Here is a 56655-nt window from a genome sequence, read left to right as displayed (position 1 = left end):
AAGGCCGCTTCAAGGACCAGATCATGCCGGTCATGCTGAAAAGCAAAAAAGGCGACGTGGCCTACGTCACTGACGAGCATTTCCGCCCCGGTTGCAAGCTCGAAGACATGGCCAAACTCAAGCCGGTGTTTGTGAAGGAAAACGGCACCGTGACCGCGGGCAACGCCTCGGGCATCAATGACGCGGCCGCTGCCGTGGTGCTGATGGAAGCTGGCGCGGCCAAAGCCCGTGGCGCCAAACCCATGGCCCGCCTGGTGGGTTACGCCCACACCGGTCTGGACCCCAAGATCATGGGCGTGGGCCCGATCTCGGCCACCCACGCGGTGCTCAAGAAAACCGGCCTCACTGTGAACGACCTGGACGTGATCGAGGCCAACGAAGCCTTTGCTGCCCAGGCCTGCGCCGTGACGCGCGAACTGGGCCTGGACCCGGCCAAGGTCAACCCCAACGGCTCGGGCATTTCGTTGGGCCACCCCATCGGCGCGACCGGGGCAGTGATTACTGTGAAGGCCCTGTACGAATTGCAGCGTGTGAATGGCCGCTATGCCCTGGTGACCATGTGCATTGGTGGCGGTCAGGGCATCGCCGCGATTTTTGAGCGCATGTGATGTTTCTGGGCTGATCAGGACGAAAAATGGGCATCAATAGATGCCCATTTTTTTGGCCTGAAAAAGCCTGATGTGTCAGGGCTTGACCGCCGCCGTGACCACCACCTCGATCAAATAAACCGGATTGGCCAGTGCTGCCTGAACCGTGGCACGGGGTGGTGCGCTGCCTGACACCACCCAGGCGTCCCACACCTCGTTCATGGCGGCGATGTCGGCGATGTCTTTGAGGTAAATCTGGGTGCGCAGGATGCGGGTTTTGTCGCTGCCCGCCTCGGCCAGGCGCAGCTCGATCTGTTTCAACACATCGGCCGTTTGGCTGCGGATGTCGGTGGCCTCGCACTCGGGCACCATGCCCGCCAAGTACACCACACCATTGAAAACAGCCGCTTCGCTGTAACGGGCCGCCACGTGCAACCGCTGAAGGTCTTGGCTCATGCTTTTTTCTTTCCCAGTTGTGACTCAGTGCCCGCCATCAAGCGGTGGATGTTTTCTCGGTGCCGCCAGACCAGCAGCAAGGCCATGACCGCCAAGCTCAACACTTCGGACAAAGACGCTGGCCAGGCCACCCCATCTCCGAACAGGAAAAAAACAGGTGCAAACACCGCCGCCACCATCGAGGCCAAGGAGACGTAGCGCGAGAAAAACAACACGATGGCAAAGCTGAGCACCACCGCCAGCGCCAAGCTGCCGTTCACGCCCACCACCACACCCACTGCCGTGGCCACGCCCTTGCCCCCGGCAAAACCAAAAAAGACCGGGTACAGGTGCCCCAAAAAGGCGGCCAAACCGGCCAGCGCGGCCAAACCAGCGCCAGCACCGTGTTCGGGGCCATAGGCCAGCACCAGCGCCACTGGCAACCAGCCTTTGAACGCGTCCAGCAGCAAGGTCAGGATGGCTGCTTTTTTGCTGCCCGAACGCAGCACATTGGTGGCGCCTGGGTTTTTACTGCCGTAGCTGCGCGGGTCGTTCAGGCCCATCAGGCGGCTCACGATCACCGCGAAACTGAGCGAGCCCAACAAATAACTGGCCACCAACACAGCCACTGGCATCCACACATCCATCAAAAGCTCCCTAGTCCTTGTCAGGGCCTCATTCTGCCAGTGCGCAGTTCACCGGCAGCGCACCCAGCAGCTGAACACACACCTGCGGGTCGATGCCCACCAAATAACCGCGCCTGCCGCCATTGATGCATATGCGCGGCAAAGCCAGGATGGTTTCTTCGACGAAAACCGGCATCTGCCTGCGCGTCGCAAAGGGCGAAGTGCCGCCCACCAGGTAACCACTGTGGCGGTTGGCCACTTCGGGGCTGCAAGGCTCAATGGATTTGAGCCCCACTTGACGCGCCAGGTTTTTGGTGGACACCTTGCAGTTGCCATGCATCAGCACCACCAACGGCTTGGCGTCTTGGTCTTGCATGATCAGGGTCTTGACCACACTGAACGGGTCCATGCCCAGCACCTGGGCGCTGTGCTGCGCGCCGCCATGCTCGAGGTACTCATAGGGGTGCTCGGTGAAGGCCACCCCGTGCTGGCGCAAGAGCGCCGTGGCGGGGGTCTCACTGACTTTGTCTTTTTTGCCCATGGGCCGAAATCACAAAGCCGGGTCGCGCATTTCCCAACGGATCTCGTCAATCGCCTTGAGCACCTCGGGCGACAGCTGCACCGACCAGGCGGAAAGGTCTTCGTTCAGCTGCGCCAGCGATGTGACGCCAATGATGGTGCTGGTCACGCTCCAGCGGTGGTAGCAAAAGGCCAGCGCCATTTGGGTCGGTGTCATGCCGTGGTCACGCGCCAACTGGTTGTAACGGCGGGCGGCAGCAAGGGCTTCCGGGCGCCCCCAGCGCTGTTTGCGCATCGAGTCGTAGCGGGCAATGCGGCCGCCATCGGGCACCAAGGGACCGGCCAAATCTTCTTGGTCGTATTTGCCTGTGAGCAAACCAAAACCCAGCGGCGAATACGCCAACATGGACACGTTCAAACGGTAGCAAGTCTCGTCCAAGCCATTGTCATAGGTGCGGCTGACCAGGCAGTAGGGGTTTTGCACTGTGGCCACACGGGGCAAGCCATGCTGCTCGGCCAATCGTACAAATTCGTGCACTCCGTAAGGGCTTTCGTTGGACAAGCCGATGTAGCGCACCTTGCCCGCCTTGACCAGCCTGGACAGCGCTTCGAGTTGCTCGTGGATGGAGGTGACCGATTTGTCTTTGGCCGGGTCAAAGTAGGTCATGCCAAACACTGGCACATGGCGCTCGGGCCAGTGGATTTGGTACAGGTCGATCACATCAGTTTGCAGGCGGCGCAAACTGGCATCGCAAGAATTCAGGATGTCTTGCCCAGTCATGCCGGAACCCTCACGGACCCAAGGCATGCCACGGAAAGGCCCTGCCACTTTGGTGGCCAGCACCAGCTTTTGCCGAACACCGGGGTTTTTGGCGAACCAGTTGCCGATATAGGTTTCGGTGAAACCACAAGTGTCTGCGGTGGTGGGCACGGCATAGATCTCGGCGGTATCGATGAAGTTGATGCCGGCCGCCAATGATCGGTCCAAGATGGCGTGCGAATCGGCTTCGTTGACCTGCTGGCCAAAGGTCATGGTGCCGAGGCAAATGGGGGTGACTTGCAAATCGGAATGTCCGAGTTGAACGGTTTTCATGGTGTTTCCTGTTCGGTTTTTATGTCAGCGGTTGTGCCCCAAATTCTGGCTCGGGACAAAAGGCGAGATTTTGTCACGCGTCACGTCTTTCCAGCGATGTGGGCTGTCGCGCGTGCTTCTTCCTGCAATCGCAAGACGCGGCGCTGTACCTTGCCGGTGGTGGTCATCGGCAACTGGTCGATGAATTCGATCTCTTTGGGGTATTCGTAAGGGGCGAGCAAACCGCGCACATGGGCTTGCAGTTCGCGGCGCACCTCGTCGTCAAAAGTCGTCTGCTCTGGCCCAGTGGGCCTGCGGCTTTGCCAGTCGGGCGACATGACGACATAGGCTTTGACCAGCGCCCCCCGGTCCCTGTCGGGCTTGGGCACCACGGCGGCATTGGCCACAGCCGGGTGCTTGACCAAACAGTTTTCAATCTCGCCGGGCCCGATGCGGTAACCCGCCGCCTTGAACATGTCGTCGGTGCGGCCCTGGTACCAAAGGTAGCCTTCCTCATCCGCCACCGCCATGTCGCCTGTGCGGCACCAGTTGCCGGTGTATTTGGCCTTCGTGGCCCGATCGTTGTTCCAATAGCCCAAAAAGAACACCGGGTCAGGCTGGCCGTGCACATCGAAGCGGTTCACCGCCACTTCGCCGGGCGTGCCTGCGGGGCATAAGCGCCCGGAATCGTCAATCACCGCCACCTGGTGTCCCGGATAGCCCTTGCCCATGCTGCCGGGCTTGGCGGGCCACAAACGGGCGCAGTTGCCCACCACGTAGTTGATCTCGGTCTGGCCGAACATCTCGTTCACGGTGACGCCCAACTGCTGCTGGCAGTAGCCAAACACCGCGTCACCCACCGCTTCGCCCGCGCTCATCATGGCTTGCAGTTGCAGGCGGTAGCGCCCCTTGACCTCGGGCACGGCCTTCATCATGGCTTTGAGCGCGGTGGGGAACAAAAAGGTGTGCGTCACGCCGTGGCTTTGCATGATCTCGAAGGCCTCTTCGGGGGAAAACCGCCCGTTGAAGGCCACGATGGGCCGGCCAAAGTACAGGCTGGGCAACAAGGCGTCCATCAGCCCGCCCGTCCAGGCCCAGTCGGCAGGCGACCAGAACACCGCTTTGGAGGGCCGCTCGATCTTGAAAGGGTCAAAGCCAAACCAGTTCTGACTGCACACAAAGCCCGTGAGGTTGCCGATCAGTGCCCGGTGCGGAATCAAGGCCCCCTTGGGGTTGCCGGTGGTGCCGCTGGTATAGATCAGCACCGCCGGTTCTTGCGCCCAAGTGGACACGGGTTTGAAGGTGCTCGCGCTGGCGGCCATGGCTTGGTTCAGGTCCAGGTCGGCCAAGGCACCCGCCTCGCCTACCCCCAACAGCGTCTGCAAACCGGGGCAATCTGTTCTGGCCTGCAGCAAGGCCTGCACGGTGGATTCATCGCACACCGCCACGCGAGCTTGGCTATCGTTGATGCGAAATGACAAGGCCTCGGGGCCAAACAGCATCGACAGTGGCATGGCCACCGCGCCCATCTGCAGCACGGCCATATAGGCCACCGCCGTCTCATAGCGCTGGGGCATGACGATGGCCACGCGGTCACCACGCTGCACGCCGTGAGAATGCAGCACCCGACTCAGCCGATTGGCGTCTAGCTGCAGCTGCCCGAAGGTCCAGCTGCGCCCCAGGCCCTGCCCTGCCACATGCTCGCGCACGGCGTGGTGTTGGGCGGTTGCCGCTTGCGCTGCCCATTGCCCGCAACAGGCCTGCGCCATGTTGAAGCGCTTGGGCACTTTCCAGCCAAAACCTTGGTGGATGGCCGCATAGCGGTCGGCGGCCCGACTTCGGCTCGGGTGCTGGGGTGTTAAGGGGGGCAGCGAGCCGAAGGCTTCCTGGGGCGCGGCTGGGCGGTCCTGGTGGCGACTGATGTTCACGGTGTGTCTCCTTATGATCGAAAGTATGTACCAAGTTTTACGCCCCTCACAAAGTCTTTGGGTGCCGCTGCGCGGCTGTCATTACCACGTCCGGCAATGGGGAAACCCTGCACCCGGCGCCACGCCACTGGTGCTGGCGCATGGCTGGATGGATGTGGCGGCCTCCTGGCAGTTCATGGTGGACGCGTTCAGCCAAACCTTTGTCAACCACCGCCCCATCATGGCCATGGACTGGCGCGGCTACGGCCTGACCGAGACACCCGCCACCGACAGTTATTGGTTCCCCGACTACCTGGCCGATCTGGACGCCTTGCTGGACCACCTTTACCCCGAACAGACCATCGACTTGGTCGGCCACAGCATGGGCGGCAACGTGGTCATGATGTATGCGGGCACCCGCCCCGAGCGCATCCGCCGCTTGGTCAACCTCGAAGGCTTTGGCATGGCTGCCACCCAAGCGAGCCAAGCGCCCACGCGCATGGCCCAATGGCTGGACGAACTCAAGGCGCAGCGGGCAGGCAGCAACGACCTCAAACCCTATGCCGATGCAGCGGGCGTTGCCGCGCGCCTGATGAAAACCAACCGCCGTCTGAGCCAGGACAAGGCCGACTGGCTGGCCCTGCACTGGGCCCGCCCCGGCCCCGATGGGCAGTGGTGCATTCTGGGGGACTCGGCGCACAAGGTCATCAACCCCTACATTTACCACGTCGACGAGGCGTTGGAAATGTACCGCCGCATCAGCGCCCCCGTGCTCGCCGTGGAGGCGGCAGACGACTCGCTTGGCCAATGGTGGAAAGGCCGTTACACCCTGGCCCAATACCATGAGCGACTGCAAGCGGTGCCACACGTGGAGAAAGCGGTCATTCAGGACGCAGGGCACATGCTGCAACACGACCAACCAGAAACTCTGGCCCGTCTGATTGAAAAATTCAGTCACTGAAAAGCCCTAGAATCCATTTTTTTGATGATGAACCAACATGCAGGTCACCCACATTTCCCGTTTTTTCCTGATTGCATTTGGGTGTTCATGCTTGTCTTTGGCACAAGCACAAACCAGCAACCGCTTTTGCCCAGACTTTTTGTCCGTCCAAGGGGCCCCCGAGCCTGCACATCGGGGTGAGTTCACGTTTTCCCCTTACACCCACCACTGGAACCACAGCACGGAACACAAACCAGTGGTCTTGGTGGCGATAGATGAACAACTGCCCGGCGACCGTTTGTGCGGCGTCAGTTTTTTCAGCAACTCCTTTGGCCAGCCTTCGGCCTATGTTTATTTGGGTCTGCAGTACAACCACCTGATGGGCATGCCCGAACTGTTCGCCAAAGTCACGGGCGGCCTGATGTATGGCTACGTGGCCCCTTACGAGGGCAAGGTGCCCCTCAACTACAAGGGGTTCAACCCGGCCATCATCCCCTCCTTGGGCTACAAGTTGACGCAACACGACTCGGTACAAGTCAAGTTTTTGGGCAGCGCTGGCCTGATGTTCTCTTACGGTCGGCAGTTTTAAGCCTTGCCGGGGGCATGCGTCGCACCAACTCATGAGAAAATGTCTGGTTTACGGAATCGGACACCTTCCCCATGGACGCAGAACACATCAACCAAATCGGCGCAACCCTCACAGACCTGACCGCTCGTACCCACGAGTTACGGGGGTATCTTTGACTACGATGCCAAATCTGAACGGCTGAGAACCGTCAACGCATCCCTCGAAGATCCCTCAGTTTGGAACGACCCCAAAAAAGCCCAGGAGTTGGGCAAAGAGAAAAAAGCGTTGGACGGCGTGGTGGTGACCATCACCAACCTGACCCGCGAATTGGCCGACAACCTTGAACTCTTTGAAATGAGCAAGGAAGAAGGCGATGACGATGGCCTGCTGACCATCGAAGCCGAAACCGCCAAACTGACAGCGCTGGTCGCAGACTTGGAGTTCCGCCGCATGTTCCGCCACGAGGCCGACCCGCTCAACTGCTTTGTCGACATCCAGGCCGGTGCCGGTGGTACAGAAGCCTGCGACTGGGCCAGCATGCTGCTGCGCCAGTACCTCAAGTACGCCGAACGCAAGGGCTTTAAGGCCACGGTGGAAGACGAAACACCGGGCGACACTGCAGGCATCAAGGGTGCGACCATCAAGATCGAAGGCGAATACGCGTTTGGCTTGCTGCGCACCGAAACCGGCGTGCACCGCCTGGTGCGCAAGAGCCCGTTCGACTCGTCAGGCGGCCGCCACACCTCGTTTGCCTCGCTGTTTGTGTACCCCGAAATCGACGACTCGATCGAGATCAACATCAACCCGTCAGACGTGCGCACCGACACCTTCCGTGCCAGCGGCGCGGGCGGTCAGCACATCAACAAGACGGATTCGGCCGTGCGTCTGACGCACATCCCCACGGGCATCGTGGTGCAGTGCCAGGACGGCCGAAGCCAGCACAGCAACCGCGATGTCGCTTGGCAACGCCTGCGCTCGCGACTGTACGACTTCGAAATGCGCAAACGCATGGAAGAGCAGCAAAAACTGGAAGACACCAAGACCGATGTGGGCTGGGGTCACCAGATCCGCAGCTATGTGCTGGACAACAGCCGCATCAAGGATTTGCGCACCAACGTCGAAATTTCGGCTACCCAAAAGGTGCTTGATGGCGACCTCGATGCGTTCATCGAAGCCTCACTGAAACAAGGCCTCTGACCAAAATGCCAGGGTCAATGAGCCTAAAGCCGCCTCTCAGCTCGTCGCTGCAAGCGCAGTTTGGCAGTCCAGTTGCCTGGATCGCCGCGCTGGGCTCGCGATGACGGTACAACGACCAAGACAGGACCTATGTGATGCGTGACGGACAACCCACCGCGATTGACCGGGAAGCTTATGCCGCCCCGGCCTTCTGGATCGACACGGTCGATCTGACGTTCGACCTCGACCCGACCAAAACCCGCGTGCTGAGCAAGATGCGCCTGCGCCGCAACCCCGACGTGGCGGCGCAGCCGCTGCGACTGGATGGCGAAGACCTGAACCTGGCACGCGTGCTGGTCAATGGCGGTGGCACCTCGTTCAAGATGGACGGCCATCAGTTGGTGCTGGAGAACTTGCCCGAGGGCCATGAGCCCTTCGAGCTGGAAATTTTCACCACCTGCAACCCCGAGAAAAACACCCAGCTGATGGGCTTGTATGTCAGCCAAGGCACCTTCTTCACGCAATGCGAAGCCGAGGGTTTCCGCCGCATTACCTACTTCCTGGACCGCCCGGATGTGATGGCCAGCTACAGCGTCACGCTGCGTGCCGACAAGGCCAAATACCCGGTGCTGCTGAGCAACGGCAATCTGGTCGAACAAGGCGCGCTGGACGACGGCCGTCACTTTGCCAGGTGGGTCGACCCGCACAAAAAACCCTGTTACCTGTTTGCCCTCGTCGCCGGTCAGCTGGTCGCACGCGAGCAACGCATCCTCAGCCGCAGTGGCAAAGAGCACTTGCTGCAAGTGTTTGTGCGACCCGGCGATCTGGACAAGACCGAACACGCCATGAACTCGCTCATGGCCAGCGTGGCTTGGGACGAAGCCCGCTTTGGTCTGCCACTGGACCTGGAGCGTTTCATGATTGTGGCGACCAGCGACTTCAACATGGGCGCGATGGAAAACAAGGGCCTGAACATCTTCAACACCAAATACGTGTTGGCCAACCCCGCCACCGCCACAGACGTGGATTTTGGCAACATCGAATCGGTCGTCGGCCACGAGTACTTTCACAACTGGACGGGCAACCGCATCACCTGCCGAGACTGGTTCCAGCTCTCGCTCAAAGAGGGTCTCACGGTGTTTCGCGACCAGGAGTTCAGCCAGGACATGGCGGGCGACACCAGCGCCCGCGCCGTCAAACGCATTGAAGACGTGCGTGTGCTGCGCACCGTGCAGTTTGCCGAAGACGCCGGCCCCATGGCCCACCCGGTGCGGCCCGACAGTTATGTGGAAATCAACAACTTCTACACCGTCACCATCTACGAAAAAGGCTCTGAAGTCGTTCGCATGATGCAAACGCTGGTGACCAGCCCCGCTGACAGCCAAGGCCGCGACGGCTTCGCCAAGGGCATGAAGCTCTACTTTGAACGCCACGATGGCCAGGCCGTGACCTGCGACGACTTTGCGCAAGCCATTGCCGACGCCAACCCCAATTCGGCCTTGACGCAGCACCTGGTCACTTTCAAACATTGGTACAGCCAAGCCGGCACGCCCCGCCTGCAAGCGACAGGGCGCTACAACGCCGCCGAGCGCAGCTTCACGCTGAACTTGAGCCAAAGCTGCCCGGCAACCCCCGATCAAGAACACAAATCGCCCTTCGTGATTCCCGTCACACTGGGCCTGATCAGCCGAGATGGCCAAGCCCTGCCCCTGCAACTGGCTGGTTCTGACGATACCGCGCTGCAGCACACGCTGGTGCTGACCGAAGCCAGTGCCAGCCACACCTTTGTGAACATCGACAGCGACCCCGTTCCCTCGTTGCTGCGGGGCTTCAGTGCCCCAGTGGTATTGGAAGACGGACTGTCTGCAGACGACCTGCTGATTTTGTTGGCCCACGACAGTGACCCGTTCAACCAATGGGAAGCTGGCCAACGCCTGATGCTGCAAAGCGCCGTCGATGCCATCCAGCAAAACAAAGACGTGACAGGCCAGCACGTGTTGTCCGACGCCTTGGTGGAAGCGCTGCGCAAGGTGCTGCGCCACCCCCAATTGGACGCCGCATTCAAGGACCTGGCGCTCACATTGCCTTCAGAAAATTACATCGCTGACCAGCTGGATGTGGTGGATCCGCAGCGCGTACACGCTTTGCGCGAAAACATGCGCCTGCAATTGGCCACCGCCCTGCAAGACGACTGGCAGTGGGCCTGGGACACCCACAAGCACAACGGTGCTTATTCCCCTGATGCCCAGTCAAGTGGCCGCCGCGCCCTGGCGGGTCTGGCCATGACCATGCTGTGCATCGCCGCCGTGCAAAACGGTGATGCCGTGACGCCTGGCCGCGTCTACCAGCAGTTCAAGGTCGCCGGCAACATGACCGACCGCTTCAATGCCTTGTCGGCGTTGGTGGTCAGCGGTCATGCCCTGGCGCAAGATGCCTTGGCCCTCTTCCACAAGCTGTTCCAGCACGAGGCCTTGGTCATCGATAAATGGTTTGCCCTGCAAGCCGGTGCACCCGACCGCGCTGGCGACGTGCTGCCCCGCGTGCGCCAGCTCATGCAGCATGCGGACTTCAGCTTGCGCAACCCCAACCGCGCCCGCAGCCTGATCTTCAGCTACTGCAGCGCCAACCCGGCAGGTTTCCACCGCGCCGATGCGGCAGGCTATGTGTATTGGAGCGAGCAGGTGCTGGCGCTCGATGCCATCAACCCGCAAGTGGCCGCACGCCTTGCCCGCGCCATGGACCGATGGAGCCGCCTGGCCGAGCCCTACCGTAGCGCGGCCAAAGTTGCCATCGAGCGCGTGGCCGCCAAAGCAGGCCTGTCGAACGACGTGCACGAAGTGGTCAACCGGGCACTGACCGCCTGATTGAGCTGATGCTGACTGAACCGATTTTAGGAACACCCATGAGCAAAATTTCCCTCTCCCGCTACCTGGTGGAGCAGCAACGCGACAAAGGGCACATTCCGGCCGACTTGCGCTTGCTGCTCGAAGTGGTGGCCCGCGCTTGCAAAAGCATCAGCCATGCCGTGAACAAAGGGGCTTTGGGCGGTGTGCTGGGCAGTGCCGACAGCGAAAACGTGCAAGGCGAAGTTCAGAAAAAACTCGACATCATCGCCAACGAAGTACTGCTCGAAGCCAACGAGTGGGGCGGACACCTTGCCGCCATGGCGTCTGAAGAGATGGACAGCATCTACCTGGTGCCCAACCGCTACCCGCAGGGCGAATACCTCTTGCTGTTCGATCCCCTCGATGGCTCATCGAACATTGACGTCAACGTCAGCATCGGCACCATCTTCAGCGTGCTCAAAAAACCCGAAGGCAACCAGGGTGTGACCGAGCAGGATTTCTTGCAAGCGGGCAAAAACCAGGTGGCTGCGGGTTACTGTGTATATGGACCGCAAACCACCCTGGTGCTCACCGTCGGCGATGGTGTGGCCATGTTCACACTGGACCGCGAGCAAGGCTCTTTCGTGCTGACACAAGAACACGTGCAAGTGCCCACCGACACCCAGGAGTTCGCTATCAACATGAGCAATATGCGCCATTGGGACGAACCCGTGCGCCGCTACATCGATGAATGTCTGCAAGGCAAGGAAGGCCCGCGCGGCAAGGACTTCAACATGCGTTGGATCGCCAGCATGGTGGCCGACGTGCACCGCATCCTGACCCGTGGCGGCGTCTTCATGTACCCCTGGGACAAGCGCGAGCCGCACAAAGCCGGCAAGCTGCGCTTGTTGTACGAGGCCAATCCCATGAGCTGGCTGATCGAACAAGCCGGGGGGGCATCCACCAATGGACAAGCACGCATTCTCGACCTGCAACCGGGCCAGTTGCACGAGCGCGTGAGCGTCGTGCTGGGCTCTAAAAACGAAGTCGAGCGCGTGACCCGTTACCACGCCAAAGCCTAAGCGCCGGGCCCTGCAGCTTTGCCGCTGCAAGTCAGCCGTCAAAAGGCCCCTGACACGCGCGTGTCAGGGGCCTTTTGACTTTCATGACCGCAAGCCACTGGCCTGCGGGGTGATTCATTCGTCGATGTCTGGCGGAAAGCCATCGCCAGCCAGCACAGGCGCTGCAGCGCAAGCAGGCTCAGAGACCACCGCACGCAAGGTTTCGCGCAGCATTTTTTTCTCCGGCAAGCTCAAGGCGCGGGCCAGTCGCTGGCGCATGCGCAGCAAAAGCTGGCGGTCCACTTCTTGCGGAATACCTCGGCTGATCTGCAAAGCGTCGCGCAGGTCTTCACGCAGGTCCTCGGGCTCGTCGGCCCACCAGGCGGTGATGACCTCGTGCATTGATTTGCGCAACTCCTCCACGTCTTCCACGGCCAGGCCTGTCCCCGTGGGCAGCTTGCCTTGCAGCATGTCGGCCAGCGCTTGCGAGTTGACCACCACACGGCGGTCAGCCTGGGCCAGCAAACGGGCCCAGCCCGGATCGGTGCGCACCATTTGCGGCATGTTGCGGGCCGATTCGTCGGCCAACAGGTGCACGCTCAGGCCGCTAAGTTGGGCGTCGTCGATGGTGGCCAAAAAACGCTCATCGTCGCTGGCCACCAGCACATGGTCACACGCGTGGTGATCGGCCAGTTGCTTGAGGTCGTGGCCCACCGAGCGCAACAAAGACGCACCACCATCGGCATCATGGGCCTGCACCAGGCGCACGATCTGATCGTCGATGACGAGGCCATCGGATCGGTCGCTGTACCAGTAGATACGGCGCAGATCCACATCCAGCGCTGCGTGTGACAGGGCCTGGGACAGCAAGCTGATCAGGCCCTGGCGGTTGACCGATTCGCCGGTGGCGCCCATCGCGCCTTGCTGGGCCAGCCAGATCAAGAATCGGCCGTCGATCAATGCCATGCAGGTGCCCCCTCGGTGTTCGCCAAAGCGGCGTTCGGAACGGGCGTCGGGGGAGAAGTAATCGCGTTTCATGAAGTGACCTGTATCCATATGTGTAAAAACAGTAACGTTGCTAAATAGGACAACCTATCCATTTTACGGCCAGGCCTCGTCGCGCTGGGACCAAGACCGCCGCCAGTGCCGCGCCAGCATGCAGGCCCTTGTCGGTTATAAACACCGACTGTGTCCAAAAATCCAATCTTTGATCCAAGACAAGTCCCGGTTTGGCAAATCGACCACGACATGCCCGCTGTGCCGACACCTTTTTTGCAGCCCGAAGCCCTCAAGGCCCGGTTTGAGCAGCCACCTGTGTGGCAGCCGGAAGTGGTGCGCGAAAGCTTCACCTCTGACCGCCCCCCTGCCCAAGCGGCGGTGCTGGTGCCTATAGTGATGCGGGGGCCGCAAGCTTCATCACCCACGGTGCTGCTGACGCGCCGTGCCGCGCACATGAAGACCCATTCGGGTCAAATTGCCTTTCCCGGCGGGAAGGTGGACCCCGAGGACGCCAACAGGCAGGCCACCGCTTTGCGCGAGGCCGAAGAGGAAGTGGGCTTGTCGGCCCGCTACGTTGAGGTCATTGGCGAGTTGCCCGTTTACATCACGGGCACTTCGTTCTGGGTGACGCCGGTGATCGGCCTGGTCTCGCCCGATTTTGAGCTGCGTCTCAATGCTGACGAAGTGGCCGATGTGTTTGAGGTGCCTTTGTCTTTTTTGATGAACCCGGCCAACCACCGACGACATGCCTTCGAGTGGCAAGGTTCTCAGCGACAATGGTTTTCCATGCCGTACGAGGAGCGTCGAATCGCCCCCAATGGCGAAGTCCAGGCGGTGGAACATTTCATCTGGGGAGCCACGGCCGGGATGCTGCGCAATTTCTACCGCTTCCTGGCTGCCAACCCGTCAACATGAGAATGCCATGAGTTTTTTTGCCATCTTGCTGGCCCTGGTGCTGGAGCAAGCCCGCCCTCTCAAGGCCGACAACCAGGTCTTTGCCGCTGTCGAACACTGGACGGCGTGGGTGGTGCGCACCTTCGACGCAGGCACCCGTCCACAGGCTTGGGTGACCTGGGGCATCGCCGTTTTGTCCCCTGCCTTGCTGGCCGTGCTCGTGCATTGGTTGCTCGATTGGACGCTGGGCTGGTGGGTGGCTGTGCTGTGGAATGTGGCCCTGCTGTATGTGACGCTGGGCTTCCGGCAATTCAGCCACCACTTCACCGGCATCCGCGAAGCCCTGGAAAACGGCGACGAAGACAAAGCTCGCGAGTTGCTGGCGCAATGGCAGCAGGTTCAGGTGGGGCAAATTCCGCGCAGCGAAATCGTGCGGCACGTGATCGAGTACTCGGTGATAGCTGCGCACCGCCATGTGTTCGGGGTGTTTTTTTGGTACGCCGCACTGTCCATCATTGGCCTGGGGCCTGTGGGCGCGGTGATTTACCGCCTGACCGAATTCACCCAGCGCCGCTGGCAAGCCCCTTCAGCCGATGGCTCTTTGCCCAGCGAGGTTTTGCGCTGCGTCTCGAGCAGGGCGTGGCAAGCCGTGGACTGGTTGCCCTCGCGCATGACGGCCTTGGGCTTTGCCATTGTGGGCAGCTTTGAAGACGCCATGGACGGCTGGCGGCAACACGCGCAGAATTTTCCGCAAGACAACGATGGGGTCATCTTGGCGGCCACGGCAGGGGCCATCAACATCCGTTTGGGTGGCGCGGCTTTGCAACCCGTGGCCGAGGGCATGACAACGCCCGACAACCCGGACAGCAGCAGTACCCCCGGGCGAGTGGCCAGCGTGGCGCACTTTGCCCAAGTGGTCGGCCTGGTCTGGCGCACCGTCATCATGTGGCTGGTGCTGGTGGCCTTGCTGACCATGGCCAATTTGGTGGGCTAAAGGCGCCCTGCCCTTCACCAGCGCTGCTGGCCCAACTCCTCAAAAAGCTGCGCGTAAATACGGTGACGGCGCACGCTGATGGTGCCGGGGTGCTCAGCGGTTTCGACTTGTGCCAACACAGCGCAACCGGGTTCGTGCAAATGCGTGCAGTTGTAGAACTTGCAACCGCCCAAATGCTTTCGCAAATCAGGCATGCAGTCGGCCAAGCGGGTGGGCTCAATGTGGTGCAGACCAAACTCCTGAAAGCCGGGTGAATCGATCAAGGCCGTGCGTGCGGCGCCAGTTTCAGCACCGGTTTGAGCCCCCCCATCGAGCGCGGGCACCCAGAACCAACGCGTGCTGGTGGTGGTGTGCTTGCCCGAGTTGAGGGCCAGCGAAATTTCACCGGTTTCCACCCGCGCATCGGGCACCAGGCGGTTGATCAGCGTGCTCTTGCCACTGCCCGACGGCCCCAGCACCAAGGTGGTCAGGCCTTGCAAATGCGCGCACAAGGCGGTCACGCCATCGTCGTCCACCGGGCTGCGCGGGCTGAGGCTGATGGGCATGACGCTGTAACCCATGGCGCGGTAGGGGGCCAGACGCTCCCAGGCCTGGGCAAAGGGCAGCGCCAGATCGCTTTTGTTGAGCGCGATGATGGGCGTGATGCGCTCGGCCTCGGCCGCCACCAAGGCGCGTGAGAGTTGACTCTCCGAATATTCAGGATCGGCCGCGATCAGGATCAGCACCCGGTCCAAGTTGGCTGCAAAGGATTTGGTGCGAATTTCGTCTTTTCGGTAAAACAGGTTGCGGCGTTCTTGCAGTTTTTCGATGCTGCCCTCGTCGCCAGCGATTTGCCACAGCACCTGGTCGCCCACGACCACTTGGTTTTTCTTGCCACGGGGATGACAAATCAGGCGTCGGCCTTCGGGTGTCTCCACCAAACAATGGCGACCATAGGTGGCCACCACCAAGCCCGGCTCCAGATCGTTCGCCTGGGGCAAGGCCGGGCGAGCTTTGGGTTTATTCATGCCGCTTCATGTCGGTATCAAAGCATCGGTTTGCGTGGCTGCTTCAAAGTCCAAGCGGCTCAAGCCATGCACGTCGTGCGTGTTCCAGCGCACTGCGCATCGGCGATAGGTCAACACCAACTCCGGGTGGTGGTTGAGCTTTTCAGACAACCAGCCCACACTGTTGACGAACAGCAGCGCATGCGTGTGTTGGGCAAAGTCAAAGGTCTTCTCGATGGCGACGTTTTCACCATCGCCCGACAAATGCCAGCCCGAAATCTGACCCAGCGCCATGATCACCTCGGTGGGTTTGAGGGCGCGAACTTCCAAGGCACTCATGCGGTTTTCATCCTCAGCAAACGCTCGCTGGCCGGTGGGTGCGAGTAATAAAACTTCACATACCAAGGGTCGGGCGTGAGAGTGGAGGCATTGTCTTGATACAGCTTGAGCAAGGCCGAAGACAAGTCTGCGCCCGGGGTTTGCGACACAGCATAGGCATCGGCTTCGAACTCCTGCTGACGCGAGCGCCAGGACGACACAGGCGCAAAAAACAAGCTGAACACGGGTGCGACCAACATGAACAAGACCAACGCCAGCGCATCGTTGCTGCCCGACAAGTTGGGGTTGACGCCCAGCCCCGTGTAAAACCAGACCTGCTGCGCCAGCCAGCCCAGCAGCGCCAGACCCGCCAGCGTCATGGCAAAGCTGGTCGCCATCATCTTGACGATGTGTTTGTGCTTGAAATGGCCCAACTCATGGGCCAGCACCGCTTCCATTTCAGACGGGGTCAGCTGCTTGAGCAAGGTGTCAAAAAACACCACGCGCTTGCTGGCCCCAAAGCCGGTGAAGAAAGCATTGGAATGCGCCGAACGGCGGCTGCCGTCCATCACGAAAAAACCTTTGGCGGTGAAGCCTGCACGTTGCATCAGGGCCTGCACGCGGGCCTTGAGCGACTCGTCTTCCAAGGGGGTGAATTTGTTGAACAACGGCATGATCACATTCGGGGCAATGGCCATCAAAAACAGCTGCCAACCCACCAACACCCCCCAGGCCCAAAGCCACCACCACGGACCCCCAGCTTGCATGAGCCACAGCACCACCCACAGCAAAGGCAGGCCCAGCGCCAAACCCAGCACCAGGCCCTTGGCCATGTCAGCGAGCCACAAGGCGGGCGTGATCTTGTTGAAACCAAAGCGCTGCTCTACGCCAAAGGTTTGCATGAGCAACAAAGGCAGCCCGATGAGACTGCCGACCAGCATGAACCCCAGCACCAAGGCGATTTGCTGCGCCATACCCGGACCCATCCAACCCAGCAGCGCCTGGTTGAGTGCATCGAGCCCGCCCAGCAGCGTCCAGCCCAGCAAAACGGCCGCATCAAGCGCGATGTCGATTTGCGACAAGCGGGCTTTGGCGAGGGTGTAATCGGCCGCTTTTTGGTGGTCGGCCAAGGACACCGTGTCGGCATAAGCCACAGGCACGGCGTGACGGTGGCGGGCCACATGCCGCACTTGGCGCACATTGAGCCAAAATTTGAGCGTGACATGCGCCAACAAGGCCGCCACGAGGCTCAGAGTCAAAGTCAGGGTGGGATTCATGCCGCCATTGTAGGAGCCGTACCTTTGTACCGTGCCGTGTGCCAAGATTCAGACCCGATGCCGAGGGGTTGATGGCATCGGCGACAATCTCTGCATGTCTGATTCGAACACACTCCCTCCCGCCCCTGAAACTTCTGAACTGCCCAAATCTGATCAAAACCTGGTCTGGATTGACTGCGAGATGACGGGCCTGGACCCCGAAAAAGAACGCCTGCTGGAGATCGCCGTCATCGTCACCGGCCCGCACCTCACCCCCCGCATTGAAGGCCCGGTGCTGGTGATTCACCAAAGCGACGAACTGCTGAACCAGATGGACAAGTGGAACAAAGGCACCCACGGCAAGAGCGGGCTGATCGACAAGGTCAAGGCCTCGACCACCAGCGAGGCCGATGCCGAAGCCCAGATCCTGGCCTTTCTGAAAAAGTACTTGCCCAAAAACAGTTCACCGTTGTGCGGCAACACCATCAGCCAGGACCGGCGCTTCTTGGTCAATTACATGCCCAAGCTGGAAGCGTTTTTCCACTACCGCAACCTGGACGTGAGTACTCTCAAAGAGTTGTCTCGCCGCTGGAAGCCCGAGGTGTATGCCAGTTTCAAAAAGCAGCAAAAGCACACTGCCCTGGCCGACGTGCACGAATCGATCGACGAGCTGGAGCATTACCGCGAGCATTTCATCCGTTTGTGATTTTTTCAGGGAAAACCCTAGCGGCTTTCCCTGAACCGTGCCATAATGATGGGCTCGTTGCATTAAAGTGCAGCGTTTCATACATCTCCCTTCATGCCTTGACCCAACGATAGGGTCACTCACAGCGGCCAGGCTTCATGCCAAGCGCCCCTCGCGAGCACCGTTTGATGGTTGATGTTTTTTCAACCTTGCGGTGCCTGCGGCCATTAGCAACAGTTTTCTGTTAGCGGCCGTTGTTCCGTGCGAGCTTTATAGAACCACATGACTGACACTTTGAACACAGTGCAGGACGACTTGTCGCCTGTCGAAAACACATCCCTCTCCACCGCACCGAGCGCCCCGACAAACCTGGCCACTGAAATCATGGTCGCTGTGGCGGCCGAGATCACCCCCGAAGTAGCTCCTGAAATCACGACCGAAGTAGCCGAAGAAGTCGAAGCCATCGCTGATGTGCCCAACGGTTTCGTTAAATTGGGCCTCGCCCCTGAGCTGGTGCAAGCCGTAGCCGATTTGGGCTACACCCAGCCTACCGCTGTGCAATTGCGCACCATTCCTTTGGCTTTGCCCACTGCAGGCGGCTCCAAAGACGGCAAGTCCAATGGCTACACCGACATGATGGTCTCCAGCCAGACCGGCAGCGGCAAAACCGCCGCCTTCTTGCTTCCCGTGCTGCACACGCTGATCCAGCAAATGGCCGCGCAAGAAGCGGCTGAGCGCGCCGAATTCGATCAAGCCTGCGCCGACGCTGCCGCCAAAGGCGAGCCCGCCCCCAAGCGTGCCAAGCGCAAAGACCCCACCAACCCACGCAACTTCAAAGCCCCGACACCCGGCGCCCTGATCGTATGCCCCACGCGTGAATTGGCCCAACAGGTGGCGCAAGACGCCATCGAGTTGGTCAAGCACACACGCGGTCTGCGCGTGGCCAACGTGGTCGGTGGCATGCCTTACCAGCTGCAAATTGCCAAGCTGCAAAACGCCAACCTGGTGGTCGCCACACCTGGCCGTTTGCTCGACCTGCAGCGCTCCATGCAAATCAAGTTGGACCAAGTGCAATTTTTGGTAGTGGACGAGGCCGACCGCATGCTCGACCTGGGCTTCTCGGACGATTTGGCTGACATCAACGACATGACCAGCCAGCGTCGCCAGACCATGATGTTCAGCGCCACCTTTGCGCCGCGCATTCAGCAACTGGCCATGCGTGTGATGCACGACGGCGGTTCTTCGGTGCAGAAAATCCAGATCGACAACCCCCAAGAAAAGCACAACAACATCAAACAGGTGCTGTTCTGGGCCGACAATGCCCAACACAAGCGCCAGATGCTCGACCACTGGTTGCGTGACGCCACGATCGACCAGGCCATCGTGTTCTCCAGCACCCAAATCGAGTGCGACGGTTTGGCCGCTGACTTGCAACAAGACGGCTTCTCGGCTGTGGCCCTGCACGGCGCCTTGAGCCAAGGCATGCGCAACCGCCGCCTGATGGCGCTGCGCAATGGCCAAGTCCAGATTCTGGTCGCGACCGACGTCGCTGCTCGCGGCATCGACGTGCCCACCATCACCCACGTCTTCAACTTCGGCTTGCCGATGAAGGCCGAGGACTACACCCACCGCATTGGCCGCACAGGCCGCGCTGGCCGGGATGGCCTGGCAGTGACCTTTGCTGAAATCCGTGACCGCCGAAAGATTGGTGACATTGAGTCCTACACACGCCAGCCTTTCAAGGCCGAAGTGATCCCGGGCCTGGAGCCCAAAGTGCGTGTGCCGGAAGCCCGCAAACCCATGGGCCGTGGCGGTGACCGTTTCGGTGGTGAGCGCAATTACGCCAACGCAGGCGGTGGTTTCCGTGGTGGCCGTCCTGCCCCCGGTGGCCGCGACTTCGGTGGCAACCGTGACCGCGACCATGCTGGCGGTGGTTTTGACAACCGCGCCCCTCGTGGCAACTTCCGCGAAGAGCAGCCGCGTTTCGAACAACGCGCCGAACCCCGTTTCGATCAGCGCAAAGAAGGTGGCCGTTTTGACGCTCCCCGTGGCGGTGACAACCGCGGTGGTGACCGCTTTGAGCAGCGCAGCGCACCTGCGCACCCCTGGGACAAAGGCGACAGCCGCCCTGCCCCGCGCCAAGACGCCCGCCAAGATGCCCCACGTCAAGGCGGTCGCTGGGAAGAGCGTGGTGGTGACAACCGCAACGCCACCCGCCCTGCCCCACGCGGCGCGGCAGGTGCCGGTGACAAGTTCGCCCGCGGCCCCAAGCAGTTCGGTGCCGGCAACTTCAAGCCCCATGCTGCTGGCGAAGGCCCTGCCGGCAAGCGCGGCGGCACCCGCGTGCTGAAAATCACGCGCGGTTGATCGTTTTCGTGGGTTCAACCCAAGACTTCAAGATCCCCTCCAAGGCCTTGCACTCACTGGCAAGGCCTTTTTCCATGGTCGGACGGAACGGGCAAAGGTTTTGAAACGGCCATAAAAAAACCGCCCTGGGCGCAAACCCGGGCGGTTTTTTTGTGGGGCCGAAAAGGCTTTACGCTTTAGCAGCAGGTGCCGCTTTGCGCTGAGGCAACTTTTCTTTGATACGTGCCGATTTGCCGCTGCGCTCGCGCAGGTAGTACAGTTTGGCGCGGCGAACATCACCACGGCGCTTGACTTCAATGCTGGCGATCACAGGGCTGTAGGTTTGAAACGTACGTTCCACGCCTTCTCCACTGGAGATCTTGCGCACAGTGAAGCCACTGTTCAGACCACGGTTGCGCTTGGCGATCACAACACCTTCGTAGGCCTGGACACGCTTGCGGGCGCCTTCCACCACGTTGACGCTGACGATCACGGTGTCGCCGGGGGAAAATTCAGGAATCACTTTGCCCAAACGGGCAATTTCTTCCTGCTCAAGGGTTTGAATCAAATTCATTTTTTGAACTCCGTCCGATCATGCCTCGCTACACAAGGGGCGTTATGTGCTGTAAAGGCCATGCTTGTGCATGACTGAGCCAGAACGCGGCGGGTAGAGGATCGAAAAGCCTGCCATTATAGCTTTTTCGCAGACTGGGGGGGGTCTGACGTTGACCCGCCGCCACAAGCCTGCTTGAGAAAGGCCTCGTCCTGGCGGCTGAGCCCTGCGGCCTGGCGGGCCTCTTCGATCAACTCGGGGCGGTGCATGGCTGTCAAACTCAGGCTTTGCTCGCGTCGCCAGCGTTCGATGTGCGCATGGTGGCCCGACATCAATTCAGGCGGTACAGCATGCCCTTGCCAGACTTCGGGGCGGGTGTAATGCGGGCTGTCCAGCAAACCATCGAGTGCCGGATTGAAGCTGTCGAGTTGATGGCTGCCCTCATCACCCAGCACCCCGGGCTGTAAGCGGGCCACAGCATCGAGCAAAGCCATGGCGGCGATTTCGCCACCCGACAGCACAAAGTCACCCAGACTGATTTGCTGGTCGACGCATTGGTCAATAAAACGCTGGTCGACCCCTTCATATCGGCCGCACAGCAGCACCGCGCCCGCACTGACCGACCACTGGGCCACTGCGCTGTGGTTCAGCTTCGTCCCAACGGGAGAAAACAGCACCAAAGGTGCCGGCGCGCACTCTTGGCGCTCAGAACGAATAGCCGTGAGGCATTTGAACAGGGGCTCGGCCATCATGACCATGCCCGGACCACCGCCAAATGAGCGATCGTCGATTCGGCGGTAATTGCCTTGGGCATGGTCGCGGGGATTCCACAAACGCACATCCACCAAGCCGCTTTCATAAGCGCGCCGCGTGATGCCACTGGTCAACAGCGGTGCAAACAACTCAGGAAATAGGGTGATGATGTCAAAGCGCATGGATGGCCCTCCACGGCCGGGCCTATCAGTAGTCGGGCTGCCAGTCCACCGTGATGCGCTTGCCCGGCAAGTCCACGCCATCGACGAAAGCGGCGACAAACGGAATCATGCGCTCAACCGGCTTGCCGCCTTCGGTTTCGGGAGCCGCTTCAATGACCAGCACGGTTTGCGGGCCTGTGGACATCAGGTCGCGCACCTGGCCCAGATCCACGCCTTCGCGGTTGAACACCTGCAAGCCCATCAAGTCGACCCAGTAATACTCGCCATCGGCCGCCGCAGGGAAACTGGCGCGAGACACATGAATCCGACCGCCACGCAAGGATTCCGACGCGTTGCGGTCATCGATGCCTTGGGCTCGAGCGACCACCGTATCGGAATGGTCTTTGACTTCCAGGATGCTCAAAAGCAAGGGTTCATTCCAGGACTGCTGCGCAGCATCCGCTGCGTCGGTGCCGCGCCGGGGTTTCATGGGACGATCGGGTGGCAACAAGAACCAGCTTTTGGCAGAAAAAAGCGCCTCAGGCGAGGCGCTGTGGGGCAAGACCTTGAACCAGCCTTTGATGCCCCAGGCATCGGTGATGCGCCCAATTTCTATGGCGTCAGCCGGCAAAGCGGCTGTTTCCAAAGGCGGACGCATGACCCGTGCGAACCGATCAGGCGGCGGCTTTGCCGGCTTGACGGATCAGGCGCTCCACTGTGGGAGAAGCCTGGGCCCCAACGCCCGTCCAGTAGCTCAGACGGTCTTGTGCGATGCGCAAACCCTCTTCGCCACCTTTGGCTGTGGGGTTGTAGAAACCGATACGCTCAAGGAAGCGACCATCGCGACGCATGCGCTTGTCGGCGACAACGATGTTGAAAAAAGGACGTGCTTTAGAGCCGCCGCGGTTCAGACGAATAACAACCATGATTTATCCTTGGGTGGTTGGGTCTTTCCAGAGCAAATGCCGGGAAGCCCGATTTATTTCAGCGTTTGAGACACGCAACTGGCCACCCGGCCAGTGACACACTGAAAAGCCTGCCATTGTACAACGGGAGTTATGCCTTGCCTCTGATACGACCGAGCCGAGACGAAGACGTCGTCGCCATCACCGCCATTTACCGCCACCATGTGCTAACCGGCACAGGCACTTTCGAGATCGATCCCCCCACCGAAGCCGATATGGCGGGCCGCCGGGCAGATGTGCTGTCCAAGGGCTTGCCTTACCTCGTGGTCGAAGACGAAGGCCGTGTGATGGGTTTTGCCTATTGCAACTGGTTCAAACCCCGTCCAGCCTACCGCTTTTCTGCCGAAGATTCGATTTACATGGCCCCAGACGTTCAACGCAAAGGCATGGGCCGGGCCTTACTGGCTGAGTTGTGCACGCAAGCTGAGCGTGTTGGTGTTCGTAAATTTTTGGCAGTCATTGGCGATTCAGCCAATGCGGGCTCGATTGGCGTGCACACCGCTTTGGGTTTTAACCATGTGGGCGTCATCAAGTCATGCGGCTGGAAATTCGACCGTTGGCTCGATGTGGTCATGATGGAAAAGCCTTTGGGCGCCGGTGACAGCACCGCTCCGCAATAATCAGCCTAATGAAAAACAAAACAATTGCAACTTGGTTGGCTTTTTGGACGGGCCCTTTGGGCATTCACCGCTTTTATCTTTACGGATTTTCAGACACGCTGGGCTGGTTGCTGCCTATCCCCACTGCACTGGGTTTTTATGGGCTGGAGCGCGTGCAGCAGTTGGGCCAAGACGACACGCTCAGTTGGCTGCTGATCCCCTTGCTGGGGTTCACGATCGCCGGCTGCGCTTTGAACGCCATTGTTTACGGCCTGAGCGGCATTGAAAAATGGAATGCCAAATTCAACCCCAAAGTCGAAGAACTTCACCCGGCAGGCCGTACCCACTGGGGCACGGTCATTGGCATCGCCAGCGCATTGCTGCTGGGCACCACCGCCTTGATGGCCAGCCTGGTGTTCAGCTTCCAGCGCTATTTCGAATACCAGATCGAGGCCGCCCGCTTGATCAGCCAGTAAAGCCTGCGCCTGATCAGGCAACGCCTGAAGCATCCTCTGGCAAGCGTTCAATGCCCTGCCCCGCCACACGCATCAAGTCATCAGGCTTGACGCGCTCTGGCCACACATCGGCCAAGGGAAAGAGCACAAAGGCTCTGTCTCGCCAGCGCGGATGGGGCAAAGTCAGGCGCGGACTGAACACCTGGGCTTCACCGTAGAAAAGCAAATCCAAATCCAAAGTTCTTGGGGCATGAAGATAAGGACGCAGTCGGCCTGCTTGGTTTTCGATGGCCTGTAAAGCATCCAGCAAATCGGGTGCCGTCAAGCGCGTGTCAATGCAGGCCACGGCATTGAAAAAATCCGGCCCCTGCGCCTCATGAGGCGCTGTGCGGTAAAGCTGCGAGCGGCAGGTCAGCTGGGTGCTGGGCAACAGCGCCAGGGCATCGAAGGCTTGCAGCACCTGCTGCCGTGCACCGCCCAAATTGGCCCCAAGCGCCACATACGCGGTCACACTCTGACGCGGCAAGAGGGCCATGGGCGAGATTCAGGGCTAATTCTGGGCCGAGTCAGCCCGTGGAGCCTGAATCGGCAGCCGAATCGCCTGCCTCACCGGGTTTGCGGCGGCGACGACGGCGTTTTTTGGGCTCGCCGACGCCAGCGTGATCAGCCTCTGAAGCCTCGGGCTTGGCGTCAAGTGGCGCGGGCGCGGGCGCGCCTTCGGGCCTGGGTGCGCGGCGCACACGCGGCTTGGCCGCCTGCGAGACCTGTTGCTCGGCCTTGGCGGCCTGCACCAAATCTTCGCGCTCCGAATCACTGGCCATGCTGAATTCTTGCCACCAGTCAGCCAGACGAATGTCCACTTCCTCGATGTCGGCACGCAGACGCAAAAAGTCAAAGCCTGCGCGAAAGCGCGGCTGCTCGACCAAGCCAAACGGCGTGCTGCCCACGCGCTTTTCAAAGCGCGGCTGCATCATCCAGATCTCGCGCATGTCCGCCGCCAGCTTGCCTCGCCCGGACACATCGCCGATGCGGGCATCAAACACCTCGTCAATCGCATCCTGCAAAGCCGGGTGCGGGTGCTCTTTGCGCGCCAATCGCTTGGCCCAGCCTTGGCGCACATCGGCCCACAGCACACAGGCCAGCAAGAAGCTGGGGGCAACCGGTTTGCCCTCGCCCACGCGGCGGTCGGTGTCGGCCAGCGCCACTTGCACAAAAGCACTGTCCACCCGCTCCACCACCACATCCAGCAGAGGGTAAATGCCAGTGGCCAGGCCCAGCTTTTTCAACTGCTCAATGGACGCCAGCGCGTGTCCGGTTTGCAGCAGCTTGAGCATCTCGTCAAACAAACGGCTTTGCGGCACATCGGCCAGCAAAGTGGCCGACTGGGTCAGAGGCTTGGCGGTCTTGGCCTCCAGTTTGAAGCCCAAGTGGCTGAGTTTGGCGGCAAAACGCACGGCGCGAATGATGCGCACCGGGTCTTCGCGGTAACGCACCACCGGCTCGCCAATCATGCGCAGAACGCGCTTTTTCGAATCCTGAATGCCGCCGTGGTAATCCACCACGATCTGCGACTCGGGGTCGTAGTACATGGCGTTCACAGAGAAATCGCGCCGCGTGGCGTCTTCGTCTTGCGGGCCCCAGACGTTGTCGCGCAGCACACGGCCCGAGGAGTCCACCGCGTGCTTCATGCCCGCCAATTCACTTTTGCTGGTGCGTTCGTTGCCTTTGACCTGCTCAGCCGCAGCGTTGTCCAGGTGCGCCCGGAAGGTGGAAACCTCGATCACTTCGTTGTCGCGCCCCCGGCCGTACACCACATGCACGATGCGAAAGCGCCGCCCAATGATGAAAGCGCGGCGAAACAGGCCCTTGACCTGCTCCGGCGTGGCATTGGTGGCCACGTCAAAGTCTTTGGGGCGCAGGCCCAAAAGCAAATCACGCACCGCGCCGCCCACGATGTAGGCCTCAAACCCGGCTTGCTGCAGGGTGCGTGTCACGTTGATGGCGCGCTCGTCCACCAGGTTCGGATCGATGCCGTGCACAGACGCGGGCACCTCGGTGCGGCGGCCAAAATGGGGGGTGTTGCTTTTGGGCGATTTGCCCATCAGCTTGTCGATGAATTGTTTGATCATTCTTGAAAGATGTCGAGGATGCGCCAGCCGCGCTCTGTGGCCAGTTGACGCAACCGAGCGTCAGGGTTCGTTGCCACTGGATAGTGGGCTTTTTCCAGAAGCGGCAGGTCATTCATGGAGTCGGAATAAAAGGTGATCTCCACATCCCCCCAGTCCAGTTCTTTTTGAGCCAACCAATCGGCGACCCTGGTGACTTTACCTTCGCGAAAAGAAGGGGTGCCTCGGATTTCACCCGTGATCCAGCCGCTGGCATCGCGCTCGAGATCCACCGCAATCAGTTCATTCACACCGAAAGCCTGGGCAATCGGCCGGGTCACAAACTCGTTGGTGGCGGTCACGATGATGACCGCATCCCCCGCATGCTGGTGCAATCGTAACAGCGCCAGCGCCTCGGGCGTGATGCGCGGGCGGATCACTTCGTCCATGTAACGGGCGTGCGCCTTCGCCGCTTCAACGGCACCACGCTCACGGGCTGCGCGGGTTGCAAAGCGCACGTAATCATGAATATTGAGCGTGCCCGCCTGATAGTGGGCATAAAACTCGTCGTTGCGCTGGCCGAAAACCACCGGGTCAGTCCAACCCATTTCGGTGGTGAACACGCCCCAGCTGTGGTCAGAGTCCAGCGGGAGCAAGGTGTGGTCCAGATCAAACAGGGCGAGTTTCATTCATTCTCCAGCATCGCACGCACCAACGGGATGGTCAGGGCGCGCTGCGTTTGCAAGGCGAAGTGGTCCAAGTGGTCAAGCAGCTGCATGAGGCTGCCCAAATCACGCGAAAAGCGCTTGAGCATGTAAGACATGACCTCGTCACTCAAAAACAGGCCCCGGGCATCGGCCTCTTGGCGCAGCACGGCGCGGCGCTCAGGCTCGCCAAGGACCTGCAGGGCCTCGATGTGGCCCCAACCCAAGCGGCTGCGCAAGTCGTCGCGCAGCTTCAAATCGGCTGGGGGCAAAGCGCCTGCAGCCAAAACCCAACGCGGCGCGCCGCTGCGCGGTGTCAAAGCGTTGACGAACCAATTGAAGGCGGTGTGCTGTTGCTCGGCGTTGTACAAATGCACATCGTCCATCAGCACAGCGCCCCAATCGTCGTTGAACTCGGGCGGGTCCATGCTGTGGACATCCAGCCAGCCGACCAGCGCGCCCTGCTCTTGCAGCGCATGGTGCACCGCATGCAGCAAATGGGTTTTACCCGAACCGCTGTCGCCCCATAAATAAGTGGGCACGGGTGAGCGGCTGCCCGAGGCGGTCCACAAACGCAAGTGGCTCAAGGCCGCCGCGTTGGGGCCTGCAAAAAAATTGTCCAGCGTGGGTGTTGAAGCCAAGCCGATGTCCAAAGCCAGTTGCTTCATGCCCGGTCAGGTCCCTGCTCGGCATCGTTAGAACCGCTTTTCTGGTAGAGATCGCTTTGCAGGTATTGGTGACGCACACGGCGCAAGCCCACCAACAAGACGGCACTGGCAGGCAAGGCGATCAGCACACCCACAAAACCCAGCACTTGGCCAAAAGCCATCAAGGCCAAAATCACCGCCAGCGGATGCAAGCCGATGCGCTCCCCCACCAAGCGGGGCGTCAGCACAAAGCTCTCTATCAACTGACCCAAGCCATAGACCACGGCCACCATCATCACGGCTTGCGAGGGCGCTAATTGCAGCAAACCGGCCAACAGCGCCAGCACCAGGCCCAGGCCAAAGCCCAGATAAGGCACAAACACGGCCAGTCCGGTGAACACGCCGATGGGCAGGGCCAGATCCAGACCAAACAAACTCAGGCCCAACGAGTAAAACACGGCCAGTGCCAGCATCACCAGCATCTGCCCGCGCAGGTACTCGCCCAGCACCTCGTCGCAGTCGTGCATGAAGCCATCAAATCGCTCGCGCCAGGCGGGTGGCACCAACTCGTGCAGGCCGTTGACCAGCCGCGTCCAGTCGTACAACATGTAAAACAAGGCCACGGGCACCAGCACCGCATAACCCGCCAAGGCCAGCGCCACGCTGCCGCCGAGTTTGAGCGAGGCCATCAGAGGAGCCCACCAGTCTTCGCGGTTCGCGCTCAGGTAAGTCACCAGTTGTTTTTTCAGTTCGCCCAGATCCAGCGAGACATTCAAGCCCAGCTGGGCCAACACAGGGTTGATGGCATCGCCCAAGCGGTCGAGCAGCAAAGGCAGTTGCTGCTGCAACAGGGGCCATTCGCGCAGCAGGATCGGCACCAGCAACAAAAACAAACCCAACAGGGACAGCAAGGCCAGCGCCTCCACCAACACCACAGCCAGGGCACGCGGCAAACGGCCACCGGCCACACCTTCCAGCCTGATCACCAAGGGGTGCAGAACATAGGCCATGACCGCTGCAATGACAAACGGGGCCAGCACCGGCGCGAGCAACCATAAAACCAGCACGACCAGCAGGGCCACGCCAAGCCAGGCGGCCAGTCGGGTCATCAAAAAAGGAAGGGGGGCTTGCATGCAGTCTCTTGTTTTGCCAGGGTCACGCCCGTGCGCTCAGGGCTAACCCTTAAAATAAGCCTTGATTTTAGTCTGCCAGCCCGTTTATTGGCCCCCCGTTATCCAATTAGAAGCCCCATTCGGGCCAAAACCATGACCCAAACCCCTCTTTCCTACAAAGACGCTGGCGTCGACATCGTCGCGGGCGACGCGCTGGTCGAACGCATCAAGCCCCTGGCCAAGAAAACCATGCGCGAAGGCGTGCTGGCCGGCATCGGCGGTTTTGGCGCGCTGTTTGAGGTGCCCAAGCGCTACAAAGAGCCCGTGCTGGTCAGCGGCACCGACGGCGTGGGCACCAAGCTCAAGTTGGCCTTTGAATGGAACATGCACGACACCGTGGGCATCGACCTGGTGGCCATGAGCGTGAACGATGTGCTGGTGCAAGGGGCCGAGCCGCTGTTCTTCCTCGACTACTTTGCCTGCGGCAAGCTGGACGTAGACACCGCCGTCGCCGTGGTGGGCGGCATTGCCAAAGGCTGCGAACTGTCGGGCTGCGCCCTGATCGGCGGCGAAACCGCTGAGATGCCCGGCATGTACCCCTCTGGCGAATACGACCTGGCCGGTTTTGCGGTCGGTGCCGTCGAAAAATCCAAAATCCTCACGGGACAAAACGTGAAAGCGGGCGATGTGGTGCTGGGCCTGGCGTCCAGCGGCGTGCACTCCAACGGTTTTTCCCTGGTGCGCAAATGCATTGAGCGCGCCGGTGCCAACACCCCGGCCACGCTCGACGGCAAGCCCTTCAAGCAAGCCTTGATGGCGCCCACCCGCTTGTATGTGCTGAACGTGTTGGCGGCGCTGACGGCGCACCCGAACACGCAAGAGGCCTTGGGCATCAAGGCATTGGCCCACATCACCGGTGGTGGTTTGCTCGAAAACATCCCCCGCGTGCTGCCCTTCGGTCTGGCCGCACACCTGCAAAAAGGCAGCTGGCCCCAGACTGAGCTGTTTGCCTGGCTGCAAAAGACGGCTGGCATCGACGACAACGAAATGAACCGCACCTTCAACAACGGCATCGGCATGGTGGTCGTGATTGACGCGGCCGGAGCCGAGGCCTGCGCCGCAACACTGCGCGGCTTGGGTGAAACGGTTTACACGATCGGGCTCATTGCGCCGCAAGGCGATGGGGCCCAAGTGGTGGTGGCCTGAGCTTTGGCGCCTCCAGCCATTGGGCTTGAAAGCAAGAAATCTGGGCCGAGTCAGCGCTCGGTCAAAGCGCCGAAAGCTCGCTGACCCGGTTGCGCAGCGCCGCTGTGTCGGGCGCTGCCGGCACGGCCTCCAAATACTGCCTCAGGTCCTGCAAGGCCTCGTGCACATGCCCCAACTCGGCATGCACCAGGCCCCGGTCGCGTCGCTCGTCCCAAGCTTCGGGCAGCAAAACCACCAACCGGTCAAGCACCTGCAACATGCGGGGCCAGTCTTCTTGCGAGCGAAAAATCTCTTTCAGGTTGCGCAACATGCGGGCCAGCATGTCGCGGGGCGGGCAGCCTTGCAAATACAAGCCCAAAGGGGTTTCGCCCTCGTCCAAGTCGGGGGCAGCGAACTGGTCTTCGGGTGCCCTGTAAGGGCTCAGCCGCTCTGACAAATTGTCCAACCCCAAAGACTCGCCCGTGAGCGGGTCCAGCACCACCAAGCCACCCTCCAGCGCCACTTTCACCAAAAAATGGCCTGGAAAGGAAATGCCTTGCGCCTGCAAGTCCAGGGCTTGGGCCAGCTCCAACCAAATCACCGCCAGTGAAATCGGAATCCCCCGGCGCGTGCGCAACACGTCAAAAATGTAGCTGTTCTCCGGGGCGTAATAGTCGTTGGCATTCATTCCAAAACCCAGGTCTTTGTAAAACACCTGCGTCAAGATGGCCAATCGGGTCAGGTCATCGGCCGCCTCGGGCATGCGCGCCGTCACCCTTTTGACCAAGCGCGCCACATCGTCGAGCACCTGTTGCACATCCAGCGTGGGTTCTTCATCCTGCGCCAAACTGGCCGCAGCCTCCAGCAAGGGGAACTGCTCGTCGCTTTGCACCAAGCTGGCAAAGTAACTCAGCGGGGTCGGGGGGGAGAGGTTAAAAGTCATGTGGAAGGGTTCAACGCTTGAGAAAGGCCTTGAGCCGCAAACCCGTGGCCCACAACACACCAAAATAAAGCAAGGCAGAGCCCGCCAAAACCGCCACCATACAGCCGATGCGCAGCCAAGCCTCTTGGCGCATGGCCACCCAAGGCAAATGGTTCGCAGCGAACAACAGCAAGGCCGTCAACAAGGCGGTTGCCAGCAGCACCTGCAAGCCAAAACGCCACCAACCCGGCTGCGGCTTGTAACTGCCCCGGCGCAGCAGGCCCACCAGCAGCCACAAGGCATTGACCAAAGCACCCAAGCCAATAGACAGCGCCAGCCCGGCGTGGGCCAGATAAGGCACCAAAATGACGTTGAAAACCTGCGTGAGCACCAGCACCACCACCGCGATGCGCACCGGTGTGCGGATGTCCTGGCTGGCGTAGTAACCCGGGGCCAGCACCTTGATGGCCACCAGGCCCAGCAAGCCCACGCCATAGCCCGTCAGTGCCAAAGTGGTTTGCTGCACATCGCGGTCGGTGAAGGCCCCATAGTGGTAGAGCACCGACACCAGCGGCTGCGCAAACACCAGCAAAGCCGCCGCACAGGGCAAAGCCAGCAGCAACACCATGCGCAACCCCCAGTCCAGCATGGCGGCATACCGTTCCGTGTCGCCTGTGGCTTTGGCGGCCGCCAGCTGCGGCATCAGCACCACGCCCAGCGCCACACCCAAAATGGCTGTCGGGAACTCCATCAAACGGTCGGCATAGGTGAGCCAGCTGACGCTGCCCGGGGCCATGTAAGAGGCGATCTGGGTGTTGATGAGCAAGGAAATTTGGGCTACGCCCACGCCCAGCAAAGCCGGTCCCATCAGGCGCAGGATATTCAAGGTGGCGGGGTTGGTCCAGGCCTTTTTGACAGCGCGGGGCCGCACGCCCAGGCGGGGCAGCAAACCCAGCCGGGCCAAGGCCGGAATCTGCACCGCCAACTGCAGCGCCCCGCCCACCATCACCCCCACGGGCAAGGCATAGATGGCCTCCACGCCGTGCTTGGCGAACCAAGGCGACAAAAACCAAGTGGCGGCAATCACGCTCACATTCAGCAGCACCGGCGTGGCTGCGGGCACAGCAAAACGTTTCCAAGTGTTCAAAATGCCAGCCGACAGCGCCACCATGGACATGAAGGCGATGTAGGGGAACATCCAGCGCGTCATGTTCACCGCTGCGCCATAACCCCGGGCATCTTGCTGCAGGCCACTGGCCAGCGCCCACACCAACCAAGGCGAAGCCAACACCCCCACCAAGGACAAAACCAGCACCGACCAAGCCAAGGCTGTGGCCACGCTGTCGATCACCTCCTTGGTGGCCTCGTCGCCATGCTGGGCGCGGCTGGCGGCCAGCACCGGTACAAAGGCCTGGCTGAAGGCCCCTTCGGCAAACAAGCGCCTAAACAGGTTGGGAATGCGAAAAGCCACATTGAAGGCATCGGTCAAGGCGCTGGCCCCGAAGATAGAGGCGATAAGCAACTCGCGCACCAAACCCGAGACCCGGGAGGCCAGGGTAAAAATCGACACGACGGAGGCAGAACGGAGGAGGCTCACAGAGGGCGAGTGTAGCGGCCACTTCCTGACTGACCCGCAAGGCCATGGCTGCGGCGGGGATTGGCGCGCAGGCCCGGGCTGGCGCTCATTCAGCGGCGCCGGACACCCGCTGCAGGTCTGCTAGAATGCTCGGTTCGCTGGACATCATCCTCAGACACTGAAAGAACTTATATATGGCATCCGCTAAACCCAAAAAGAAAAACCCCCGTCTTGCATCCGGTCGTAAACGCGTCCGTCAAGACGTCAAAATCAACGCCGCGAACTCTTCGCTGCGCTCGAAATACCGCACTGCTGTGAAAAACGTCGAAAAAGCCGTTGCAGCCGGCGACAAGTCCAAAGCCACCGAGTTGTTTGCCAAAATGCAAACCGTGGTGGACATCATTGCCGACAAGGGCATCTTCCATAAAAACAAGGCCGCTCGTGACAAGAGCCGCCTGAGCGCCAAAGTCAAGACTTTGGCCCTTGCCGCAGCGCCTGCTGCAGCCTGATCCGCTCCACCAGATCAACAGCCCGGCGAGGCCTTGTCCTCGCTGCCGTTTGAAACGGGTGCGCTGTCCGCGAAAACTGAACCGCCCTGGTGCAAACCAACGGCGGTTTTTTCATGGGCGCTCGTCATCCGCCGGAGGCAGGGCATGGGCGGGTTCCTCACGACTCGCTTCGCTCGCAAAAATCGTCACCCACCCATGTCCTGCCCCGGCTGCACGAACTGGAAATAAAAAACCGCCCTTGGAGGCGGTTGGTTCATGGGTCTTATTTTTTGGGGGGTGGGTCGGGCATCAAAAAGGCTTCAGCCACTTGCAAGCCGTTGTCGCGCGCAAAGTTCATCACGAAATCCCAGGCCATGACGTTGTCCTCGCGCAGATCGTGGTTCACGATGACGCACTTGACGCCAGCCAGCGTGGTGGGAATGCACCAAGGCGAATAACTCAAGTGGCTGCCCGGAACAGCGCCGCCGGGACGGAACTGGCTCATGACGCCTGCCAGGCGTTCGGCCCAGTCGCTGGGCCTGAAAGGCTTGCCGTCCTGGGTGATGCCCTGGATGAAAACTTCTTTGGCGTTGTTGGAAACCATCGGATAGAGGTGTGGATCAATCGGCCCCGCAGCGCGGGATCGCCACCCACAGGTTTACCCAAGTATTCTATCTTATATAAGACTCTAAGCCATTCAAACCCCATTGGCGAAAGGCTGGAAAGAACAGGCCGTCCCCCGCCCTTTCTGGCTCTAAAATCTCACTCCAACGGCTCTGGATGTTGAGCCGCTTTTTATTTTCGGAGTTCACGCATGACCGCTCACATTGAAGCCGCCTCACCGCACACCATGAACACCTACGGCCGACTGCCGATCGCACTCAGCCATGGTCAAGGTTGCCGAGTCTGGGACGTCAATGGCAAGGAGTACCTCGACGCATTGGCCGGTATTGCCGTGAACACCCTGGGTCACAACCACCCCGATCTGGTACCTGCGCTGCAGGACCAGCTGGCCAAGATGATCCACAGCTGCAACTACTTCCATGTGCCCAACGCCGAAGTGCTGGCGGCCAAGTTGGTCGAGTTGTCGGGCATGACGAATGTGTTTTTCTGCTGCACGGGCCTGGAAGCCAACGAGGCGGCCATCAAACTGGCGCGCAAATACGGTCACGACAAGGGCATCGACAAACCCGAGATCGTGGTTTACGAAAAAGCCTTCCACGGCCGCAGCATCGCCACCCTGAGCGCCACGGCCAACGAGAAGCTGAAAAAAGGTTTCGGCCCCATGCTCGACGGCTTTTTGCGCGTGCCGGTCAACGACATTGAAGCCCTGAAAAAAGCCACCGCAGGCAACCCGAACGTGGTGGCGGTGTTCATGGAAACGATTCAGGGCGAAGGTGGCATCAACCCTATGCGGATCGAATACCTGCAGCAAGTGCGCGCCCTGTGCGACCAACAAGACTGGCTGATGATGATCGACGAGGTGCAGTGCGGCATGGGCCGCACCGGCAAGTGGTTTGCCCACCAGTGGGCAGGCATCTTGCCGGATGTGATGCCGCTGGCCAAGGGCCTGGGCTCGGGCGTGCCCATCGGCGCGGTGGTGGCGGGCCCTAAAGCCGCCCACATTTTCCAGCCCGGCAACCACGGCACCACGTTTGGCGGCAACCCGCTGGCCATGCGCGCCGGGGTTGAGACCATCCGCATCATGGAAAAAGATGGCCTGATGGCCAATGCTGCACGGGTAGGTGACCATTTGCGCGGCGCCCTTGAAAAAGCCCTGGCCGGGGTTCAAGGCGTCAAGGAAATCCGGGGCCAAGGCCTGATGCTGGGCATCGAGCTGGACCGTCCTTGTGGCGCCATTTGGACACGGGCCGCCGAAGCCGGCCTGCTGCTGAGCGTGACGGCCGACAGCGTGATCCGCTTGGTGCCGCCGCTGGTCATGACCGAGGCCGAAGCCGACGAAGTGGTCGCCATTTTGGTACCCCTGATCAAGACTTTTTTGGCAGATTCGCCATGAACACCTCCCCAGCGCCCGTGCGGCACTACCTGCAGTTCTCCGACCTGTCGGCTGAAGAGTACGCGCATGTGTTTGCACGTGCCGCCGAAATCAAGCGCAAGTTCAAGGCCTACGAAAAATACCACCCGCTGGTCGACCGCACACTGGCGATGATTTTTGAAAAAGCCAGCACCCGCACCCGCGTGAGCTTTGAAGCGGGCATGTACCAGCTCGGCGGCTCGGTGGTGCACCTGACTACCGGCGACAGCCAACTGGGCCGCTCTGAGCCCATCGAAGACAGCGCCCGCGTGATCAGCCGCATGACCGACATCGTCATGATCCGCACGTACGGACAAGACAAAATCGTGCGCTTTGCCTCGCACTCGCGTGTGCCGGTCATCAACGGCCTGACCAACGAATTCCATCCCTGCCAAATCCTGGCCGACATCTTCACCTTCATCGAACACCGGGGTGACATCAAAGGCAAGACAGTGGCTTGGGTAGGCGACGGCAACAACATGGCCAACACCTGGCTGCAAGCGGCCGAGTTGCTGGGCTTCACGGTGCACCTGAGCACCCCGAGCGGCTACGAGGTGGACCAAGCCGTGGCCGGTTTGCGCAGCGCCGACAGCTACAAAATCTTCAAAGACCCCGAAGACGCCTGCCGCGGTGCCGACCTGGTCACCACCGACGTGTGGACCAGCATGGGCTTTGAAGCCGAAAACGAAGCCCGGAAAAAAGCCTTTGCCGATTGGTGCGTGGACGAAGTCATGATGCAAGCGGCCCAGCCCGACGCCCTGTTCATGCACTGCCTGCCCGCGCATCGGGGTGAAGAAGTCAGCGCCGAAGTCATCGACGGCCCGCAATCGGTCGTGTGGGACGAAGCCGAGAACCGCCTGCATGTGCAAAAAGCCCTCATGGAGTTTTTGCTCTTAGGCCACGTGAAAGCCTGATCCTTCACCCCGGACTTGATCCGGTGTCCACCCCCCTCTTTTGACCCCATGTCTAACTGCACCACCTGCGGCGCTTGCTGCGTGAGCTTTCGGGTGGACTTTTCTGTGCACGAGTTCGAAGAAGGCGGTGGCGATGTGCCGGCAGGTCTGGCCTCGCCCATCAACAAACACACCTGCCGCATGCGCGGCACCGACCACAGCCCGCCGCGCTGCGCAGCGCTTTATGGCAAAACGGGCGAAAAAGCCATTTGCGGCATCTACGAATGGCGGCCCTCGCCCTGCCGAGAGTTTGAAGAAGGCAGCCCCGCCTGCGAACAAGCCCGCCGCCGCCATGGCCTGCCAGCGCTGAACGCCTGAATTTCACGGGTGTTGGAAATAACCGACACCACGGTTTTTGTGGGGTGCTACCTTCGCACACGATGAAAAAACTTTGGGACAAACTTTGGGATATTTCCCCGCCTGTGCAGGCCAGCAGCCCGGTGTTTCCGGGCGACACGCCTTACACTCAGCAATGGGCGGCCACGCTGTCGGACACCTGCCCCGTTAACGTGAGCGCCATCACGATGTCGCCCCATGCGGGCGCACACGCCGATGCGCCGCTGCACTACGAGCCGCAAGGTGCATCGGTAGGCATGCTCGACCTGGCTCCGTTTCTGGGCCACTGCCGCGTGATCCATGCGCTGGACGCTGGCCCGCTGATCACCCTTGCACACTTACAGCACGCGCTGGCCGATTTGCCCCCAAGGGTACTGGTGCGCACTTATCGCCAGTTTCCGCACGCGCAGTTCGACACCCAGCTCACCGGTTTTGACCCCGCCTGCGTGCTGCACCTGGCCGATCTGGGCGTGCTTCTGATCGGCACCGACAGCGCCAGCATTGACCCGGCCGACAGCAAGCAGTTGCCCAGCCACCAAGTCATCCGCCAGCGCGGTTTGCGCGTGCTGGAAAACCTGCTGCTCGACGAGGTGCCTGAAGGCGATTACGAGCTGATCGCCCTGCCCCTCAAACTCATGACCGCCGACGCCAGTCCAGTGCGTGCAGTCTTGCGCGAACTTTGAAAACCATTCAGGAACAAGCCTCCATGATGAACCTCACCCCCACCTTGCAAGACTGCGAACTGCTGGACGCGCAAGACCCGCTGCGATCGTTGCGTGATCAATTTGAACTGCCCCAAGGTGTGATCTACCTCGACGGCAACTCGCTGGGCGTGCTGCCCAAAACCGCCCCGGCTCGCGTGGCCCATGCTGTCACCCACGAATGGGGGCAAGACCTGATCAAGAGCTGGAATACCGCAGGCTGGTTCACCCTGCCCCAGCGCGTGGGCGACAAAATCGCCCGTGTCATCGGTGCCCAAGCAGGCGAAGTCATCGCCGCTGACAGCACCTCGATCAACCTGTTCAAGGTGCTGGCCGCCGCGCTGCACATCGCTGCCGCCGACCACCCGCACAAAACCAAAATTGTCAGCGAACGCAGCAACTTTCCCACGGATCTCTACATCGCCGAAGCCCTGTGCAAAGAGCGCGGCTACGCCCTGCAACTGGTCGAAGCCGACGAGATCCCCGCCGCCCTTCAAGCCGATGTGGCGGTGCTCATGCTCACCCATGTGAACTACCGCACCGGCGCCATGCACGACATGCAGGCCGTCACCGCACAGGCCCGCGCCCAAGGCATCCTGACGGTGTGGGATTTGGCGCACAGCACTGGCGCGGTGCCCGTTGACCTGAACGGCTCAGGGGCCGACTTTGCGGTGGGCTGCGGCTACAAATACTTGAACGGCGGCCCCGGCGCACCGGCTTTTGTGTGGGTACACCCCAAGCATACCGACCGCTTTTGGCAACCGCTGGCCGGTTGGTGGGGCCACGCTGCACCCTTTGCCTTCACCCCCGATTACCAGCCAGCGAAAGGCATCACCCGCTACCAGTGCGGCACCCAGCCCATCTTGAGCCTCACGGCCCTTGACTGCGGTCTGGACGCTTTTTTGAGTGCCGAAGCGCTGGGTGGCATGACCGCACTGCGCCAAAAATCACTGGCGCTCACGGGCCTGTTCATGCAGCTGGTGAGCACGCGCTTGCACGGCCACGGCTTTGGCATCGCCACACCGGCCGAAGAAGCCCTGCGCGGCTCACAAGTGAGCCTGACCCGAGCCGCTGGCGCTTACGCCATCGTACAGGCCCTGATCGCACGCGGTGTGATCGGCGACTTTCGTGCGGGCGACGGCGGCCAGCACCCGGACATCCTGCGCTTTGGCTTCACACCGCTGTACATCGGTTACGCCGATGTGTGGCACGCTGCAGATCACTTGGTCCAAGTCATGGAAAGCGGCGAATGGCAAGACGCTCGCTTTGCCCAAAAGAACGCCGTGACATGAAAGGCCTGCAATGAGTTCCTGCCCTTTATCCTCAGCATCCGCATCCGCATCCACCACAGCGAGCGCCAGCGCCAGCGCCGCAGAAGGCGATGCCACAGGTGAGCGCACTGTGCAAGAAGAAAAAGCCCAGCTCGACTTTGACGGCCGCATGAGTTATGGCGACTACCTGCAGCTCGACGCCGTCCTGAACGCGCAACAACCGCTCTCGCCTGACCACAACGAGATGCTGTTCATCGTGCAGCACCAAACCAGCGAGTTGTGGATGAAGCTGATGCTGCATGAGCTGAAGGCCGCCATGGCGGGCATCGCGCAAGACCAATTGCCTGATGCCTTTAAAAAGCTCGCCCGCGTCAGCCGCATCATGGAGCAGCTGGTTCATGCCTGGGACGTGCTGGCCACCATGACGCCCCCCGAGTACAGCGCCATTCGCCCCTACCTGGCGCAGTCGAGCGGCTTCCAAAGCTGGCAATACCGCTGCATCGAATTTGCGATGGGCAACAAAAACGCCGCCATGCTGCAGCCCCACGCGCACCGGCCCGACCTGTCGGCCGTCGTGCAAGCGGCTTACGAAGAGCCATCGCTGTACGACGAGTGCTTGCGCCTCTTGAGACGCCGTGGCCTTGGCGTACCCGACAGCCACACCGAGCGCGACTGGCGTCAGCCCTACCCGGCCAGCGTTGCGGTCGAAGACGCCTGGCTGGTGGTCTACCGCAACCCACAGCAGCACTGGGACTTGTACCAACTGGGGGAAGAACTCACCGATCTGGAAGACGCTTTTCGCTTGTGGCGCTTTCGGCATGTGACCACGGTGGAACGCGTGATCGGCTTCAAACGCGGCACCGGAGGCACCGGCGGCGTGAGCTACCTGCGCAAGATGCTGGACACCGTGCTGTTCCCCGAAATTTGGACACTGCGCACGCAGCTGTGACTGTGAAGGTACTGTGGGTTAGATCGCGCTCGCAGAGCGCTCCTACAAAGACAGCGCCTGGTGGGAGCGGTCTCTGACTGCGCATGAGCTGAGGTTGATCGCGCTCGCAGAGCGCATTCACAAAGACAAAGCCCTTGCGCACTGCGCACACCTGTCCAGGGCCGTTAACATCACGCCTCGTCAACACTCCTAAAGATCACCGTGCAACTGAACATCAACGGCCAAACCCGCACCTCGACCGCCGACCCGAGCATGCCTTTGCTGTGGGTGCTGCGCGACGAGATGAACCTGACGGGCACCAAATTCGGCTGCGGCGTCGCCGCTTGCGGGGCCTGCACGGTGCATGTGGGCGGCCAGCCTGTGCGCTCGTGTGTGGTGCCCGTGTCGGCTGTAGCCAACCAAGCGATCCAAACCATCGAGTCCTTGGGCACGGCAGAAAAGCCTCACCCGCTGCAAGCAGCTTGGATTGCCGAGCAGGTGCCCCAATGCGGCTACTGCCAAAGCGGCATGCTGATGGCCGCAGCTGCCCTGCTGGACAAAAATCCCAAGCCCACCGACGCTGAGATTGACGCCGCCATGACCAACCTGTGCCGCTGCGGCACTTACCAGCGCGTGCGCGCCGCCATCCACCGCGCTGCGGCCAGCATGAAGAAAGGCGGTGCCGCATGAAACGCCGCACCTGGTTACTCAGCGCCCTGGGCGCGACCGGCGCCTTGGTCGTCGGCTGGGGCGTGATGCCCGCCCGCTCGCGTTTGGGCGCACCCGAACTCATGCTCCAAACCCCAGGCGATGTGGCCCTGAACGGCTGGATCAAGATCGCCGCCGACGGTGCGGTGGTCTTGGCCATGCCCCGCAGCGAAATGGGCCAAGGCGTGCACACGGCGCTCGCCATGCTGGTGGCCGAAGAGCTGGACGTGCCGCTGGGCCGTGTGCGGCTGGAGCAAGCGGGCGGCGACAGCATTTACGGCAACGTGGCCATGCTGGTGGCCAGCCTGCCCTTTCACCCGCTGGACAGCGAGGGAGAAAACAAGCCCACCCAAATCAAAATGGGCGAATGGCTGGTGGGCAAAGTCGCCCGCGAGCTGGGCCTGAACGCCACCGGCGGCTCGTCGTCGATCGCCGACCTCTGGGACCCATTGCGCATGGCCGCTGCCACCGCACGCGCTAGCTTGCTGCAGGCTGCTGCTGCGGCTTGGAAAGTGCCTGTCAGCGAAATCACCGTGACCGCTGGCGTGATGAAGCACGCCTCGGGCCAGTCAGCGCACTACGGCCAGATGGTGGCCGCTGCTTCGGGCAGCACGCCCTCGGGCATTCAAGTCAAATCGCGAGAAAACTGGCAGCTCATCGGTCAAGCCGCCCCCCGCACCGACATCCCCTCCAAAGTCACAGGCCAAGCCACCTTCGGCTTGGACGTGCGGCTGCCCGGCATGCTGTTTGCCGCTGTTCAGATGTGCCCCATGCTGGGCGGTAGCGCTGCGTCCATGGACACGAAAGACGCCTTGGCCCTGAAGGGCGTGTCCAAAGTTGTGCCCCTCAATGCTTGGGGCGGCGGTACAGCGGGCTTGGCGGTGGTGGGACAAACCACCTGGCACGCCCGCCAAGGCGTGCAGGCCGTCAAAGTGCAGTGGCAGGCCCCTGCCACAGGCGCGGTGGACACCCAGCGCATCCAGGCCGACTTGCTCAAGGCTTTGAACGAAGAGAGCGGCTTCACCTTCCACGAACAAGGCGTGCCCACCCAGGCCGAAAAAGCCGCCACCAGCCGCATCGATGCGCTGTACCAAGCGCCCTATCTGGCCCACGCCACCATGGAGCCGATGAACTGCACGGCGCAATTCAAAGACGGCAAAGTGGAGATTTGGGTGCCCACGCAAGTGCCGCAAATGGCCCGCGACATGGCGGCCAAAGTGGCCAAGGTCGATAAAGACAACGTCACTGTCCACGTCACCCAACTGGGCGGTGGTTTCGGACGACGATTAGACGTCGACTTTGTCGGCCAAGCCGTGCAAGTGGCCATGGCCTGCGAAGGCCAACCGGTGCAGCTGAGCTGGTCGCGCGAAGAAGACATGAAGCACGACTTTTACCGGCCCATGCACCTGGCCAAGTTCCAGGCTTCACTGGACGAGAAAGGCGAAGTCACCAGCTTGCGCATCAAGTCGGCCGGTGACGCCATCACCCCGCGCTGGATGGCGCGTGCAGCGCCCCACCTGTCCGGCCCCATTGACATGCCCGACAAAACCGCGTCCGAAGGTTTGTTCGATTTGCCCTACGGTTTTGCCAGCCAGCACATGAGCCATGTGGCCACGAAGTCCGGTGTGCCGGTGGGCTTTTGGCGCTCGGTTGGCCATTCGCACAACGCCTTCTTCTCGGAAAGCTTCATCGACGAACTGGCTGTGGCCACGAAGCAAGACCCACTGGCCTTCCGCCTGAAACTGTTGAAAGATGCGCCGCGCTATGCCGCCGTGCTGCAGCTGGCGGCTGACAAAGCGGCTTGGGGCACGCCTTTGCCCGCAGGCCATGCGCGGGGCATCGCGCTGCACAAATCCTTTGGCTCCATCGTGGCCCAAGTGGCCGAAGTGTCCCTGGCCAACGGCCAGATCCGCGTGCACCGCGTGGTGTGTGCGATCGACTGCGGCACCGTGGTCAACCCCGGCACCGTGGCCCAGCAAATGGAAAGCAGCGTGGTCTATGCCCTGAGCGCCGCGCTGTTCGGCAAGATCGACATCGTGGGCGGCGTGGTGCAACAAAGCAACTTTGCTGACGCCCCCATGCTCACGCTTGGCCAGACCCCGGTGGTGGAAACCCACATCGTGCCCAGCACCCGCCACCCGGCTGGTGTGGGCGAACCGGCTGTGCCGCCATTGGCCCCGGCCGTGGGCAATGCGTTGTTTGCCCTCACGGGCAAACGGCGAAGGGCTTTGCCGATAACCGCCTGAGCTCAGCCCCCGCGCAAAGTCTTGAGGATTTTTTGGCCACCACGGCCATTGACCTCCATGCCCAAGCGCTTTTGTTCGGCGCGGATCGCCTCGCGCGATTTGTCGCCCAGCATGCCGTCGATGGGGCCCATGTCGTGGCCGCGCAGCGTCAGCAGGCCCTGCAACTCGCGCCGCTCGGCGCGTGACAAGCCGGCGTCATCGGTCGGCCAAGGTGTGGCGAATGGGCCACCGCCGCGCAGCCGGTCGCTCAGGTGGGCAATCGCCAAGCCATAGCTTTCGGCGGCGTTGTAGCTGTACAGCGCGTCAAAATTGCGCGTCACCAAAAACGCCGGACCGTTGGCACCGGCCAAGGTCAACAAGCCCACGTTGCCCAAACTTTCTGGCAAGGCAGCGCCATCGATGCGGCGCACGCCACGGGCAGCCCACTCAGCCACCGGGCGTTTGCTGCGGCGGCCTTCTCCGGCCAAAGACAGGCCCGCAGGCAACTTGACCTCGATGCCCCAGGGCAAGCCGCGCTGCCAGCCTGCTCGGGCCAAAAAGTTGGCCGTTGACCCCAGCGCATCCACGCTGCTGTCCATCAGGTCGGCGCGGCCGTCGCCATCAAAGTCCACCGCCAAGCGTTCAAAGGTGCTGGGCATGAACTGGGTATGGCCAAAGGCCCCCGCCCACGAACCCACGAAACGTTCGGGGGCGATGTGCCCAGCCTGCAAAATGCGCAGCGCCGCAAAAAATTCGCCCCTGAAATAGCTTTGCCGACGCCCGTGGCACGACAGCGTGCCCAGCGCCTGCACCAGCGGGTATTTGCCAAAGGTCTGGCCAAAATTGCTCTCCACACCCCACACCGCCACCACCGTGGCTGGGTCCACGCCAAAGCGGTCTTCGGCTCTTTCAAGCGCCGGACGGTGCTGGGCCAAACGCGCCGCGCCATCGGCCACGCGTTCTTCGTCCACCAGCGCCGACATGTAGTCCCAAATGGCGGTGCGAAATTCGGGCTGAAAGTTCAGCTTCTCGATCACGCTGAAATCGGCTTGCAAGCCCGCAGTGTGGCGTGCCCAGGTGTCATCGCTGACGCGGCCGGTGCGCGCTGCCGGGCGCAGCTCGGCCATGCAGGCCGACAAATCGGTGCTCTGCGCCCAGGCTGTGGGGGCGAGCCATGCGCTGGCCAGCACCGCACTCACGGCGGCAGCCCGCACCAGGGCCATGGTGCAGGGGTTGGATGGACGTGGTGTCATGAAAAAAGTCCCTGAAAGTTTGAGGCGTCTGAATGCGCGCCAGCGAATGTACAGCGTCAAACAAGCATTCGGCCAAAAGCCAGACCTTTACGCTACAAGAGTGTGGGTTTCGGGCCGACAAAGCATTTTCCGCCTGAAACTGCTCGCGGTGATAGGGCAAATAATTGGCATGCCCCGCCGCGACCCAACGCAACTTGAGTCCGTTTGGCACACCCGGCAAATGTCTATTGGCCAAGGAAACTGAACTGCCGATCAAAATCTCGCCCGCATAACTGAATGAAATCAAGAACTTATCGAACAACGCATCCAAATTGGCGCTGAGCAAGAAACCGTTGAACACATCCAAGCGCTCGGCGTCAGTAGCGCAGTCAGCCCATGGCTTAGCATGGCTGACACGCAATGCTGGCACCAGCGCAAGACCCGTTTTCGATGAGGGCGCGTTTAAGAGGTGTCATGTTTCCGGAAAAAACCTCCGTGCATTTTGATCCGCAAGGCCCATATCCACCTTCATTTTAAAAAATTCCAAATTAAATCAACAACTTAGGAAATTAGAATGATCCGCAAATGATCCGTAAATGATCCGTAAATGATCCGAATCGGGTGGCATGCAAGTCACTCCGGCTCAACATAGGCAGTCGTTTTTCCTTGTCCTCGCATGACAATTTTCCCAGCAGCCAGCATTCTTTGTAACAGCCGCTTAACCTGCCCTTCCGTCAGCCGACACAACTCCATCACTTCAGCCCGCTTGATCTGCCCATGCTGTCGGACATAGCTCAACAGCATCTGCTCATGCTGAATGGGTCCAAAGCCCACCTGGCGGGTGTAAGCCGCCTTATCGCTCACCACGGTGTAGACCGCTGCCGACAAGGTGTAACTGCGGCCACGGGTGTTACCGTGCGCCTCAACCAAACCGGCTTCGGTCAGCGCCTCCAGCGTGCGCTTGGCGCTGGCCGCGTCACGCTGAATGTGTTTGGCCAGCGCATCGGCCGGCAGGCGCTTGAACTCACGCAAAGCGGCCAAAGCGATCAATGAATCAATGGGCAGCTCGGCATTGCGGTTCCGTTCGGCGTCCACCACCATGCGGCGAAAGGCCACATCGGCGGGCACCGTGGGCAAACTCAGCACCACGTTGTGCGAATCGGTTCGGCCGTAATTTGGCGCTGGGCGACCAAACTTCAGCATGCCCCGGTAAATGGTGTCCACGCCGCGCCCAGAACGCTCCACAATGCCAATGCGCTTCATCGCATCGGCCAGTGCGCGATTGCGCGGGCGCGGCTCTGTCACCAATAGGTTGGCCAGCGTCACGCCATCCACCAGGCCGCCGGGGTTGCTGATCACCAAGGCCTCATCCTCCAGCCGCACATGCACCGCGCCCATGCGGTGGTAGTCGCGGTGAATCAATGCATTGGCCAGGGCCTCGCGAAAAGCGGCCATGTCGACCAGCGGCACCGGCACGCGGAACAAACCCACCTGCAACTCTTGCTCGGGGTTGTAGGGGCGGAAGTTGGTCTCCAGCCAATCCAGCGCCTTGAGCAAAGGAAAGCGCCGAAACTCATTGAAACGTACCGCCTGCTGCGCCAAAACCTGAAAAGCCAGTTCGTGTGTGGCCACGCGCTGCTGCAGCACCGACTCGCGGCCAATCAACAACAAACCCGTCAATGTAGGCACCCGTGTGCCATCACTCAGGCGAAGTGTGAAGCCCAGTGCACCATCCATGGCCTCGTCGTCCAGCTCCAGCAACACACGGTCACCGCCGTATTGCTGCACCGCTTGGCGCAGGCGCTCGCGCTCCAATGGGTCAAAGTCGGCCAGGGTGCAACCCGCCACCGGTTGAGACGACACATCCACCAAGCCAAAACTGCTGGCGCGGCTGATGCGCTCGTGCGGCAGCATGGGTACACACTCGGGCGTGCCGTCGTGCTTGATACGGCGGCGCACATACACACCCGCCTGCGTGGCCACCTCGCCCTGCCCTTTGGAAACGGTGATTTTTGCAACAGGCACACCGTTCACTTGCAGCGCCTCTACCGCCACTTGCAAGGCGGGCGACGTACGCGCTGCGACCATACCCGCCAAACCCGTCAGCGCCATGTGGTCGACATGCAGCCCCGTGGCTTGCCCATCGTCCTCCACCCCCAGCCACAGCTCGCCGCCCTCGGTGTTGGCCAGGCACACCAAGGCCTCGACCAGCTCGGCATCCGACAGGCGCTTGCGGTCGCTTTTGAATTCGACGGTGAGGGATTCTGAATTTGGAATCAAGTGATGCCTCTGGGAATTGACGCAAGCCGGGGAGATTCAGCAGACACTGCCTGCTGAATGTTAGACCAACATTAGCCTTTCAATCCGCTGGTTCATGGCAGGAGTGATCGATGCTCCGGCCTTTTTTGCGCCTCGCCATTCACTTGGTTGCCTCCGCATACAACCAAGGCACATCCATCACACGCTCGCCCATGAAGCGCATGGACAGATTACGCCCCAGCGCCACAGCGCCCTGGGCATGAAAAATGCGCCCGTTGCGGATGGCACGTGCTTGCACGCGGGCGTTGCGCGCCCAGCGCTGCTCGGCATAGGCCCGCAGTTGTTCGGGCACCGATGCGCCACCTGCACTCAGACTCTGCGCCAGCACCTGCGCATCTTCGATGGCCATGCCCGCGCCCTGCGCCAAATACGGTCGCATGGGGTGCGCGGCGTCACCCAGCAAAGCCACTCGGCCTTGGGCCATCTCGCGGGCACCAGACATAGGCGCACGGTCGTGCAGCCCCCACTGCCGCCAGGCCGGCACCGATGCCAAGCGCTCGTGCAAATCACGGCCCACCGCGCCCATGGCCTGCATGAGCGCCTGGGTGTGCCCAGCGTTGTCCCAAGCCTCGCCCTGCGCGGGTTTGTCGCCATGCACGATGGCCACCAGGTTGAGCCACTGCCCGCCGCGCACCGGGTAATGAACCACATGCAGTCGCGGCCCCATCCAAACGGTGACTTCATCTGAGCGCAAATGTGCGGGCAAATCGGCCTGCGCCACCAGCGCCCGATACGCCAAATGTCCGGTAAAGCGCGCCGGGGCATCGCCCAGCAGTTGCTGACGCACGGCGCTCCACACGCCATCGGCGCCGATCAGGGCATTGGCTTGTACGTTGGCGCCATCAGCGGTGTTCACCTCCAAACCGTCAGCGGTCTCGCGCCAGCCATGCACCGCGTGGCCCAAACGCACTTGCACGCCTTCGGCCAATGCGGCACCGTGCAACAGACTTTGCAAATCGGCCCGGTGGATGGTGGCGTAAGGCGCGCCGTACAAGGCCTGCGCCCGCTCCCCCAAACGCAAACTGCCCAGCACCTGCCCGGTTTGGGCATCACGCGCTTGCAACTGCTTGGGGAAAGCCGCCACCTGCGCCAGCGCCTCGCCCAAGCCCCAGGCCTGCAAAATGCGCGTCACGTTCGGACCGATCTGGATGCCCGCGCCCACCTCGCTCAGCTGCGCGGTACGCTCGAGCAACTGCACCGGCAAGCCGTGCCTGGCGCACGCCGCTGCAGCGGCCAGGCCGCCAATGCCGCCGCCTGCGACCACCACCTGTTTGTGCTCTTGGCTTGTCATGCTGGCATTGTGCGGCAAGCCCAAGTTCCAAATCTCAAGCACTTGATCGAAGGCGCGTGCTTCAAGCGCCCATCAACACCGGCAAGCCCTGCACCGAAGAAAAATCCCGGTCATGCGTGACCAGGGCTGAAGCGCCAATCTGCAGCGCTGAGGCCAGCTGCACTGCATCGGGAAGTTTCAGGCGGTATTGCCCCCGCAACTGTGCTGCCAGACTGGCCACCGCCGCCGACAAAGGCACCACCTGGTAAGCACCCAAAGCCGTCTCGTAGCGTTTAGCCAAGGCCGTCTGGCCCGCCTTGAAAGGCCCGGTCAGCACTTCGGCCAAGGTCACGGTGCTCAAGGCCAGTTGGATCTGGCCACGCTCTGCGGCTTCAAACAGACCCAGGAAACGGGGCGCGAATTCGGCATGGTCTTCGAGCAGGTAAATCCAGGGCGCGGTGTCCACCAGCACCGTGGCCCCTTCGCTCAGGCCACCCCAAAGCGCCGCCGCAGCACGGGCACGGGTCGCCACCCCTCAGGCCCACTCGTCGCGCAGCTGGACAACAGACGCAGCCGCACCCTGCGGCCAAAGGCCACGGCCCGAACCACGCAAGGCCAGGACACCCGCTTGCTTCAGCGAGCGAGCCTGTTGGTCGCGCCACTGTTCCACCGGCACCACCACCGCCACCGGCTTGCCGTGGCGCGTGATCACAGTGCTGTAGCCCGCCACCGCCTCCGAGGCGATGAGCGGCAGCTGTGCACGGGCTTGTTCGAGTCCATATTGCGGGGCGTCTGACATGGCCAACTCCTTGATTTATGTACAGACTGTACAGGAATTTCAAGGGGCTTGTCAATGGGCCCTGCTGCCTACAGCGACGGTCAAAGGAAAAGAGACAGGTCGGTTTCAGCGCCCATTCACGGGATAAGAAGGGTCGTTGTAACCCGGCGACGATGGATGGCCTGAGACCACCAAGCTGTTGACCAAGGCTTCGTCTTCGGCGGTGATCTCTACATCCAGTGCGCCCGCATAGTCTTGCCACTGCGCCAGCGTGCGCGGGCCTGCAATGACCGCACTCACATTTCGGTTGGCCAGCACCCAAGCGGTGGCAAAGTGCGCCAGCGACACGCCCTTGCGTTCGCAATGCAGCCGCAAAGTTTGTGCAATCTGCAGCGACTCTTCACGGAACTCGGTTTCCAGAATGCGCTTGTCACCCCGGGCAGCACGGCTGCCCTCTGCGGGCGTCTGGCCGGGCGCATATTTGCCCGTGAGCACCCCGCGTGCAATCGGGCTGTAGGGCACCACGCCCAGGCCGTAATGGCCGCAGGCTTCCAGAATTTCCATCTCGGGCAAGCGGTTGAGGAGGTTGTAATAAGGCTGGCACACCACCGGGCCAGGCATGTTCATCTGGCGCGCCATGTTGACCATCTCGGCGATGCGCCAGCCCCGGAAATTGGAGACGCCCCAATAACGGATCTTGCCGTCGCGCAGCAAGGCTTCGATGCCCCGCAAGGGCTCTTCCAGGTTCATGCCGTTGTAGTCGCGGTGCAGGTAATAAATGTCCAGATGGTCGGTGTCCAAACGGCGCAAACTGTCCTCGCAAGCCCGCAACATCCAGCTGCGCGAATAGCCCTGATGGTTGGGGCGGTTCGACATCGGGTTGCCGACCTTGCTGGCCAACACCCAATGCTGGCGATGCCCCTTGAGGATTTGGCCCACCATCTCTTCGGATTTGCCCAGGGTGTACACATCGGCGGTGTCGATGAAGTTGCAGCCCTTTTCTTGCGCATCGGCCACCATCGCTCGCGCATCTTCCAAAGGTGTCTGGTCACCAAACATCATGGTGCCCAAACACAGGCGGGAAACTTTCAGGGGGCTTTTGCCCAGCGTGGTGGTTTTCATATTGGTATCTCCAAAAAACAACGAATGCGCGGCATCCACGAGCTTGCAAGGCTTGTCGATGGGCAAATATTAGCCGGGTGCAGGCCTTTCCCCGGTCCAAAACGGACACAAAAAGCCCAGGCTGTCCGGCCCGGGCTTAGGAGCCGTGCACGATGGCGAGGGATCAGGCTACCGGCACAAATTGGTAGCCATTGCCCGATGGCTCGATCGTGCCGAATGCGGGGAACGGGAAGTGAAAGCCACCGGCCATCATTTTTTCCTTGACCAGCATCTCGAAAATGCGGCGGCGGCTTTGCCGGGCCATCTCGGGGTTCATGTCAAACAGCACGGCCCAATCGGGGTTGCGTGCAAACAAGGACGGCACGTTGGTGATGTCGGCCACGTAGGCGAACGACTGGCCTTCAGAACGCGCCGTGAACAAGGTATGGCCCGGTGTGTGGCCAAACGCTGCCACCGACTGAAGGCCCGGGGCCAGTGTGCTGCCCGGCTCAAACTTGACCAACTGGTCTGACGTCAACCCCGTCAAGGCGCGCTTGACGGCCCCAAAAGCGCCTTGCATCTGCGCGGGCGCTGCCGCGATGCGGGCCTCATCGGTCCAGAACGCGTGCTCAGGGGCGGGTACATGCACGCGTGCATTCGGGTAAACCAAATTGCCATTTTTAAAACGCAGACCATTGATGTGGTCACCATGAAAATGGCTCAACACCACGTTGTTGATGTCCTCAGGCTTGTAACCTGCAGCGGCCAGATTGCCCAGCAGTTTGCCGGTGGTCGGTGGGCCGTTGTCAGCAAAGCCGGTGTCAAACAAGTAGCGCTGGTTGCCATTGACCAGGAGGAACGGGGTGAAAGGAATATCGATGTAATCGGTGGGCAGATTTTGTGTGGCCAACAGCGCCTTGATTTGGTCGAGCGGCACAGCGGGCACAAACTCCTGACCCAAAGGACGACGCAATGCGCCGTCGTTCAGGGCAATGACTTCCATGGCACCCAGTTTCATGCGCTTGAAACCCACAGCAGGCAAGTCCGGGAGACCCAATTGAGGGGTGTTTTGCGACCAGACAGAAGAAAAAGTCAGCGCGCTGACGCCGGCCATGCCAGCACCTAGAAAATGACGACGGTTCAGCATAGGTTCTCCAAAAAAGTGCCCATACCTTAAGCTGTGTGCTGGCCATGCTCCGGGTCCGCGCCATTGACCATGGTCGCTGCAAGGATATGCCTCGACGGCTCCAACATGCGCCGATGGGCCCGCCCTGTTGCAGAACGAAAACCACGGCCTTGTCGACGCCCATCGGCTCTAGGGATAGCTCGCCTTGATGGACGCCATGAGATCTGCGGCAAAGCGGTTGGCCGCTGTCGAGCTCGCGCCAATCCAGCCATAGCGTTGAGAAGCCGTCGGACCGGAACCATAGGTGCGCATGCCGCGATCGATCGCGCCCGCCAGCAAACCGTGCGCCGCGTCATCGTAGAACCAGAATTCAACCGGCTGGCCTTGCGCCTTGAGTTGCTCTGCCCACTGGTAAGGCGAAAGCCCCTGCGACGCTGGATTGACCCGCAGACTGCAGCGCTGGGCTGTGCCCACAGCTGCGCCTTCGGCGGGCTGATTGACCACACACGGGTCGGTGCGCAGGTGCATCCAGTCGTCTTCGGTCCTGCCGCCATAGTTGTCCATTTTGCCGAACACCATTTTCAGTGGGACCCGAATTTGATCAGGCATGCCGATGCCTGCCGACGGCGCCCCCTCGGCGAACACGCCCCGGACATGCGCGGGGTCGACCACCGCGGCCATGTTCAGGGCCACACTGCCCCCATTGGACAGTCCGTGGATGAAAAGGCGCGTGGTGTCAACGCGGTCATTTTGACGAATCCAGTGGTAGGCCCCAAGGGTGGATTTGAAGATCATGCGCTGGCGCGATTCATTGGTGGTTCCGGTCAGAAACAGTGCGGTGCCACGGTATTTAAAACCGTTCATCTCGTAGGCATCAAACAACAAAGTGGCCACCCCACGGGCATTCATACGGCGAACCATTTCCTGCTCGGCTGATCCGGGGCCATTGCCGCCGTGCGCGATGATCATCAGGGGAGGCTTGTCCGCCAGCTTGTCCGCAAAAAACCCCGGCATCGACAATTGGACGGATCGATGGCAAGGATCGAACTCAGCCAATGGCCCCTGGACCCGATGAAATCCAGGCCGAATTTCAAGCAACTGAGCCACGCCCGCTTGTGCTGGCCGACAATCGGATTGAGCATGCGCCGTGGTCACGAAGACCATGGCTGCAAGGACTCTGTACGCTTTGAAGCGGTGTAAGGCAACAGCCATTAAAAAGCCTCCAGAAAGTTCTTGGTGACCGCCACCCACAAAAGGGAAGCGAATTTATCAACGCATACAGCTTGGCCGAGCCGGCGCAAACGCAAATCAGCCACACTAAAACGACGCATCAAACGATAAACGGATTCTCAAACGGACAGGTAAATCCAGAGCATGAGTGGCCGATTCCAACACGACGCTTTTTGATTCACCCACACAAACGGCCCCTGAGAGCCGTTTGTATTCATCGCAAAGCTGCTCAGGCCGCAACGCCATTCGCCTTCTCCATGACATCTTCAAATTGAAATGGCTCACCGAAATTGCTTTTGGGGACTTGCGTTTCAAAATGAAGTGATAGGATTAATTTAGGGTCCAGACCAACAGCGCAGCTGTTGTTTTGACGTATTTAAAAGAACCAGGGATGGCATGACCTGCTTGGTGCATGAATGAAAGAGCATGAATGAAAGAATTTGACCTCGTGGTGCATGGTGCCACCGGATTTACCGGTCGCTTGGTGATCGAATACTTACTCCAGCAATCTTCGGGCCTGCGCTGGGCCATGGGCGGGCGCAGTGCCAGCAAACTGGCTGCCGTGCGTGACGAAGTGGGTGCCCCTGCAGACACGCCTTGGGTGGTGATCGACAGCGAAGACCCGGCCAGCCTGCAGGCTTTGATGGCCCGCACCCGGTTGGTCTTGACCACGGTGGGGCCTTATCAGTTGTACGGCAGCGGCTTGGTCAAAGCCTGCGCCGAGGCCGGTGTGGACTACGTCGACCTGTGTGGTGAACCGGCCTGGATGCGCCAGATGATCGACGCGCACCATGCCGCAGCGCAAGCCAGCGGGGCGCGAATTGTGTTCTCGTGTGGTTTTGATTCCATTCCCTTTGATTTGGGGGTGTTGATGCTGCAAGGCGAGATGCAAAAGCGTTTTGGCACGCCTGCTGCGCGTGTGCGGGGCCGTGTTCGCAAGATGAAGGGGACTTTTTCGGGTGGCACGGCGGCCAGCTTCAAGGCCACCATGGCGGCCGCTGCCAGCCAACCCGGCGTGCTGGACTTGCTGAAAAATCCATTCTCTTTGACACCTGGATTTACCGGCCCCAAGCAGCCGACCGCGCACAAACCGATGGTCGATGAGGTGCTGGAGGTGTGGGTGGCCCCCTTTGTGATGGCGACCATCAACACCCGAAATGTTCACCGCTCCAACTTTTTGCTCCAGCAAGCCTGGGGGGCAGACTTTGTCTACGACGAAATGGTCATCACTGGCCCGGGCGACAAAGGCCAGGCTGTGGCTGAGGCGATTGCTGCGGATAAAAGCATGAGCGGTGCGGATGTCCTGCAACCGGGCGAAGGCCCCTCGCGTGCGGAGCGCGATGCCGGCTCTTACGATGTTTTGTTCATCGGGCACAACCCTGCGGGTCAGACCTGCCGCGTGAGCGTGCAAGGCGACCGCGACCCCGGCTACGGCAGCACCTCCAAAATGATCAGCGAAGCGGCCATCTGCCTGCTCCAAGACGCCCCGCAAACACCCGGCGGCATCTGGACGCCGGCCTCCAGCATGGGTCAACAACTGATCGATCGATTGCAGGCCCATGCAGGCTTGACGTTTTGCGTGGAATAAGGAGCTCCCATGTCCAAAGTTTGTCTGGTCATTGGTGCAGGCGATGCCACGGGGGGTGCGGTGGCCAGGCGTTTCGCACGCGAGGGTTACACCGTCTGCGCCACCCGCCGAACATTGGATAAATTAACGCCCTTGTTGGCGCAGATCCGACAAGACGGGGGTGAGGCCCATGGCTTCGGGTCCGATGCGCGCAATGAAGACGATGTGATCGGATTGGTTGAGCACATCGAAGCCCATATCGGTCCGATCCAGGTGATGGTGTTCAACATCGGCGCCAACTCGCCCAACAGCATCTTGACCGAGACCGCGCGGCGCTACACCAAAATGTGGGAGATGGCCTGTTTGGCGGGCTTTCTCACCGGTCGTGAAGTGGCCAAGCGCATGGTGAGTCGAGAAAACGTGGCGGTGAGCGGCCAGGCCCACAAAGGCACGATCATCTTCACGGGCGCGTCCGCATCGCTGCGAGGCAGCGCGCACTTTGCCGGCTTTTCAGGTGGCAAGATGGCTTTGCGCTCCCTGGCGCAAAGCATGGCCCGCGAACTCGGACCAATGGGCATTCATGTGGCGCACACCATCATCGACGGCGCGATCGACACCGAGTTCATCCGCACGCAATTTCCGCAGCGCTACGCACTCAAGGACGAAGGCGGCATTTTGAACCCCGACCACATTGCTGCAGCCTACTGGATGCTCCACCAGCAACCGCGCGACGCCTGGACGCATGAACTCGATTTGCGCCCCTACATGGAAAAGTTTTGACAACGCAGGAGACACCCATGAAAACCTTTGACTTTTACTTTGACTTTGGCAGTTTGGCCGCCTACTTGGCCCACACCCAGTTGCCCAAAATGTGCGCCGAAACCGGGGCCTCGGCCAACTTGCTGCCCATGCTGCTGGGTGGGGTGTTTCAGGCCACGGGCAATGTATCGCCCATGACCGTGCCCGCCAAGGGGCGTTATGTCTTTGTGGACTTCAAGCGCTATGCCGATGGGTATGGCGTGCCCTTGAACATGAATCCCAACTTCCCGATCATCACGACCACGCTGATGCGGATGGTGACCGCTTTGCAAATGCACAAGGACCCGCGCATGCAAACTTTGATGGATACGGTGTTCCAAGCGATTTGGGTGGACTCACGCAATTTGAACGACCCGGTCACCGTGGGGCAGGTGTTGACCGACGCCGGTTTTGACGCAGCGACTTTGCTGGCCATGGCGAATGAACAGGCCACCAAAGACCAACTCAAGGCCGTGACGATGAAGGCCGTGGAGCGCGGCGTGTTTGGAGCCCCCACCTTTTTTGTCGGCGAAGACATGTTCTGGGGCCAAGACCGCATGGAGCAAGTCAAGGCCGCACTGAAGGCCTGAGTCGTTTGATCAAGGATCAACAGAATGCGCCGAATGCCGGCGCTGTAGGTGAAGAGCGCGATCACGCGCATCTGGCCACCGCAGGTCGTGCACAGCTGCCGGAAGACTTCGCAGATGCGGGCGATCAGCCCCGCCCACAGGATATGCCCCGGGCGTTTGGGCTGAGTGGGCTCGAGCTTCGGTGCCAGCCACCGCCAGGGTTCATGAGGCCTTCAGGCCCTTCATGCTTGCCAAGCCATGTGGCACACAACTGGCGCAGGCCGACACCGGTTCGACGCGGCGCGTCAACTGGTCTAATTCGCTCAAAAAGTCTGCATTTGTTTTTTCGGGCCAGTGAGAAAGCCAAAGTGAAATACAGTCGGCTACGATAGGTGCGGCGTAATTGGTGCCGACACCACCATCAGATGCGGAGGGGCGATCTTGGCCATCGATGCGATGCTCGTAACTGGCCGATTCGGTGCGCCAGAGTGCGGGCGTCGGCATCAACATCGGCGATCATGTTCTTCATGAGAACCACGCTGGACTCCACGTATGCCTAGACCGGCTCCTTGTTGAGCTTGATCGTGCAACCGGCGACCGAGCGCTCGGCAGCGCTGGGCATTGCGCAGCCCTAGGACTGTGCCCACGGCGATAGTCGCTTTGTGAACATCAAAGCCCAGGTCGATCTCAGTGAACTTTCTCTTGACCTGCCCACTCTGTAGTGGGGCTGCGTTGATAAAGCTGGCTCAGCCCTCAACATAATCCACCTTTTTTGAGGTGGGCAGGTCATCCATCCTGTCTACAGAAGACAAGCTTCGCGTATTTGATGCAGCCAACCTGCTTGCAAAAGTTTGCTTAAATCCTGCACTGCACTGCTAATTGCTACCAAGCCATTTTTTTCATGTGCGTCCAGCGAGCTGGTCCGCTTTGACACAGCGGTGTCACGTTGAGCCTTTAAATTTTTTACAAACTTTTACAAGGTTCTCCATGTCCAAAACTTCTGCTGACACGCGCTCTTCCCTCCTCAATGCTGCGACCACCCCCCCCGAAGGCGCGCGCTTGATGCAGGCCATTCAAGCCCACGCCACGAAATGGGGCTTGCAGCCACGCAAGGCCAAACGCCCAGGCGAGCAGTCAGACTCAGAAGAAAAATGGGCGCAGGACAGCGACGCTGGCCAAGTGGGCGCTGAGGAGCTGGACGCTGCTGCCGATGAGGTGCTCGCTGCCCAGGCCGGCATGCAAGCCCTGGACGGCCTCCCGCTTGCTGGAGAGCCTGTGCAATTGGCCTCGCTCTCGGGTGGCCAGTGGGTAGCGCAAGCGGGCAGCACCTCAGCGGCCAGTGGCTCTGTGGCCTCCGGTGCAGCGGCTCTAGCGCCTGCGGCTGGCGATGTCGCTTCGGCACCAGCATCCTCGCCTTACCTGCCCTTGGCCCTGGTGCTGGGTGGCGTGGGCCTTGTCGCCGCCTCGGGCCGCTCCAACGCTCAAGCGCTGACCACCAAAGGCAAGCTCATTGATGGCTACATTGCCGGCGCCACTGTGTTTGTGGACTTGAATAAAAACGGCCAGCTTGACACAGGCGAAGCCTCCACTGTGTCAGATGCACAGGGCAACTTCACCTTGCCACAGGGCCTCAATGGCCCGATCGTGGCCATTGGTGGCCGCGACATTTCAACCGGACTCGACTTCACTGGCGTGCTCAAAGCGCCCGCAGGCTCCACCACCGTGACGCCGCTGACCACACTGGTCAACGAGTTGATGACAAGCAGCGGCCTGAGCGCCACAGCCGCCCAAGACCGGGTGCTCGATGCCGTGGGCTTGTCGGCCCTCAAAGGCCAGGTTGACCTCACCAAGCTGGACCCCGTGGCCGGTGCCGCCGCCGGGACGGCTGGCGCACTCGATCTGCAAAAAGCCGGCGTGATGGTGGCCACCATGGTCAGCAGCTTGACCGTCAAGGTGCAGCAAACGGCTGGCGCAGGCGTTGACAAGCACGACGAAATCGCCAGCGGCATCTTTGCCCAAGTGGCCAGCACCTTGACCGGTGCCACCACCGGCCAGCTGTCGGCCAGCCAAATTGCCAGCACCGCCAACACCGTGGTCAACACCCTGGCTGCGCAAGCCACACCCTCGGTAGGCGGTGTGTCTTTCAACGGTGCCACCATGAAAGCGGCCAGCGTCTCGGCGCTGGAAAACCTGAGTGCATTGGCCAGCAAAGTTACGAGCGCCACCACGGTAGATGCCTTGGCCAGCAACCAAATAACAGCGCTGACCAACACCACCTACACCCTGCAACTGCTGCACTTTGCCGACGCCGAGGCGGGCCTTTTGGCTTCGAGCACCGCGCCCAAGCTGGCAGCCCTGGTCGACAAGTTCGAAGACGCTTATGTCCACAGCATCACGCTGGCCGGTGGCGACAACTTCATCCCCGGACCCTTCATGGCGGCGGGCACAGATCCGAGCTTGCTCAGCGTGTTGGGTGTGCCCGGCAACCGAGGCAACATCGAGATTGGCGCTCTGGACATCGCCATTCACAACAAGATTGGCGTGAGCGCCAGTGGTTTGGGCAATCACGAGTTTGACCTGGGCTCGAATGCATTGGCTGCCGCTTTCCGCCCTGGTACAGGCAGCCCCGGTGCAGACTTTGTTTACCTGTCAGCCAACCTTGATTTTGCTGCCGACAGCGCATTGAACCCTCACTTTGTCAACACCTTGGCCACGGCCGGTTTGGAAGAAGCTTCAAGCCTCAAGGGCAAGATTGCGCCTTCGGCCATCATCACCGAAGGCGGTGCCAAGATTGGCCTGGTGGGTGCGACCACCCAACTGCTCGAGTCGATTTCCTCCCCATCGGGCACCAAGGTCAAGGACAACGACAGCGTGCGCAGCGACGACATGGACCTGCTGGCCCAGCAGCTGCAGCCAGTCATTGACGATTTGATTGCTCAAGGCGTCAACAAGATCATCTTGATGTCTCATCTGCAGGTGCTGGCCAACGAGCGTCTGCTGGCCACCAAGCTGCAGGGCGTGGACATCATCTTGGCCGCCGGCTCCAACACCCGCTTGGGCGACGCCAACGACAAGTCTGAGGCTTTTGC

The 56655-nt window shown here is 60.9% G+C and carries 56 protein-coding genes and 1 pseudogene (1 of these 57 only partly in view); 26 read left to right on the top strand and 31 right to left on the bottom strand.

The window, feature by feature from the left end; all coding sequences use genetic code 11:
• On the top strand, window positions 1-608 hold the 3' portion of the coding sequence (gene bktB / locus Q0O99_RS10770; protein ID WP_293751242.1) for a beta-ketothiolase BktB. Its footprint begins 577 nt before the window's first position; only the last 608 of its 1185 coding nucleotides appear in the window; the start codon falls outside the window, past its left edge; its stop codon occupies window positions 606-608.
• Between the two features lie 75 nt (window positions 609-683).
• Here bktB and Q0O99_RS10765 read toward each other — a convergent pair whose 3' ends face one another.
• The 5 genes from Q0O99_RS10765 to Q0O99_RS10745 all read right to left on the bottom strand — a co-directional run bounded on the left by Q0O99_RS10765 (window position 684) and on the right by Q0O99_RS10745 (window position 5110).
• Complete coding sequence (locus Q0O99_RS10765; RefSeq protein WP_293751240.1) at window positions 684-1043, bottom strand: RidA family protein; 360 nt, start codon at window positions 1041-1043, stop codon at window positions 684-686.
• Window positions 1040-1669: a glycerol-3-phosphate 1-O-acyltransferase PlsY gene (gene plsY / locus Q0O99_RS10760; protein WP_293751238.1), complete on the bottom strand. Its 630-nt coding sequence runs from the start codon at window positions 1667-1669 to the stop codon at window positions 1040-1042. Before plsY ends, Q0O99_RS10765 begins: the two co-directional genes overlap by 4 nt.
• Before the next feature lie 28 nt (window positions 1670-1697).
• Window positions 1698-2189: an aminoacyl-tRNA deacylase gene (locus tag Q0O99_RS10755; RefSeq protein ID WP_293751236.1), complete on the bottom strand. Its 492-nt coding sequence runs from the start codon at window positions 2187-2189 to the stop codon at window positions 1698-1700.
• 9 nt (window positions 2190-2198) lie between these two features.
• Entirely contained in the window at window positions 2199-3260 is a 1062-nt protein-coding gene (locus Q0O99_RS10750) for an aldo/keto reductase (protein WP_293751234.1), read from the bottom strand.
• 80 nt (window positions 3261-3340) lie between these two features.
• Window positions 3341-5110, bottom strand: a complete 1770-nt coding sequence (locus Q0O99_RS10745) for an acyl-CoA synthetase (protein WP_367185242.1) — start codon at window positions 5108-5110, stop codon at window positions 3341-3343.
• An 82-nt stretch (window positions 5111-5192) separates the two neighbouring features.
• Here Q0O99_RS10745 and Q0O99_RS10740 point away from each other — a divergent pair, with 82 nt between their 5' ends.
• The 5 genes from Q0O99_RS10740 (at window position 5193) to Q0O99_RS10720 (ending at window position 11737) form a co-directional block, all read left to right on the top strand.
• Window positions 5193-6107, top strand: a complete 915-nt coding sequence (locus tag Q0O99_RS10740) for an alpha/beta hydrolase (RefSeq protein ID WP_293751285.1) — start codon at window positions 5193-5195, stop codon at window positions 6105-6107.
• 37 nt (window positions 6108-6144) lie between these two features.
• Window positions 6145-6675 (top strand): hypothetical protein, encoded by a 531-nt coding sequence (locus Q0O99_RS10735; protein ID WP_293751233.1) that lies wholly within the window; start codon window positions 6145-6147, stop codon window positions 6673-6675.
• A 71-nt stretch (window positions 6676-6746) separates the two neighbouring features.
• Window positions 6747-7851, top strand: a protein-coding gene (gene prfB / locus Q0O99_RS10730; protein ID WP_293751232.1) for a peptide chain release factor 2 whose coding sequence is annotated in 2 segments (ribosomal slippage) — window positions 6747-6827 and window positions 6829-7851 — 1104 coding nt in all. Because the reading frame shifts where the segments join, the coding sequence is not laid out codon by codon here.
• Between the two features lie 134 nt (window positions 7852-7985).
• Entirely contained in the window at window positions 7986-10694 is a 2709-nt protein-coding gene (gene pepN, locus Q0O99_RS10725; protein ID WP_293751230.1) for an aminopeptidase N, read from the top strand.
• A 38-nt stretch (window positions 10695-10732) separates the two neighbouring features.
• Window positions 10733-11737 carry a class 1 fructose-bisphosphatase gene (locus Q0O99_RS10720; RefSeq protein ID WP_293751228.1) on the top strand — a complete coding sequence of 335 codons (1005 nt, stop codon included), beginning with the start codon at window positions 10733-10735 and terminating at the stop codon, window positions 11735-11737.
• A gap of 114 nt (window positions 11738-11851) precedes the next feature.
• On the opposite strand, the gene Q0O99_RS10715 is transcribed toward Q0O99_RS10720, so the two are convergent.
• Window positions 11852-12754, bottom strand: coding sequence for a hypothetical protein (locus Q0O99_RS10715; protein ID WP_293751226.1), 903 nt, complete (start codon window positions 12752-12754; stop codon window positions 11852-11854).
• Window positions 12755-12964: 210 nt separating this feature from the next.
• On the opposite strand from Q0O99_RS10715, the gene Q0O99_RS10710 reads away from it, so the two are divergent.
• The gene (locus tag Q0O99_RS10710) at window positions 12965-13630 is read left to right on the top strand and encodes a CoA pyrophosphatase (protein ID WP_293751224.1); all 666 of its coding nucleotides are present in this window, start codon (window positions 12965-12967) and stop codon (window positions 13628-13630) included.
• A 7-nt stretch (window positions 13631-13637) separates the two neighbouring features.
• Entirely contained in the window at window positions 13638-14603 is a 966-nt protein-coding gene (locus Q0O99_RS10705; protein WP_293751222.1) for a CobD/CbiB family protein, read from the top strand.
• A 14-nt stretch (window positions 14604-14617) separates the two neighbouring features.
• Here Q0O99_RS10705 and rsgA read toward each other — a convergent pair whose 3' ends face one another.
• The 3 genes from rsgA to Q0O99_RS10690 are packed head-to-tail and all read right to left on the bottom strand — an operon-like array spanning window position 14618 to window position 17184.
• Complete coding sequence (gene rsgA, locus Q0O99_RS10700) at window positions 14618-15610, bottom strand: ribosome small subunit-dependent GTPase A (RefSeq protein ID WP_293751220.1); 993 nt, start codon at window positions 15608-15610, stop codon at window positions 14618-14620.
• Between the two features lie 6 nt (window positions 15611-15616).
• On the bottom strand, window positions 15617-15928 hold the full coding sequence (locus Q0O99_RS10695) for a 4a-hydroxytetrahydrobiopterin dehydratase (RefSeq protein ID WP_293751219.1): 312 nt from the start codon (window positions 15926-15928) through the stop codon (window positions 15617-15619).
• Window positions 15925-17184, bottom strand: coding sequence for a M48 family metallopeptidase (locus tag Q0O99_RS10690; protein ID WP_293751217.1), 1260 nt, complete (start codon window positions 17182-17184; stop codon window positions 15925-15927). The genes Q0O99_RS10695 and Q0O99_RS10690 overlap by 4 nt, the downstream gene beginning before the upstream one ends.
• 94 nt (window positions 17185-17278) lie before the next feature.
• Between Q0O99_RS10690 and orn the strand changes: the two genes are divergently transcribed.
• Window positions 17279-17869, top strand: a complete 591-nt coding sequence (gene orn / locus Q0O99_RS10685) for an oligoribonuclease (protein ID WP_293751215.1) — start codon at window positions 17279-17281, stop codon at window positions 17867-17869.
• Window positions 17870-18130: 261 nt separating this feature from the next.
• Complete coding sequence (locus Q0O99_RS10680) at window positions 18131-20215, top strand: DEAD/DEAH box helicase (protein ID WP_293751213.1); 2085 nt, start codon at window positions 18131-18133, stop codon at window positions 20213-20215.
• Window positions 20216-20384: 169 nt separating this feature from the next.
• Here the strand turns inward: Q0O99_RS10680 and rplS are convergent, their stop codons facing one another.
• The 4 genes from rplS to rpsP form a co-directional block, all read right to left on the bottom strand.
• On the bottom strand, window positions 20385-20768 hold the full coding sequence (gene rplS / locus Q0O99_RS10675; protein ID WP_293751211.1) for a 50S ribosomal protein L19: 384 nt from the start codon (window positions 20766-20768) through the stop codon (window positions 20385-20387).
• Between the two features lie 116 nt (window positions 20769-20884).
• Window positions 20885-21682 carry a tRNA (guanosine(37)-N1)-methyltransferase TrmD gene (gene trmD, locus Q0O99_RS10670; RefSeq protein ID WP_293751210.1) on the bottom strand — a complete coding sequence of 266 codons (798 nt, stop codon included), beginning with the start codon at window positions 21680-21682 and terminating at the stop codon, window positions 20885-20887.
• A 25-nt stretch (window positions 21683-21707) separates the two neighbouring features.
• Window positions 21708-22319, bottom strand: coding sequence for a ribosome maturation factor RimM (gene rimM / locus Q0O99_RS10665; RefSeq protein WP_293751209.1), 612 nt, complete (start codon window positions 22317-22319; stop codon window positions 21708-21710).
• 16 nt (window positions 22320-22335) lie between these two features.
• Window positions 22336-22587 (bottom strand): 30S ribosomal protein S16, encoded by a 252-nt coding sequence (rpsP, locus tag Q0O99_RS10660; protein ID WP_293751207.1) that lies wholly within the window; start codon window positions 22585-22587, stop codon window positions 22336-22338.
• A gap of 137 nt (window positions 22588-22724) precedes the next feature.
• Between rpsP and Q0O99_RS10655 the strand changes: the two genes are divergently transcribed.
• Window positions 22725-23246, top strand: a complete 522-nt coding sequence (locus tag Q0O99_RS10655) for a GNAT family N-acetyltransferase (RefSeq protein WP_293751205.1) — start codon at window positions 22725-22727, stop codon at window positions 23244-23246.
• Window positions 23247-23254: 8 nt separating this feature from the next.
• The gene (locus Q0O99_RS10650; protein ID WP_293751203.1) at window positions 23255-23701 is read left to right on the top strand and encodes a hypothetical protein; all 447 of its coding nucleotides are present in this window, start codon (window positions 23255-23257) and stop codon (window positions 23699-23701) included.
• Window positions 23702-23714: 13 nt separating this feature from the next.
• Here the strand turns inward: Q0O99_RS10650 and folK are convergent, their stop codons facing one another.
• Genes folK through Q0O99_RS10625 form a run of 5 tightly spaced genes read right to left on the bottom strand, consistent with a single transcriptional unit; the run spans window position 23715 to window position 28269 of the window.
• Window positions 23715-24215, bottom strand: a complete 501-nt coding sequence (gene folK / locus Q0O99_RS10645) for a 2-amino-4-hydroxy-6-hydroxymethyldihydropteridine diphosphokinase (protein ID WP_293751202.1) — start codon at window positions 24213-24215, stop codon at window positions 23715-23717.
• 31 nt (window positions 24216-24246) lie between these two features.
• Window positions 24247-25809 (bottom strand): polynucleotide adenylyltransferase PcnB, encoded by a 1563-nt coding sequence (gene pcnB / locus Q0O99_RS10640; RefSeq protein WP_293751200.1) that lies wholly within the window; start codon window positions 25807-25809, stop codon window positions 24247-24249.
• Window positions 25806-26474 (bottom strand): HAD family phosphatase, encoded by a 669-nt coding sequence (locus Q0O99_RS10635; protein ID WP_293751198.1) that lies wholly within the window; start codon window positions 26472-26474, stop codon window positions 25806-25808. The genes pcnB and Q0O99_RS10635 overlap by 4 nt, the downstream gene beginning before the upstream one ends.
• Window positions 26471-27157 (bottom strand): DnaA regulatory inactivator Hda, encoded by a 687-nt coding sequence (gene hda, locus Q0O99_RS10630; protein ID WP_293751196.1) that lies wholly within the window; start codon window positions 27155-27157, stop codon window positions 26471-26473. Before hda ends, Q0O99_RS10635 begins: the two co-directional genes overlap by 4 nt.
• Window positions 27154-28269 carry an AI-2E family transporter gene (locus Q0O99_RS10625; protein ID WP_293751194.1) on the bottom strand — a complete coding sequence of 372 codons (1116 nt, stop codon included), beginning with the start codon at window positions 28267-28269 and terminating at the stop codon, window positions 27154-27156. The genes hda and Q0O99_RS10625 overlap by 4 nt, the downstream gene beginning before the upstream one ends.
• 132 nt (window positions 28270-28401) lie before the next feature.
• Between Q0O99_RS10625 and purM the strand changes: the two genes are divergently transcribed.
• Window positions 28402-29454, top strand: a complete 1053-nt coding sequence (gene purM / locus Q0O99_RS10620; protein WP_293751192.1) for a phosphoribosylformylglycinamidine cyclo-ligase — start codon at window positions 28402-28404, stop codon at window positions 29452-29454.
• A 61-nt stretch (window positions 29455-29515) separates the two neighbouring features.
• Here purM and Q0O99_RS10615 read toward each other — a convergent pair whose 3' ends face one another.
• Together Q0O99_RS10615 and murJ are read right to left on the bottom strand one after the other, a co-directional pair.
• Window positions 29516-30376 (bottom strand): tetratricopeptide repeat protein, encoded by an 861-nt coding sequence (locus tag Q0O99_RS10615; RefSeq protein ID WP_293751190.1) that lies wholly within the window; start codon window positions 30374-30376, stop codon window positions 29516-29518.
• A 10-nt stretch (window positions 30377-30386) separates the two neighbouring features.
• A complete protein-coding gene (gene murJ, locus Q0O99_RS10610) occupies window positions 30387-31952 on the bottom strand; it encodes a murein biosynthesis integral membrane protein MurJ (RefSeq protein WP_293751188.1) in 1566 nt (521 codons plus the stop codon).
• 173 nt (window positions 31953-32125) lie between these two features.
• Here murJ and rpsT point away from each other — a divergent pair, with 173 nt between their 5' ends.
• Window positions 32126-32440: a 30S ribosomal protein S20 gene (rpsT, locus tag Q0O99_RS10605; protein WP_293751186.1), complete on the top strand. Its 315-nt coding sequence runs from the start codon at window positions 32126-32128 to the stop codon at window positions 32438-32440.
• 262 nt (window positions 32441-32702) lie between these two features.
• Here rpsT and Q0O99_RS10600 read toward each other — a convergent pair whose 3' ends face one another.
• Window positions 32703-33023 carry a DUF3579 domain-containing protein gene (locus tag Q0O99_RS10600; protein WP_293751184.1) on the bottom strand — a complete coding sequence of 107 codons (321 nt, stop codon included), beginning with the start codon at window positions 33021-33023 and terminating at the stop codon, window positions 32703-32705.
• A 210-nt stretch (window positions 33024-33233) separates the two neighbouring features.
• Here Q0O99_RS10600 and Q0O99_RS10595 point away from each other — a divergent pair, with 210 nt between their 5' ends.
• The 8 genes from Q0O99_RS10595 to Q0O99_RS10560 all read left to right on the top strand — a co-directional run bounded on the left by Q0O99_RS10595 (window position 33234) and on the right by Q0O99_RS10560 (window position 41597).
• A complete protein-coding gene (locus Q0O99_RS10595) occupies window positions 33234-34436 on the top strand; it encodes an aspartate aminotransferase family protein (protein ID WP_293751182.1) in 1203 nt (400 codons plus the stop codon).
• The gene (gene argF, locus Q0O99_RS10590) at window positions 34433-35368 is read left to right on the top strand and encodes an ornithine carbamoyltransferase (protein ID WP_293751180.1); all 936 of its coding nucleotides are present in this window, start codon (window positions 34433-34435) and stop codon (window positions 35366-35368) included. Before Q0O99_RS10595 ends, argF begins: the two co-directional genes overlap by 4 nt.
• Window positions 35369-35416: 48 nt before the next feature.
• On the top strand, window positions 35417-35725 hold the full coding sequence (locus Q0O99_RS10585; protein ID WP_293751178.1) for a YkgJ family cysteine cluster protein: 309 nt from the start codon (window positions 35417-35419) through the stop codon (window positions 35723-35725).
• Between the two features lie 62 nt (window positions 35726-35787).
• Window positions 35788-36426: an arylformamidase gene (gene kynB / locus Q0O99_RS10580; RefSeq protein ID WP_293751176.1), complete on the top strand. Its 639-nt coding sequence runs from the start codon at window positions 35788-35790 to the stop codon at window positions 36424-36426.
• Between the two features lie 23 nt (window positions 36427-36449).
• Window positions 36450-37736, top strand: a complete 1287-nt coding sequence (kynU, locus tag Q0O99_RS10575; RefSeq protein WP_293751174.1) for a kynureninase — start codon at window positions 36450-36452, stop codon at window positions 37734-37736.
• Window positions 37737-37746: 10 nt separating this feature from the next.
• Window positions 37747-38664, top strand: a complete 918-nt coding sequence (gene kynA, locus Q0O99_RS10570) for a tryptophan 2,3-dioxygenase (RefSeq protein WP_293751172.1) — start codon at window positions 37747-37749, stop codon at window positions 38662-38664.
• Window positions 38665-38865: 201 nt separating this feature from the next.
• On the top strand, window positions 38866-39333 hold the full coding sequence (locus Q0O99_RS10565) for a (2Fe-2S)-binding protein (protein ID WP_293751170.1): 468 nt from the start codon (window positions 38866-38868) through the stop codon (window positions 39331-39333).
• Window positions 39330-41597, top strand: coding sequence for a xanthine dehydrogenase family protein molybdopterin-binding subunit (locus tag Q0O99_RS10560; protein ID WP_293751168.1), 2268 nt, complete (start codon window positions 39330-39332; stop codon window positions 41595-41597). The genes Q0O99_RS10565 and Q0O99_RS10560 overlap by 4 nt, the downstream gene beginning before the upstream one ends.
• Before the next feature lie 2 nt (window positions 41598-41599).
• Here Q0O99_RS10560 and Q0O99_RS10555 read toward each other — a convergent pair whose 3' ends face one another.
• From Q0O99_RS10555 to Q0O99_RS10515, 9 genes are all read right to left on the bottom strand, one after another.
• On the bottom strand, window positions 41600-42766 hold the full coding sequence (locus Q0O99_RS10555) for a lytic murein transglycosylase (RefSeq protein WP_293751283.1): 1167 nt from the start codon (window positions 42764-42766) through the stop codon (window positions 41600-41602).
• Window positions 42657-43238 carry an HNH endonuclease signature motif containing protein gene (locus Q0O99_RS10550; RefSeq protein WP_293751166.1) on the bottom strand — a complete coding sequence of 194 codons (582 nt, stop codon included), beginning with the start codon at window positions 43236-43238 and terminating at the stop codon, window positions 42657-42659. Before Q0O99_RS10550 ends, Q0O99_RS10555 begins: the two co-directional genes overlap by 110 nt.
• A gap of 203 nt (window positions 43239-43441) precedes the next feature.
• On the bottom strand, window positions 43442-45088 hold the full coding sequence (locus Q0O99_RS10545; RefSeq protein WP_293751164.1) for a crosslink repair DNA glycosylase YcaQ family protein: 1647 nt from the start codon (window positions 45086-45088) through the stop codon (window positions 43442-43444).
• A gap of 139 nt (window positions 45089-45227) precedes the next feature.
• Window positions 45228-46418 carry an FAD-dependent monooxygenase gene (locus tag Q0O99_RS10540; protein WP_293751163.1) on the bottom strand — a complete coding sequence of 397 codons (1191 nt, stop codon included), beginning with the start codon at window positions 46416-46418 and terminating at the stop codon, window positions 45228-45230.
• A gap of 61 nt (window positions 46419-46479) precedes the next feature.
• On the bottom strand, window positions 46480-46929 hold the full coding sequence (locus Q0O99_RS10535; protein WP_293751161.1) for a PIN domain-containing protein: 450 nt from the start codon (window positions 46927-46929) through the stop codon (window positions 46480-46482).
• 3 nt (window positions 46930-46932) lie between these two features.
• Window positions 46933-47196, bottom strand: coding sequence for a type II toxin-antitoxin system Phd/YefM family antitoxin (locus tag Q0O99_RS10530; RefSeq protein ID WP_293751159.1), 264 nt, complete (start codon window positions 47194-47196; stop codon window positions 46933-46935).
• A gap of 105 nt (window positions 47197-47301) precedes the next feature.
• Window positions 47302-48297, bottom strand: coding sequence for an aldo/keto reductase (locus tag Q0O99_RS10525; protein ID WP_293751157.1), 996 nt, complete (start codon window positions 48295-48297; stop codon window positions 47302-47304).
• A gap of 163 nt (window positions 48298-48460) precedes the next feature.
• Window positions 48461-49423 carry an MBL fold metallo-hydrolase gene (locus Q0O99_RS10520; RefSeq protein ID WP_293751155.1) on the bottom strand — a complete coding sequence of 321 codons (963 nt, stop codon included), beginning with the start codon at window positions 49421-49423 and terminating at the stop codon, window positions 48461-48463.
• A gap of 168 nt (window positions 49424-49591) precedes the next feature.
• Window positions 49592-50371, bottom strand: coding sequence for a dienelactone hydrolase family protein (locus Q0O99_RS10515; protein ID WP_293751153.1), 780 nt, complete (start codon window positions 50369-50371; stop codon window positions 49592-49594).
• A 691-nt stretch (window positions 50372-51062) separates the two neighbouring features.
• Between Q0O99_RS10515 and Q0O99_RS10510 the strand changes: the two genes are divergently transcribed.
• Genes Q0O99_RS10510 through Q0O99_RS10500 form a run of 3 tightly spaced genes read left to right on the top strand, consistent with a single transcriptional unit; the run spans window position 51063 to window position 53587 of the window.
• Window positions 51063-52220, top strand: coding sequence for a saccharopine dehydrogenase NADP-binding domain-containing protein (locus Q0O99_RS10510; protein ID WP_293751151.1), 1158 nt, complete (start codon window positions 51063-51065; stop codon window positions 52218-52220).
• Between the two features lie 9 nt (window positions 52221-52229).
• On the top strand, window positions 52230-52979 hold the full coding sequence (locus Q0O99_RS10505; RefSeq protein WP_293751149.1) for an SDR family oxidoreductase: 750 nt from the start codon (window positions 52230-52232) through the stop codon (window positions 52977-52979).
• Window positions 52980-52996: 17 nt separating this feature from the next.
• The gene (locus Q0O99_RS10500) at window positions 52997-53587 is read left to right on the top strand and encodes a 2-hydroxychromene-2-carboxylate isomerase (protein WP_293751147.1); all 591 of its coding nucleotides are present in this window, start codon (window positions 52997-52999) and stop codon (window positions 53585-53587) included.
• Window positions 53588-53788: 201 nt separating this feature from the next.
• Here Q0O99_RS10500 and Q0O99_RS10495 read toward each other — a convergent pair whose 3' ends face one another.
• Complete coding sequence (locus Q0O99_RS10495; protein ID WP_293751299.1) at window positions 53789-54076, bottom strand: hypothetical protein; 288 nt, start codon at window positions 54074-54076, stop codon at window positions 53789-53791.
• A 477-nt stretch (window positions 54077-54553) separates the two neighbouring features.
• Between Q0O99_RS10495 and Q0O99_RS10490 the strand changes: the two are divergent.
• A pseudogene (locus tag Q0O99_RS10490) lies at window positions 54554-56655 on the top strand (hypothetical protein); the annotation flags it as partial.

The sequence above is a fragment of the Limnohabitans sp. Rim8 genome, from assembly GCF_945901735.1.
In the GTDB taxonomy this organism is placed as follows: domain Bacteria; phylum Pseudomonadota; class Gammaproteobacteria; order Burkholderiales; family Burkholderiaceae_C; genus Limnohabitans_A.
The sequence above is the reverse complement of the archived record's forward strand: the minus strand, read 5'-3'. Positions and strand labels throughout refer to the sequence as shown.

Coding starts and splice junctions, on each gene's coding strand:
- Q0O99_RS10755 (WP_293751236.1), bottom strand. CDS start 2,189: ATGGGCAAAAAAGACAAAGTCAGTGAGACCCCCGCCACGGCGCTCTTG.
- Q0O99_RS10510 (WP_293751151.1), top strand. CDS start 51,063: ATGAAAGAATTTGACCTCGTGGTGCATGGTGCCACCGGATTTACCGGT.
- Q0O99_RS10540 (WP_293751163.1), bottom strand. CDS start 46,418: ATGACAAGCCAAGAGCACAAACAGGTGGTGGTCGCAGGCGGCGGCATT.
- Q0O99_RS10560 (WP_293751168.1), top strand. CDS start 39,330: ATGAAACGCCGCACCTGGTTACTCAGCGCCCTGGGCGCGACCGGCGCC.
- Q0O99_RS10765 (WP_293751240.1), bottom strand. CDS start 1,043: ATGAGCCAAGACCTTCAGCGGTTGCACGTGGCGGCCCGTTACAGCGAA.
- Q0O99_RS10650 (WP_293751203.1), top strand. CDS start 23,255: ATGAAAAACAAAACAATTGCAACTTGGTTGGCTTTTTGGACGGGCCCT.
- Q0O99_RS10705 (WP_293751222.1), top strand. CDS start 13,638: ATGAGTTTTTTTGCCATCTTGCTGGCCCTGGTGCTGGAGCAAGCCCGC.
- Q0O99_RS10635 (WP_293751198.1), bottom strand. CDS start 26,474: ATGAAACTCGCCCTGTTTGATCTGGACCACACCTTGCTCCCGCTGGAC.
- Q0O99_RS10710 (WP_293751224.1), top strand. CDS start 12,965: ATGCCCGCTGTGCCGACACCTTTTTTGCAGCCCGAAGCCCTCAAGGCC.
- purM (WP_293751192.1), top strand. CDS start 28,402: ATGACCCAAACCCCTCTTTCCTACAAAGACGCTGGCGTCGACATCGTC.
- Q0O99_RS10625 (WP_293751194.1), bottom strand. CDS start 28,269: ATGCAAGCCCCCCTTCCTTTTTTGATGACCCGACTGGCCGCCTGGCTT.
- Q0O99_RS10595 (WP_293751182.1), top strand. CDS start 33,234: ATGACCGCTCACATTGAAGCCGCCTCACCGCACACCATGAACACCTAC.
- Q0O99_RS10600 (WP_293751184.1), bottom strand. CDS start 33,023: ATGGTTTCCAACAACGCCAAAGAAGTTTTCATCCAGGGCATCACCCAG.
- Q0O99_RS10690 (WP_293751217.1), bottom strand. CDS start 17,184: ATGAATCCCACCCTGACTTTGACTCTGAGCCTCGTGGCGGCCTTGTTG.
- Q0O99_RS10525 (WP_293751157.1), bottom strand. CDS start 48,297: ATGAAAACCACCACGCTGGGCAAAAGCCCCCTGAAAGTTTCCCGCCTG.
- Q0O99_RS10585 (WP_293751178.1), top strand. CDS start 35,417: ATGTCTAACTGCACCACCTGCGGCGCTTGCTGCGTGAGCTTTCGGGTG.
- Q0O99_RS10495 (WP_293751299.1), bottom strand. CDS start 54,076: ATGTTGATGCCGACGCCCGCACTCTGGCGCACCGAATCGGCCAGTTAC.
- Q0O99_RS10505 (WP_293751149.1), top strand. CDS start 52,230: ATGTCCAAAGTTTGTCTGGTCATTGGTGCAGGCGATGCCACGGGGGGT.
- Q0O99_RS10515 (WP_293751153.1), bottom strand. CDS start 50,371: ATGATCATCGCGCACGGCGGCAATGGCCCCGGATCAGCCGAGCAGGAA.
- plsY (WP_293751238.1), bottom strand. CDS start 1,669: ATGGATGTGTGGATGCCAGTGGCTGTGTTGGTGGCCAGTTATTTGTTG.
- trmD (WP_293751210.1), bottom strand. CDS start 21,682: ATGCGCTTTGACATCATCACCCTATTTCCTGAGTTGTTTGCACCGCTG.
- rpsP (WP_293751207.1), bottom strand. CDS start 22,587: ATGGTTGTTATTCGTCTGAACCGCGGCGGCTCTAAAGCACGTCCTTTT.
- kynB (WP_293751176.1), top strand. CDS start 35,788: ATGAAAAAACTTTGGGACAAACTTTGGGATATTTCCCCGCCTGTGCAG.
- rimM (WP_293751209.1), bottom strand. CDS start 22,319: ATGCGTCCGCCTTTGGAAACAGCCGCTTTGCCGGCTGACGCCATAGAA.
- Q0O99_RS10520 (WP_293751155.1), bottom strand. CDS start 49,423: ATGCTGAACCGTCGTCATTTTCTAGGTGCTGGCATGGCCGGCGTCAGC.
- pcnB (WP_293751200.1), bottom strand. CDS start 25,809: ATGATCAAACAATTCATCGACAAGCTGATGGGCAAATCGCCCAAAAGC.
- Q0O99_RS10615 (WP_293751190.1), bottom strand. CDS start 30,376: ATGACTTTTAACCTCTCCCCCCCGACCCCGCTGAGTTACTTTGCCAGC.
- Q0O99_RS10680 (WP_293751213.1), top strand. CDS start 18,131: ATGACTGACACTTTGAACACAGTGCAGGACGACTTGTCGCCTGTCGAA.
- folK (WP_293751202.1), bottom strand. CDS start 24,215: ATGGCCCTCTTGCCGCGTCAGAGTGTGACCGCGTATGTGGCGCTTGGG.
- Q0O99_RS10500 (WP_293751147.1), top strand. CDS start 52,997: ATGAAAACCTTTGACTTTTACTTTGACTTTGGCAGTTTGGCCGCCTAC.
- Q0O99_RS10740 (WP_293751285.1), top strand. CDS start 5,193: ATGTACCAAGTTTTACGCCCCTCACAAAGTCTTTGGGTGCCGCTGCGC.
- Q0O99_RS10750 (WP_293751234.1), bottom strand. CDS start 3,260: ATGAAAACCGTTCAACTCGGACATTCCGATTTGCAAGTCACCCCCATT.
- rsgA (WP_293751220.1), bottom strand. CDS start 15,610: ATGAATAAACCCAAAGCTCGCCCGGCCTTGCCCCAGGCGAACGATCTG.
- hda (WP_293751196.1), bottom strand. CDS start 27,157: ATGAAGCAACTGGCTTTGGACATCGGCTTGGCTTCAACACCCACGCTG.
- Q0O99_RS10720 (WP_293751228.1), top strand. CDS start 10,733: ATGAGCAAAATTTCCCTCTCCCGCTACCTGGTGGAGCAGCAACGCGAC.
- Q0O99_RS10530 (WP_293751159.1), bottom strand. CDS start 47,196: ATGTCAGACGCCCCGCAATATGGACTCGAACAAGCCCGTGCACAGCTG.
- Q0O99_RS10715 (WP_293751226.1), bottom strand. CDS start 12,754: ATGAAACGCGATTACTTCTCCCCCGACGCCCGTTCCGAACGCCGCTTT.
- kynU (WP_293751174.1), top strand. CDS start 36,450: ATGATGAACCTCACCCCCACCTTGCAAGACTGCGAACTGCTGGACGCG.
- argF (WP_293751180.1), top strand. CDS start 34,433: ATGAACACCTCCCCAGCGCCCGTGCGGCACTACCTGCAGTTCTCCGAC.
- Q0O99_RS10735 (WP_293751233.1), top strand. CDS start 6,145: ATGCAGGTCACCCACATTTCCCGTTTTTTCCTGATTGCATTTGGGTGT.
- rplS (WP_293751211.1), bottom strand. CDS start 20,768: ATGAATTTGATTCAAACCCTTGAGCAGGAAGAAATTGCCCGTTTGGGC.
- kynA (WP_293751172.1), top strand. CDS start 37,747: ATGAGTTCCTGCCCTTTATCCTCAGCATCCGCATCCGCATCCACCACA.
- Q0O99_RS10695 (WP_293751219.1), bottom strand. CDS start 15,928: ATGAGTGCCTTGGAAGTTCGCGCCCTCAAACCCACCGAGGTGATCATG.
- orn (WP_293751215.1), top strand. CDS start 17,279: ATGTCTGATTCGAACACACTCCCTCCCGCCCCTGAAACTTCTGAACTG.
- rpsT (WP_293751186.1), top strand. CDS start 32,126: ATGGCATCCGCTAAACCCAAAAAGAAAAACCCCCGTCTTGCATCCGGT.
- pepN (WP_293751230.1), top strand. CDS start 7,986: ATGCGTGACGGACAACCCACCGCGATTGACCGGGAAGCTTATGCCGCC.